We start from the raw sequence: 57671 nt of genomic DNA on the forward strand, positions 1-57671 counted from the left end.
TTGTGCCACCCGATACGATACAGCCAAGTCTCGTTGGGATTCGTTCCTCATCCTGTAGCGGTCTAACGATCCCGACCGGAAGCAACTTAGGTCGGGAATGGCTGATCACTACAACACCAGATTCCCGGTTAACTTTTCTTGCCCCAGATCTGCTCCAAACGCTGGTCACGGCCGCAATTCCAGCGGTAGAACTTGTATTTCAGGGCGTAGTTTTTATAGAAATCCTGGTGATAGCTCTCATCGCCGGTAATCGGCCAGAAGGTTGCCGCATCCAGAATAGGCGTCACTACATTGCGGTTAGGGAATTTTTCGATCACTGCTTGCCTGCTGGCTTCAGCAAGCCTGCGCTCTTCAGCGTTGGCGACAAAGATTGCCGCCCGATAGCTCGGCCCCTTATCACAGAACTGGCCCCGGTCGTCGAAGGGATCAATGTTGACCCAGTAATGATCCAGCAGCTGCTTGTAGGTCACGACCTCAGGGTCGTAGGTGATCTCCACCACTTCATAGTGCCCGTCATGGTTTCCGTTGTAAGTGGGATTGGGCAAGGTGCCACCACTAAATCCGGAAACCACATCGCTGACTCCTTCCAGCTTCTCGAAGTCTGACTCCATACACCAGAAGCAGCCACCGGCCAGTATCGCTTTATCGGCGTTGGCACCAGAAGCGAAAAGTGAGCTTAAAACCAACAGCGGCAGTGCAAAATGTTTTTTCATAGATCCGTCTCTCTTTCTTATTAGACTCTTCTGTCCCAAAGCGGGTTCAGGGGAGGCAGGCGCCGACTCTGACTGGGTAAGCTTACCGGAGTTCCTCTACTACGAAGCCCTGCCGCTATCCATACAAACAAAGCCTGATGATTTCAGGCTGAAAACCGCTGCTGTGACAACACAACTGCCGGTAGAGTTAAGGCCAGAAAGAGACAACTGTCACAGCAATCTTAAGACGGCTACGACAGTCCGAAGAGCCGTATCAGTGACCAAATTCCGGGATAATCACCTCTTCCCGAACCTGCTGACCATAATTGAACAATTGCAATGCCGGGGCTGCGCCAGTAGAGCTGATATTACTATCACACCAGTCTGTCCGGCTCAGGGCTGTAGGCGTCGAGTAGCTGGCGTAATCATCACTCAGGTCGACCCCAGGCAGCAGCCGGTCGCTGATCAGCTTGGCCCGTACCTGCACCGAGGGATCCGCCATGCGGTTACGCTGGCCCCACCCGATCATATAGTCATTGCAATAGATGCTCTCGGTTGCTGGACGCTCAAGGAATGCCAGATCGCGGTGAGCATCGAACCAGCGCCGCATCATAATCTCTTCAAACAACATAGCGGTATCCTCGTAAAGGACACCGCCGCCGCTGGCAGAAGAGTATGCGTAAAGGTCATTGGACCCTTCGGTTTCCAGCTCAGTACCCGCTTGTGCTGCAGTTAACATTTTCTGCTGTGAGGTGGCAGTTTTACCCTGAAAGAACACACCCGCAAGGCCATGCATCATTGCCGAGTTGAGCGGATAGGTCTGGTGGAGCTGTTCACTCGCCAAAGTAGGGAATCGGGAAACGTTCTCATAGATTTTCAGGTTGCTGTCCAGTCTCCCCAGCTCTTCGGGCGGCACCAGGTCGGCCGCGTGAGCCAGTTCGTGTGCCAGAAGGCTGAACAGATTTGGCTTAAGCTCACTGATAGTACGTGACGAATTGCGTTCGGCATTATAACTGTTTGAAACCGTGAGACGCCGATAGCTACTGTCCAGATAACGCGAAGTTTCGACAAACTTCAGGTCTTTACCGTATGCCAGCCGGGCATCAGTGTTACTGCTAAGATCTGCGGCTTCTTCAGCAGAGGTCCATAAGTAAGTGCCATCCAGATAAATTGCGCCGGTCAGTTCCGTATAATAGGACGGTCGGATATCGTGGCCAATTACGATTGCGGTCACACTTTTGAACAGTGCCAGATCAGACATTGGCATTGAGCGTAGCGCCTCAAGAAAATTCCGAGCCATCCAGCTATGGCTACTCACGACGCGTTCTGCAATACGATCGACCGTCAGAAAAGTGTAGGTAGTACCTAGCGGAGCCAGCTGACCCACGGTACAGGCATCTGCCGTGGTCTTCGCTAAAGCACACTGTTTGAGCGCAGACGCATAACCTGTCGTCTGATTCCAGGCTTTATAGCTGAGTTGCTGGATTGAGCTGCCACTTCCATCCCCATCTCCGCCACCCCCACATCCCTGCAACATTGCAACAACAAGTGCGCCAGTCAGAACCTTCCCTGTACTCATCATTCATCCCTATATAGCCAAATTCCATTCTGGGGCGATCTTATACGCTGTAGTTTGACGAGGCAAAAAAAATAGCTTTTGAGGTTGGATATGACTTACAGATGATCACCACTAGTCCTAACTCGGTTAATGACCATGCATGGGTATAATCACCTCCTCCCGCACCTGCCGACCATTATTGAACAATTGCAGTGCCGGGGCTGCGCCAGTAGAGCTGATATTACTATCACACCAGTCAGTGCGGCTCAGGGTTGTAGCTGTGGAGTAGCTGGCGTAGTCATCACTCAGATCGACATCAGGCAGCAGCCGGTCGCTGATCAGCTTGGCCCGTACCTGCACCGAGGGATCCGCCATGCGGTTACGCTGGCCCCAGCCGATTATAAAGTCATTACAGAAGGTGCTGTCAGTTGCGGGGCGTTCAAGGAAAGCCAGATCACGGTGAGCATCGAACCAGCGCCGCATCATAATCTCTTCAAACAACATAGCGGTATCCTCGTAGAGGACACCGCCGCCGCTGGCAGATGAATAAGCATAGAGGTCATTGGCCCCTTCAGTCTCAAACTCTGCGCCAACCTGAGCGGCGGTTATCAACTTTTGCTGGTCAGTGGCTGTTTTCCCCTGAAAAAATACCCCTGCCAGGCCATGCAACATCAATGAATTGAGCGGATAGGTCTGATGAAGCTGATCGCTGGCCAGTCCCGGAAAGCGCGCAACATTGGCAAAAACAGTCAGCGTACTATCGAGCCGCCCCAACTCCTCCGGTGGTAAAAAGTCAGCGGCATGAGCCAGCTCATGGGCAACCAATGCAAGAAGACTGGGGCTCAGCTGGTCTATTGTGCGGCTGTTGTTGCTATCCGCTTTATAGAGGTTCGGTACGGTAAGACGCTGAAAACCTGGATTCAGGTAGCGGGAAGCTTCGATAAATGTCAGGTCTTTGGCAAAAGCCAGGCGGGGATCCGTGTTGGTATCGAGATCGGCTGCTTCTTCGGCATTGGTCCAGAGAAAGGCACCGTCCAGGTGGATAGCACCATTAAGGCTGGTATAAAACGAGGGGCGTATATCGTGCCCAATAACAATCGCCGTGACGCTGCGAAAGATCAGCAGATCCTCTTCGGGCAACGTGCGGATGGCGGCAACAAAGTTGTCCCCCATCCATCGATGACTGGTCACCAGCCTTTCGGCGATCAGATCTACCGTCAACCTGCCATACACCGTCCCCAGGGGTGGCAGTTCACCTACGGTACAGGCCTCTGATTGCGTTTTGGCACGGGCACAGCGAACCAGTGAGGAGGCATAGTTTATTGATTGATTCCACGCCTGATAGAGACTCTCGCCTGTATTGACCTGACTGCTTGCCTCAGCACTACCGCCACCACCTCCGCCGCCACCACAACCAAGCAACAACGCGGTCAACAGGGCCACGATTAAGTACCTACCCGGAGCCATCTCCCCTCCCAGTATCGATTCCGATACGGTCACTTTTCAGGCAATGCAAGCCGGCACTCAGGTAGCTTACTAGCCGCGCCCTGTTAAGATCCTGCTGCATACAGGCCCGATATCCGGCGATTGAGGACGCTAACGCCAGCAACAGGCAGGGCTAAGCGACTGGCCACTCTACTCATCACTGCTGACACCGATATAACTCATCGCCTGCCGTGTCTCCTCCCGCTCATGCCCCAGGTCGCCGGTCAGGGAGAGCAACTCGGAGTAATGGGCACTGGCCTTGCGGCTGTTACCCGCAAGTTCGGCAGCCCGCCCGGCACCATGAATGCTGTAATAGCGGTTTGGCGATATCTCCAGGCTGGCTTCATAGGCATCCAGAGCGTCTTCGTAGCGCTGGCTGTTCATCAGCATATCGCCGTAGATTTCCCGCAATGGCAGCACGCTGCCGGGAGTCACCGGGTGCTTATCAACCGAGTCTTCCTGATCAGCCGCTTTGGCCATCAGTTTAAGGCCCGCATCGTAGTTGCCCTCGAGATAGAGTATCCAGGCCTCGATCGCCTGACGCTGGGCGTCAATCAGCGTCGCCCAATATGTTTGTCCGGCCTTCGTTGTATGCTCGAGTAGTCTATTCAGAGTAGCCAGATTCAAACGGGCTGCATGGACGTTTCCATTCCGCACAGCCCCCAGCGCCCTGGCGAAATAGGTAATAGCTTCAACCTGAGGGAATTTGTCCCACGGGAAGCCGGTTGGCTTCCGGATCGGCAGTATTGCAGCCTCCGCCCATTGCTTACGTTCCAGCTGATAACGCGCGGGCATTGCCGCCAGGGCATAGCCACTGACGAAGGTGGGCTGATACTGGGTGCGGACGTAGATTGACTCCAAGGCGGCTCGGGCCTTGGTGCTGTTGGCCATCTGCAGATATGCGTAGATCAGGTAGTCCTGGGCATGGGGGTAGTGATGGGAGACAAAGCTGCCGACCGGGAAGTTCAGCGCGGCATTCGCCGAGCGGAGATTCCAGTTGACCGTTTCCACCCAGTGTCCCAGCCTGACAAAAATATGCGATGGCATATGCAGCGCATGGGGGACGTCCGGGGCAATTTTGTCGTATGCCCGGGCTGCCTGCAGCGCCTGTCGGGCCAGTTCGGGATTATCGTAGGCATGTATGATGTAGTGGATGACTCCGGGGTGCTGGGCCTGTTGGGTATAGAGTGATTCCAGTAACGCGCCGGCTTCCTTCTGCTTGCTGAAGCTGCGATCACTTTTCGGGGCAATGGCCAGTTGCGACAAGGCATAGAACACTGCGGCTTCAGTATTATCTTTGTACTCCATATAGAGCTTTTTCTGTGCCTTAGCCCAGCGTTTTATCCGCTGCTCATAACTTCTCTCTTTCCAGCCATCGTAGAAGCGCTGAGTCGCGCGGATAAAGGCTCTTTCAATGGGTTCTGAAGGTTTGAGCTGGCGCGCCTTAGCAATGGCATCAGCCCCTTGCTGACTCTTAATCTCATCAGGCTCGCCCGGCCAGAGGGGATGAAAGCGGGTCATGGAAACACCCCAATACAGCATGGCGCAGTCAGGGTGAAGACTAATGAGTTCGCTAAAGCGACGGTGAGCCTCGGCGTACATCATATGGTGCAGCAGGGCCAGAGATTCATTGAAACCCTTGCGGGCATCTTCGCTACAGCTGATATCAAAGCGGACATCACCATAACGGTTTTCGACTGCAGTGGCGGTTGCGTCTGCATCCCCTGCGGCTACATCCATGTGAAGCATCATCAGCCAGAAGCTGAAAACCAGGGAACCCGCGCGCATAAGAGTATTCATGGCGTGCGCCTCACATTACACCGGCACAATAAAAGCTGTGACGTTAAAGCTGCGACCGCTGCCTTCACCCATGCGCTTTCCAGAACTCACGCCGGAGAATATCCCTGCACTGCAACCAGCTCCATACCGGTATCCATCAAAAGTTAACCGATCAGAAACCCGACTGCCTGATTGTGTTTCAGAATAGTTCAATTTCTTCTGTACAAACGAGGTTACCAACTGATCACTAATTAATTGTCGGCTTTGATGGATTCTGGACTAGAGTTATATGAAGTTCTGAAGAGGTTCCTACGGATTTCAGGCTCTCGTTCGACACGGATAAAAGGATGGGAATCCCGATGTTGAAATGGATACTGACAGACTGTCTGACAACCGCATTTTTTATTGTCGCAGCCGCTCAGGTCATGCCCTGGGTTGAGCAGGCTCGCGCAGATTCAAAACGTCGGGACCTGACCATCCTCAACTGGTCGGATTATATGGATCAGAGCCTGATCGCTGAATTTGAAGTGCAGCACGGCATTAAGGTCCGCCAGATACTGTTCGACTCGGAAGACAGCCGTACCGACCTGCTGCTGTCGACCCAGGCGGTGGGCTACGATCTGATTCTGGTATCCAATAGCGATATCAACGCTTACATCCGCCAGGGCTGGCTGCAACCTCTCGATCCCGAGCGTCTGCAAGCTTCACGGCAACATATAGCCCCGCGCTGGAATGAATTCAGTGATACGGCAACGCGCTACGGTATGCCCTACCTTTGGGGCACACTGGGCTTTGCCTACCGTGCCGACCTGCTCAAAAAAGCGCCCAGCCGCTGGATTGATCTCTATCGGCCTGGTGCTGAGCTGCAGGGGCATATCGGGATGATCGAAGACTCCAGAGACCTGATCGGTATGGCACTCAAGGCGCTCGGTCACCCGCTAAACAGCAGTGATGTGCAGCAACTCACGGAAGCCGAGGAACTGCTGCTGGCGCAGGCACCTTATGTACGCAGCTACCAGTACAACCTGCCAGGTTCAGATTCGGCACTGGTGAGCGGCGAACTGAAAGCTGCGGTGTTATATAACGGTGATGCCTTAGCACTGCAGGAGTACAGCCCTGAATTGAAATTTGTCCTGCCACAGGAGGGAGGCAATATCTGGATAGATTACTTTGCCCTTGGCAGCCATGCCCCCAATCCGGATATGGCGTACGCCTTCCTGAAATTTATTCATCAGCCGGAACATGCCGCGCGGTTATCCCAGAAACTGTTCTTTGCCACTCCGAATGAAACAGCCCAGACACTGCTACCAGAGTCGGTTCGCCTGAATAAGGCGATCTACCCGGATGCCCAGATTCTGGCCCGCTCCGAGATCCATCAGGCGCTGCCGCCACTGGCACAGAAACGACGTAATGTCATTACATCCCACCTGTTACGCGGTAGGCAATGAAGCTTAAGTACAAGTTACCTCTGACCTTTATCCCGCTGATCTGCCTACCGCTGGCAGTAGTGGCCGCCCTGTCCTATTTCGAATTAAAACAGAGCGCGCAACGAGAGGCCGAACAGCAGCTGAGAATCTTGCTGAGCCAATACAGCCACCAGATCGAAGAGGCTGTAAAAAGTGCCGAAACCTATACCGAGTACATCAGTCAGGACCCGTTACTACACCACTATCTGCTGACAGCTGACGCCATAGCCCGTTACAGCCTGATTCAGCGCCCCCTGTATGACCGCCTGTTAAGATTGCAGAATATCAGTCCTGAACACTACACGATCAATGTCCTGCTGCCTGATAACAGCATTGATCTGCAGGTCCTGTCTCAGCAGGCATCGATCAAACCCACCGGCGTCCAGAGCGGCCTGCCTGTCGCAGCCAGAACTGCGGGTGCTGAGCAGCCACCAGCCTTTTATCCCGATCCGGCCAGTGGAGAGGTTAACCTCTATACCCAGCGAAATATCTACCTGCGTGATCCCGGAGAGGTCAAGGACGTTGTTACAACAGATCTGACCCTGCGCGGCGCCGTTGTTATCGGCACCGATGTGTTCTCCCAGCTGGCTCCGCTGAATGACAGATTCTGGAGCAGCAGTGGTGCACTGCTGATTACCGATGCGCAAGGCCAGCTACTTCGCACGATTACTCAATCCAGCGAAAATTCCCGGCTTGAACTACCACCCGGCACGGCTGAAACAGGCCCCCGTAATATCCGGCTGGAGAGCGGAAACCATTTGCTGTTCCAGCAGCAGATCTACCCTCAGGTCTGGTTACAGGCGCTGATTCCGGAAGCGTCCGTCGACCGCTCCGGTCAGATTGTCGCGATGAATGTGATCACCGTATCGCTGATTGCCAGCATCCTGGCGATTCCCCTGTTGCTCTATTTGCTGAACAGCCAGATTCTGACACCGGTACGGCAGCTGACATCGGCCTTTATCCGCCTTGGCAAGCAGGAGGAAGAGATTCAGGTACTGGTGGCGCAGGAGGATGAGCTCGGCGATCTGAGCCGGCTTTTCAACCGCACCAGCCTGGAACTGCATCGCTCCCACCGGCAGATCAGGAACCTGGCCTTCAGTGACAGCCTGACAGGACTGCCAAACCGCTTTATGTTTATGAAAAATCTGAAGCAGGCGATGGAGCGGGCCAGCGAACATAACCAGAAGATGGCATTGCTGTTTCTCGATCTTGATCGGTTTAAGCAGATTAATGACAGTATGGGGCATAACACCGGCGATGCGCTGCTACAGCAGGTGGCCGCCCTGCTGCAGCGAAACCTGCGCAACCACGACCTGGTTACCCGCAGTGGCGATGAATTAGCGGCCCTCAGCCGCAGTAACCTGGCCCGCCTTGGCGGTGATGAGTTCACTATCCTGTTGCAGGATATCAGTTCGCCTGAAGAAGCCCGTATTATTGCCGAACGTATCATTGCCGCCCTGTCCGAGCCTCTTGAGGTGAACAACCAGCAGCTGAATACCGGTGCCAGCATCGGTATATCGCTGTTTCCCCAACACGGTAGCAATAGCGAAGAGCTGATTCGCCATGCAGACGTCGCTATGTATCAGGCAAAAAGAGACACGGTGACCCGTTACCGCTTCTTCAGCGAACGCAGCCTGGATGAGGAAGGACAGAAGCAGATTGAAGCCAGGCTCTACCGGGCGATCAAATCCGGTCAGATCGAAGTGTGCTATCAGCCCATCTTAGATCAGCACAGCCTGCGTACCGTCGCTGTCGAAGCTTTGCTGCGCTGGGAGGACAGCCAGCTAGGCCCCGTCGAACCCGCCCTGTTTATCCCCATTGCAGAGCGCTGTGGACTGATCAGCCTGCTGAGCGAAGAAGCAATCAATACAGCGCTGGCGCAGCTTAAACGCTGGCACAGCGACGGGCTCAGCGAGCTTAAACTGTCACTGAACCTGTGTAGTGCACAGCTTCAGGACAGCAGTTTCCCCGACAAGCTTGGCGAGTTGCTGCGACAGTACCAACTCGAGCCACAGTCAGTCTGGCTGGAGATCAAGGAAGCGCAGTTACTGAGCAGCAATGAACAATCCCAGACAACTATCACCGCCCTGAAACAGGCAGGCTACAGTATCGCACTGGACGACTTCGGTACGGGATACTCCTCAGTCAGCGCCCTCAGGGATAAGCCGGCAGCGATTCTTAAGATCGATCACACCGTCTTGAACGATTTTGAGCATAACGAGAAGCAGCAATCACTGGTCGCCGCCATCCTGTTGATGGCAAAAACGCTGAATCTGAAAGTGATCGTCGAAGGGATCGAAAACGAGGAACAACTCGCAATCATGTGCGAGTTCGGCTGCGATATGCTGCAAGGCTACCTTTTCAGCCCCCCTTTGGCCGCCGACGACCTCAGTCGCCTGTTAAACAGCCAGCTGTGGCTGCAGCAGAGTGGCAACCGCTACACCCCTCAGTGAGTGCTGCTTCATCCGGTTACTCTGACAACTTGTCTAAGTAGTAGTACTCCTTTACCCTGACGCCGCCTAAGCCCTAGTATCAAAGCAATACTAAGACGAGCGCAAACCTGCCGGACACTGTCTCAGCTGACACCCCGGCGGCACAACCTCATCCACAGTCCCTCCGGGTGGCTGTTGTCCAAAATATGTACGACCGGATTTTCCCACATGTTTAACAAGCCACTGCTGCCCTGCCTGTTGGCAATGCTCTGCAGTTTATCCAGTACTGTAGCAGCTGACACACTGGACTCTGTCCAGCAGAGGGGACATCTGAAGTGCGGCGTGACCACCGGCGTACCGGGATTCTCCATGCCCAACACCCGGGGGGAGTGGAATGGCCTGGATGTTGACCTTTGCCGCGCCATTGCCGCCGCAACACTGGGTGACGCCTCTAAAACCAAGTTTGTCCCGCTGACCACAAAAGAGCGTTTCACCGCCCTGCAGTCCGGTGAAGTGGACGTACTGACCCGCAATACCACCTGGAACCAGACCCGCGACAGCCAGCTGGGGCTTAACTTTGCCGGTATCAACTTCTATGACGGCCAGGGTTTTATGGTGATGAAAGATCTCGGCGTCACCCGCCTGGATCAGATGGATGGGGCGACAATCTGTATCCAGTCAGCCACTACAAGCGAACAAAACCTGGCCGACTACTTTCGCTTTAAGGAGATGAGCTATAAAACCGTGGTGTTTGAGACCAACGCCCAGGCTCTGCAGGGATTTGAAGCCAGACGCTGCGACCTGTTTACCACGGACACCTCCCAGCTATACGGCCACCGGCTCACAATGCAGGCGCCCGCAGAGGCCATGATTCTGCCTGAGATAATTTCCAAAGAACCGCTAGGCCCGGTAGTACGTCAGGGTGATGACCGTTGGTTCAGGGTCGTTAAATGGACCCACAACGCCATGATCAATGCCGAGGAGCTGGGAGTCACAGCCGCAAACGCCGAAACAATGAAGCAGAGCCAGAACCCGGATATCCGGCGCTTACTGGGTGTCGAAGGCCCCCGTGGTAAAGGGCTAGACCTGCCACGTGACTGGGTTTATCAGGTGATCACCCAGGTAGGCAACTACGGCGAAAGCTTTGAACGTAATCTGGGTCAGAGATCGCCGTTGAAGATCGCCCGTGGCCTCAACGCCCTCTGGGTAGATGGCGGCCTGCACTACGCACCCCCGATTCGTTAATCACCCACTGTCTCAGGCGGCGACAGCCGCCTTCTCTGTCGCAGCACGACTGTCCTCTGAAATGAGTGGATATTCATTGACTTCGACGGCATTTGTGATAGCGTACTAGTACATGAATACAGACAATCCCTATCTTGATGAGCTGCTCGAACACCTGCTTGCCGTTGATGACAAGGCCGGTATGGAAAAAGCACTGAGTGGTCTGCTGACACCCTCAGAGCTGGTCGAAATCAGTAAGCGTCTGCAGATATTCAAATTGTTAAAAGCCGGCGTCCCCCAGCGGCAGATCGCCGAAAGACTGGGTGTGGGCATTGCTACCGTCACCCGCGGTTCACGCGCGCTGAAAGGCGAATAAGTTAAGAGCAAACTATGTACAGAAAACCTGCCAGAATTGAGCTGCCCCGCAAGCCTCACTATGTCACCATCAGCGCCGACTGTGATTTTTTTGCGCTGTTTAAGAAGATCGAAAAACGCTATGACAGCTGCTTCTATCTAGAGTCTCTGGGTGAGGACAGCCATATCGCCCGCCACTCCATCATCGGTTTCGATCCGGAGCAACAGCTGTTTGCCAACGGCGATACCCTGACGATTGAAGATCGCGATGGCAACCGCGAAGAATACCAGAGCGATAATCCTTACTACCTGCTGCGCGAAATCGTGCCACAGGACATTATCTCGCGTAAGTATGCCGGAGGCCTGACCGGCTATCTCGGTTACGACGCGATGAACTACTTCGAGTCCAGCCTGCAGCTGCAGCACAGCGAACTGTTCGATACCTTCCGTTTCGGCCTGTTTAAGGATGGCCTGATTCTCGACAAGATGACCGGCGAGGTGATCTACTTTTATTACAGTGACAGCCGCCTGGCACTGGTCGAAGAGCTGATCGCTGCCGACGAAGTCCCTAATGGTGAGCTGCAGGTGATCGCCACCGGCGAAACCATGACCCAGGACGAGCATCGCGCAGCGGTGCTCAAGGTTAAGCAGGACATCATCGAAGGTAAGATCTTCCAGACTGAAGTGGGCTTCAAGAAACGCTTCAAACTGATCGGCGATACTATCAACCTGTATGAAGAGTTGCGCAACGTAAACCCGTCACCGCAGATGTACTACGTTAAGTTCGGCGAACAGAAACTGATCGGCGCCAGCCCCGAACTGCTGTTCCGCTTGCGTCAGGGCGAGATGGAAACCTTTCCACTGGCCGGTACTGCCAAGCGCGGGGTTGATGCGAAAGAAGACACCGCCCTCGCCCGTGCCCTGCTGAACGATCCAAAAGAGATCGCCGAACACAATATGATTGTCGACCTGCACCGTAACGATATCGGCCGCGTTGCCCAGTTCGGTACCGTTAAGGTACGTAGCCTGATGGATATCAAACGCTTCAGCCATGTGCAGCATATTTCCAGTGAGATTGTCGGCATCATCTCTGACAAAGAAGATATGTTCTCAGCACTGGCCAGTAACTTCCCGGCCGGCACCCTCACCGGCGCACCGAAGATTGAAGCGATGAAGATCATCAACGATCTGGAACTCGACGGACGCGGCCCGTACGGTGGCGCTGTCGGTCATTTCTCCTTCAACGGCGACTGCACTTTTGCAATTCCGATCAGGACTGTGTTTGCCAATGGCGAAGAAGCCTATGTACAGACCTGTGGCGGCAACGTCTACGACTCCAATCCCGAAGACGAATACGAAGAGATCCGCCGTAAGTTTGCCGGCACCAAGAAAGTACTGGACAAGTTCGCACCGAAAGATCAGGAGCAGGTGTAATGAAGGTTTATATCATCGATAACTATGATTCATTCACCTACAACCTCTATCAGTTTATTGGTGAGATTCTGACCTCTGAGAAAAGCCAGGGGCAGATCAGCGATTTCGACATCATTGTTAAACGAAACGATGAAGTCACCCTGGAAGAGATTGAAGCGGCAGCCCCGGACCGCATCATTATCTCACCAGGTCCGGGATCACCGGATGATGAAAACTACTTCGGCATCTGCGCTCGCGTCATCCGCGAACTGGGGCCGAAAATTCCTCTGCTGGGCGTCTGCCTGGGTATGCAGGGAATCACCCATGTCTTTGGTGGCAAGGTAGTGAAAGCCCACCTGCCGATGCACGGCAAGATCAGCCCGATCAGCCACGACAGTGAAGGAATGTTCCGTAATATCCCCGATCAGCTGGAAGTGATGCGCTATCACTCTCTGATGGCACAGGCGGAAAGTTTCCCGGCCGAGCTGAAACTGACCGCTGTAGTCGGTGACGATATCAATGCCGGACAGTTTGAAGACCTCGCCAAGATCCATCAGGGCGGTGAGTTTGAGATTATGGGGATCCAGCACCGTCAGCACCCGATCTATGGTATTCAGTTCCACCCGGAATCCTTTGCCACCGAAGGCGGTAAAGAGTTGATCCGTAACTTTCTGTTTGCTGGCTGACCGCAGCGGACAAGTGATAAAACGGCTGCCATTGCAGCCGTTTTTTGTTTTCGGTCATAGTTACAGTCCGGGTTTGTTGCTTTGCGTTCCGGAATGTATAAAGTTGACCGTAGTTGTAAACATAATGTAAATCGACATTGCCCAATAGTGGGATACAGCGCTAGTTTTATAACTACAATAACTACAAAAGGCCTGATACGTCGGGCCATTCGACGGAGCTACACTATGCACTCAGACGCCAAAATTCTGGTCGTCGATGATGAGCTGGTTACCCGCCAGTGTCTCAGCAGCTATTTCGAAAATGAAGGATATAAGGTTTACTGCGCTGAAACGGCCGAACAGGCCGAATCTATACTTGCCCGCGAAGCGATCGACCTGGTACTGCTGGACATCCGGCTGCCCGGTAAGGATGGCCTCACCCTCACCCGGGAACTGCGCGTGACCACCGAAGTCGGTATCATACTGGTGACCGGACGGCAGGACGACATCGACCGCCTGATTGGCCTTGAGTGCGGTGCCGATGACTATGTCACCAAACCATTTAATCCGCGCGAGATTCTCGCCCGCGCCAAGAACCTGATCCGCCGGGTACGCCACTGTACCTTTGCCAAACCCACCGATGCCGTCGTTAACAGCCTGATGGCCTTCGACAGTTGGAAGCTGAATATCGATCGCCGCACTCTGATCGATGAACACCAGCAATCGACCCAGCTCACTGAAGGTGAATTCCAGCTGCTTAAGAGCCTGATGTCCAGTGCCGGACATGTGATGAGCAGGGACCAGATCCTCGATCAGATCCGTAACCGTGAATGGGTTCCCACCGATCGCACCGTCGATGTACTGGTTGGCCGGCTAAGGCGCAAACTGCAGGATGATCCGGCCAACCCGCGCCTGATTCTCACCGTTCACGGCGCAGGCTACCTGTTCACCCCCAAACCCGTAGACATTGGATGAGATGGCTGACGCTAGCGCTGCTATTGGTATTAGCCAGCAGTGTTGGCGCATCGCAGACGGCTGAAGAAACACAACGCAAGCCCGTACTGATAGCCTGCGGCCACCCCCATTACCCTCCGGTTTCCTGGACCGAGCAGGGACGGCTCAATGGACTGGCTGCTGAGGTGGCGCAGCGACTGTTTGCCGAGCTGGGCTATCGGGTTAAGCTCGATGGCCAGGGAAACTGGAAGCGCTGTCTGCGCGAAGTACGTGATGGTCGTGCTGATATTGTGGTCGCCGCTTACCGGATTCCCAGCCGTGAGCCTTATCTTGAATTTACCCGGCAACACCTGATCGACGATAAAGTCGCGATCTTTATCAACAGTCAGCGCAGCCCCTATGTGAAGCAGCTCGAAGACCTGAAAGGCAAATCGGTTGGCATGCTGCTGGGCGATACCTTTGGCTCCCGCTTTGATCGGTTTGTTCAGCAACACAATAAAATCGAGTTTGTGTCAAAAGGCCACCAGAACTTCGCCAAACTGGCACTGGGACGTATCGACTTTATGCCGTTGGGGCTGATCAGCGGCATGTTGCAAAACCAGCGACTGGGATACAGCGAACTGATCCGGCCGCTGGATATCGAATTTGCGACTGAATATTACTATCTGGCAATAGGTCGCAATAGCGGCCTGCAACAGCACCTGGCCCAACTCAGCCTGCGCCTCAGCGAATTACACCGCAATGGCGAGATTAAACGCCTGACCCGGAAATACAGCCAGATCTACCTGACCAGCCCTCATACCGCAGACAATCACGATGGCGAGCCTTAAACCGCAGTGGCGACATCCCCTCAGCCACTACTCACGCAATCATCCACTGGGCTACCGCATGATGGTGTACATCGCCCTCTGCAGCTGCCTGTTTATATTACTCTCCACCAGCGTTCAGCTGATGCTCGATTACCGGCGTGAAATGCGCGCAATCGACCAGCAGATCCAGCTGATCCGTAGCAGTTATCTGGCCAGTATCGCTAAAAGTCTGTGGGATCTGGATCAGGTACAGCTGGAACTCCAGCTCAAGGGGATCAGTGCCCTGCCGGACATCATCCAGCTACAGCTGCATGATCGCGGTAAGAAACCGGTTATCAGCCTGCCGCAACAGCCGCTGCCGGCGACCCACAGAGTGATCAACCACCGCTTTGACCTGATCTACCGGACCAGCAAGGAGATCGACCGTAACCTCGGCACGCTGATTGTCAAAACCGATCTGGAAGCGGTTTACGGCCGCCTCTGGCAAACCGCTATCAGTATCCTGATCAACCAGACCCTGCTGGTTGCGCTTATTATGGTCGCCATCCTGACAATACTGCAGCGCCAGATTACACGACATCTGGAGATCATGGCCCGCTACAGCCGCCGGATTGGTAGCGGCCACCTCAGTGAACGCCTGCGCCTGAACCGTCGCCGCCCGGCCAAGCCGGATGAACTCGATCAGCTGGCTTCAGCCCTGAATGAGATGCGGCTCTCCATCCGTCAGGATATCAGCCGACGCGAGCAGGAGCAGGAAGCGCTGCGCTATAACCGCGACCAGCTTCGGGAGATGGTCGCAGAACGCACCCAGAGCCTGCAGCAGGCCAAAGAGACGGCAGAAGAAGCCAACAAGGCCAAATCGCAGTTTCTGGCTACCATGAGCCATGAGATCCGCACCCCGATGAACGGTATGCTGGGGATGATCCAGCTGCTGGAAAGTGGCCCACTGAACGGTCAGCAACAGCACCAGCTGAAGGTACTGCATCAGTCAACTGAAGCCCTGCTGGAAACGTTTAACCACGTGTTGCAATACGGCCGGCTTGAGGAGGGAGCCTGGGAGGTTAAGCCCTCTCACTTTTCACTGCAGGATATGCTCAACAGCCTGATACAGCTGATGACTCCCGGAGCCCGCGACAAGGGTCTGATATTGCTGCTGGAAGCCGAGCAGCTGCATGATCACTGCTACGGTGCGGCAGCCAGCCTGCGCCAGATACTGACCAACCTGCTCTCCAATGCCATCAAGTTTACCGATCAGCGTCCGGAGCGGGGTCACGATTGTACCGTAGCTGAGGACAGTAACGGCCGCGGTAAGGTCATTCTGCGCGCCAGTCGCATTAACCCGCAATCCGGCAATGCCGAAGGCAATCGCCAGCGTCTGCGGTTTGAAGTGATCGATAACGGCATTGGCATCGAGCCTTCACTGCAGGATCAGATCTTCGAACGCTTCACCCAGGCGGATGACTCCATCACCCGCCGCTTTGGCGGCACCGGCCTGGGCCTGGCCATCTGCAAAGAGCTGGCCAGCACCCTGAAAGGAGACATTGGCGTCGAGAGCAGTCCGGGCCGGGGTAGCTGTTTCTGGCTGGAAGTCAGCCTGGAATGTTCCAGCGAAAGCCTGCCCACTCCGCACTATGAAACCGAGGTCGAGCTGCCTGAGACTCGGCCGGCCGAGCTGTTGCTGGTAGAGGATGTAGAGATCAACCAACAGGTCGTTACCGGCTTACTGGCGCAATATCAGCACCGCGTGACGATCGCCGCCACGGGTAATGAAGCGCTGCAGATAGCCAGACAACGACCGTTTGACCTGATCCTGATGGATATGCACCTTCCCGGCATCAGCGGGCTCGAAACCGCGGCACGGCTGCGCAGTCAGCCAGATGGACGCAACAGGGACACACCGATTATCGCCCTCACAGCCAGCGTGCGGCGTGAGGATATCGAAAACTACCATCAGGCCGGACTACAGGATGTGATCGCCAAACCAGTGCGACTACAGCACCTTCTGCAGGTCATCGCCTGCTATAGCACCAATGCGAGACCAGCGGAAACAGCCAACACCTGCCACGATGTTCAGCATTTCTCTGTCGACCTTAACAATAACGGGGGCACTCCGCTGTTCGATAAAGGCCTGCTGCAGATGCATCTTCAGGCCCTCGGGGAGGAAAAACTGAGGTCTCTTATGCAGGCCTTTCTTCAGCTCAGCGAGCAGATTTGGCCGGAACTGAACCAGGCGGCAGAGAGACAGCAGACTGAGCAGTTGTCTGAACTGGCCCATAAACTGGCCGGCGCCTGCGACAGCATCGGCTTTATGGCCGCCAGCGATGCGTTACGCACACTGGAGAACAGCGCCGCCGATGGTGAGATTCCGTCGGCCAATGCGATCAGACAGGCCGGGCTGCTGCTGGAAGCCAGCCGCAGCTTTGCCCGGGCGTTTCCGTCCCTGAAGGATCTGACAGACGGCAAATAAAAAAAGGGCAGTCAAAATGACTGCCCGAAAGTGACCTGCTGTCAGGTCGATTACCAAGGAGAGTCCCGCAATCCGGTCCTGTCAGTGAATGTCAGTACCGGATTGCCGTCCTGTTACAACACTTTTGCTACTGCCTGCTGAACTTCATCTTCATACTCAGTCAGTACAGGCTCATCATCACGCGCCCACTGTTCTTTCTCTTCAGCCGATGCTTTCGGAGAGAACAGCCCGGTTGCGGCGTAAAACAATCCGAACACCGGGGACAACCAGCAGGCAAAGGCCAGCGGGATGTACAGCAGGTTTTCGGTATTTCCATCTGCGATACCCAGCCCCAATGCGGTAATAACGAATGCACCACCGGCATTCCAGGGAATCAGCGGAGAGATCAGCGTCCCGCCCTCTTCCACCGCACGGGACAGATTCAGCGTCGAATAACCCTGGCCACGATACGCCGGTGCAAACATCCGGCCTGGCAGCGCGATAGAGAGGTAAGGATCACCGGCAACCAGATTGGTCGCAACAGCCGACCCCGTTGCCGCTGCCTGCAGGCCAAAGAATGAACGGGTCCGGCGCAGTACGGCTTCGATAATGGCTTCCAGGCAGCCGGTACGTTCCAGCGCACCGCCAAAGCCCAATGCGATCAGTACCAGCGTGATCACCCAGGTCATTGACTGGATACCGCCACGATTCAGCAGACTGTCGATCTCAGAGATGCCGGTATCGACCTTATAGCCGCCCTGCATATAGCCAAACACTTCGTGCAGAGACGCGCCCTGGACAAAGATTGCCAGTACAGCACCCAGCGCGGCGCCAGCAAACAGTGAAGGCAGCGCAGGCATCTTTTTAAGCGCCAGGCCGATGACCACGACGGCCGGCAACAACAGGATCGGAGTCAGTTCAAACTGACCAGCCAGACCACCGGTAATCGCTTCAATACGGGAGAAGTCCACCTGTTCGCCGCCAATCATATTGAAGCCAACAAACAGATAGATCAGAAATGCCACAATCATCGCCGGTACTGTTGTCGGCATCATATTGCGGATATGGTCGAACAAGTTAACGCCGGTAACGGCCGGTGCCAGATTGGTGGTATCGGAAAGCGGTGATACCTTGTCACCGAAGAATGCACCGGATACCACGGCTCCGGCGGTCCAGTACATAGGGATATCAAAGCCTGCGCCAATACCCATCAGTGCAAGACCAACTGTCCCGGTTGTACCCCAGGAAGTACCCAACGAAACAGATACCACGGCGCACAGCAGCATACCGGCAGCGAGGAATATTTCAGGGCTGAGGAAGTTCAGACCGTAATAGATCAGTAGCGGTACGGTGCCACTGGCGATCCAGACGCCAATGATCATGCCTACCGTCATCAGGATGGCGATAGAAGGCAGGCCAACGCGCACAACGTGCAGTATGCCGTCTTCCATATCGGCCCAGCGATAGCCTCTAAACCAACCCAGTATCGCGGTGATAGCCAAACCAATGGCCAGTGGAATATGGGGAGTAAAGTCCTCAAACCAGAACAACTGGATGCCCAGCACAGCAAGGGTTAGCAGGATGGGCAGCAAGGCCATCCAGAAACCCGGTTTTATCTTATTGTTATCAGTCATTAGCAACTCCTGTTTCATTCAGGTATCCGACCTGCCGCCAGGACAAGCCGGAGGTGCAGCTTTTCAGCTACAACAGGATGCTAAGCAATCGATGTAAACCCGTAACAAAGTCACTGTTAAAAGTTGTAACTGGGCCCGACAAGCTCATTTACAGTTCACAGAAAAAGCAAACGGGACCTGAGTCCCGTTTACATATCCCCTAAAAGCAATTTATCCGCTGCAGCATCAGGACAGATTCATATCTCCAGTAGATTGCCCGGATTCATAATATTGTCCGGGTCCAGGGCACGCTTTACTGACTTCATGGTTTCCAGAGCCCCCGACTGTGCCGGCGACAGGTAGTGCTTTTTGCCCGCCCCGAGTTCCTGATCGCCACTGCAGGTACCCTCCAGCGAGAGGGCCTTGCCGACTATCGCCTCTGCCAGTGAACGGGCCAGCTGTTGCTGCCTGGCGTCACTGCCCTCAAACAGGATCAGCATATGAAAACTGCCGTCACCCACATGACCGACAATCGGACAGAGCAACCCGCTTTCGTCGGCCCGTGTTTGCGCATGAAGCAAGGCGTCAGCCAGCCGCGAAACAGGCACACAGATATCGATCGTCAGGGTAGCGGCCGCTTTTTGTAACATCTGCGCTGCCGACCAGGCGTCATGGCGGGCACGCCACAGAGCATCAGATTCGGCATCCCCTGTCGTCCATTGAAAATTACTGCCATTGAATTCGGCCAGCACATCCGTAAAAGCGATTACCTGCTCGGTTACATCGGCTTCTCTACCCTGAAATTCCAGAAACAGCGTTGGTGCCTCAGATAAACCGGATAGTTTGCTGTGACGAATACTCGCCTGCATCTGCAACCGGTCCAGCAACTCAACCCGGGACATGGAGATCCCCCGGCGATCGGCGACCATCACCGCATTTACGGCATCGTCCAGAGTTTCGAAGCTGCAGACGGCTGTGCGGGTCTGTTCAGGTCGCTGAAACAGACGCACCTGAACTTCAGTGACAATGCCCAGAGTGCCTTCGGCGCCGACAAAAAGTGCGGTGAGGTCATATCCGGTGGCGCTTTTTCGGGTACGACCGCCCACGCGAATAATCTCGCCACTGGCTGTTACTACTGTCAGACCGATCACCATGGATCGCATAGTGCCATAACGCATCGAGTTGGTGCCGGATGCCCGGCTTGATGCCATCCCCCCGAGGGTTGCCCCCGGCTCTGTACTCAGTGGAAAGAAAAGATTGTCGTAACGAAGATCGAGATTAAGTTGCTCGGCGCTGACCCCGGCCTGTACCCGGCAGTCATTATCCTTGGCGTTAATCTCCAGTACGCGGTTCATCTCAGAGAGATCAATACAGACACCGCCGTGCACAACCGGATCAGACGCCTGTGCGGGAATACCGCTGCTATGAGGCACCAGCGGGATACTGTGACGGGCACAAAGCCTGACCACCTGCACGACCTCCTCGTTAGAGAACGGGCAAACCACCAGATCCGGTCCGGGCCCACGTCCCCGCCCGGCATCAGCCGAGAGACGGATACGGTCTCCCCAGCCCGGGGCCAGTTCACTGACAACCTCACGCAGATCAGCCTGCGTATATTTCCTTCGAGCCATCTCCATTGGCACCTCCCTCAAGGCCGCTGTCCTTTACCAGACAAGTAGTATCAGGGAACCCGTTAAGATTCACCTCCATTAAACCAGCCGGCGGTCCGCCCGACTATGTTTATCCGTCAAAATGTCTGTTCAGGTCAGATAACAACGCCTGGTAAATCGGGTTACAGAATTCCGCCACCGCCGAGTCATCGCTGGTTTCGTAGCGGGAATACCATTCCACAAACGCCTGACCGGTCGCCGTCACTGCGTACACCCGCAACCCGCCGATATAGCTATGCACCCTGTCTGCTGCCACCGGCCCTGGGCCGTCATCGATACTGTAGGACAGGCTGCGCTCCTCATCATCCAGTGTTAACAGGGTTTCATGGAAGGCATCATTCAGTATCCGCTTCGCCCCCTTATTAGCCCCAACTATATTTCCCTTCTGTTCGACATGGGTTACCACCGAAGGGGCCCAGGAAAGATCATGAAACTCCCTGAGCAACTGCCAGACCCGATCGGCATCGGCGTTAACCACAACTGAGTTATAACACTGTCCCATCTCTGCCTCCGTTTGAAATTCAGACATCTTCTTAAGGGTAGAAGAGCCAACAGAGATTTCCGCCGTTATCGCAACAATCACCGGTTTTTACTACGGTATCGGCCCGAGATGGAGCCGCTACACTGAAAAATCATAAGAGAGCCGCCAGAAAAGCGTTCAGCCAGATTAATGGCTTGCGACAACTCTTTACAGATTAATGAACGTTTACCATGTAAAGTAAGGCCAGTTAAAGGTTAACGAGTTGAGTGCTATGTCCACCGAAGGAAACAACAAAAATAAACGGGACTTTGAAAGTCCGCTCCGTCATCGTAATAAGGCATTTCTGACTGATTCTGATACTTCGGAACAGAGCACGATCCGGGTTGCATTTGTACTGTTCGAGCACTTTTCAATGATGGCCTTCACCGCCGCAGTTGATGCGCTGGTAACAGCTAACCTGGTCACTCATAAACCTACCTTCGAGGTCAGCACCTTCAGCCTCTCCGGTGATGCCATCTGTTCTGATCTCGGCATCGACATCTCCGTTGGTGGAGGTATCCGCCGCGACGCACTGGCATCAGAGGATATTATTATTCTCTGCGGCGGCTACCGCAGTAAGTTACAGATGCCACCTTTACTCAAATCTGCCCTGACCGAAGCCGGACGTAACCAGCCAGTCCTGGGCGGTTTGTGGAACGGCAGCTTTTTCCTGGCTGAAGCAGGCCTGCTTAATGGTTATAACAGCACGATCCACCCGGAAAACCGCGCCCTGTTCGGTGACCGCTTCCCCGATATCAATCTGCTGAAACAGCCGGTGGTGATCGACCGCGACCGTATCAGCTGTGCCGGTGCCAGCAGCTCGCTCGATATGATGCTGGAACTGATCAAGGGCTATTTCGGTCCGGAACTGGTGCGCGGTATCAGAGAGATCCTGAGCTGCGACAAGATAGGCGAATTGCCGGACAAACCGATGGCCGAAGTCAGCCTGCCGCCAACCTTACCGGAGTCGCTCAAGACCATGCTTGAGCTGATGGAGAACAATATAGAAGAGCCTCTCAGCATGACCGAGATTGCCAGCTATGTTGATCTGTCCCGCCGTCAGGTCGAACGCCTGTTCCTGCGCCATGTTGATACGACACCCTCGAAGTACTATCTCGAGCTGCGCATCACCCGCGCGCGCCAGTTGCTGCTGCAGAGCAACGAATCGATCGCCAATATTGCCGTTGCCTGCGGCTTTGTCAGTACCACCCACTTCAGCCACTGTTTCCGCGACTATTTCGGCCAGTCTCCAACGCAGGCCCGGCGCAGCCTGCAGGATGAATCCTGAGCCAGCTGGCCGGATTTGATTACAACGGCATTCCAGCTACACTGGCCTTCATGTAAGACATTCAATAATCAGCAGGCATCTGATCAGGTGCCTGCTGTGTCAGAAAGGAAGTTTAATGTCCGCGTTTGACCAGATCCCCCGCTCGCCCATCGTACACAGTCCGACACCGCTGGAGTCTTTGCCCCGGCTGGCTGAACGGCTGGGCATTCGCAGTCTCTATATCAAACGCGATGACTGTACCGGCCTGGCTGGCGGCGGCAATAAGGCTCGAAAACTCGAATACCTGGTCGCCGATGCTCTTCTGGCCGGTGCCGACACCCTGATTACTATTGGCGGCATACAGTCTAACCATGCCCGGCAGACCGCGGCTGCGGCGGCCCGCTTCGGACTTCGTTGCATGCTGGTGCTGGAAGATGTCCCGGGCACACCGAAAACCGACTACTACAATAACGGCAACCTGCTGCTGGATAAGCTGCTTGGCGCCGAGGTACATATCTGCGAAGACGGTGACTGCGACGCCCTCGCCGAAAAACTGGCTAAGAAAGTGCGCTCGACAGGTAATACCCCCTATATCATCCCGGTAGGCGGCTCCAATGAACTGGGGGCGATGGGGTATGTACGCTGTGCCAGAGAGATCCTGGAAGAGATCGAAACCCACCAGTTACCGATAGACCGTATTGTTCTTGCCAGCGGCAGTGCCGGTACCCAGGCAGGTCTGTTGGCGGGCCTGCTTGATGCGGGCCGGCATATCCCTGTGCTGGGGATCTGCGTCAGCCGCGATGGCAGTAGCCAGCAGGCTCTGGTTGAGGCGCTTCTGGACAAGGTGCTGCAACGCATGGAGATCGATCAACCTCTGCGCCCGGATCTGGTGCAGGCGAACGGCCACTACTATGGTGAAGGATACGGCATCCCGACAGCGGAAATGCAGAAAGCTGTCGAGCTGGTTGCCAGCGGCGAGGGCATCCTGCTGGACCCGGTATATACCGGTAAAGCGATGGCCGGGCTGATTGATCTGTGCCGAATGGGCGAGATTGGTTCTGACGAGAATGTGTTGTTCCTGCATACCGGCGGAAGTCCCGGTCTGTTCGCCTACCGGGAGCTGTTTTAACCTTCCAATCGGGCGTCCGTTCTGTAACTATAGCCGCCCGGTATCCGGCACCGGCCGTGATGACAGACTGATTTGATCGTAGTAGCTGAATTGAGGTGATCCCATTGAGTACCATGCCTGAGGGCATTCCTGCCCTGAGAACCATTGCCATGCCCGCTGATACCAACCCTGATGGTGATATCTTCGGAGGCTGGATTATGTCTCAGATGGACGTAGCCAGTGGTGTCTTTGCGGCGAAGCTGGCCGAAGGCAGAGTCGTTACGGTGGCTGTCGATGCCATGACATTCCATAAGCCAGTCTATGTCGGTGATGATGTCAGCTGCTATTGCACCGTCACTAAGCAGGGCACTACGTCCGTAGCCATTCATGTTGAAGTCTGGGTTCAGCGCCATCACAGCGACAAGGTCGCCAAGGTCACCGAAGGGCTGTTTACCTTTGTCGGTATTGACGAGAATGGTATCCCCCGCACCCTGCCAGCCGGTCTGGCAGAAAAATGAAGATCCGGTCGTTCTGACTCAGAATGACTGTTTAACTGCCAGAAACTCACCTTTGCCGACCGGCAATAGCTGGGTTACAAATGCGTTGTCGGCCCCGACCAGTTCCATAAACGGGGCCAGTTCCGCCTGATGAGAGATCGCATTGTCCACCACCAGCACGCCACCGGGCTTCAGTAACCGGCGCAACTCCGGCCACCACTGCACATAATTATCACGCGCCGAATCAAGGAAGATCATCTCATAATTCTGGGTATCTTCTGTCGTCAGATAGAGGCCTGCATCGCCCTGATACTGGCGGATATGCTGACTAAGCCCGGCACGGGCAAAATTCTCACCGGCGAGCTCTATCTTTGATGCGTCCTGCTCTATGGTTGTGACCAGACTGTTCAGTTCTGACGCTGCGGACGCCAGCCACAGGGTTGAATATCCATTGGACGTGCCGACTTCCAGAATATTCCGCGCCCGGGTCAGGCACACCAGCATCACCAGTAATTCGCCGGTATCCGCAGTGATATTGAGCATTTTCTCACTGTGATTTTCTGTCTGCCGGTCGTGCTCCAGCCCCTGCTGCTCCAGATCCGCTAATAGCTGCTTAAGTGAATTATCCATCACTGCCCTCCTTTGGCCCTGAATCCGGTATAGGATCGCGTCCCAGCAGTATGTGACGATTCTGAAACAAAGCCCATGAGACTAAAGCCGTACGATTTTCAGCCAGGCAAAAAATGCTTCAAAGGGTGTTTTCGTTTGAGGCGACTGCGCTGCAGCCAGTCAGTTAAGAGCGGAAGAATCCAGGAAGGACCCGGAATCCGGCATGGGATATGGGAGCTATAAGAGCGTTGCCGGACCCGGGAAAAGGGTCGGATGGGTTGCTGACTCATGCCTGAACTAACAGGCTGGGACTGAGCCGGCGCTCCCCTGCACGGGAGCCCATCCAGAGAGAAAATCGGGATAGAAAAATGGCGGGGCAAGCCCCGCCATTCTGATCAGCCGCGAACGACCAGGCCGTACTCGGCGCAGGCATCCTGCAGCCACAGCCATGCGTAGTCCGCGAAGCTGCGACGGATCACCAGCTCGAAGCTCTCATCACCGGTACGACGAATCACAGCCTGAGTCTTGGAGAAAGTGGAAGTGATCACTTTGCCCACCGGGAAGTTGCTTGGATGCACGTCATAAGGCGTGGTCTTCTTCAGCACTTCTTCAGCATTCGGACCGGACAGTGTCAGCACAGTCTGGCCGCCGGATACGTTAACGATAGCGAAGTGACCGCCCATCGCATCACGCAGCTCACGTTCCAGTTTGAACGCTTTGGCACCCGGCACGATCACCAGCCATTCGTCCGGAGAGATCCAGCGAACAGACAGGTCACCCGCCTCCGCACTCTGCAGTGCAGAAGGCAGTGCAACACCCAGTACCTTCTCAGCACCGGACATAAACTCAGCGTTATCAACGCTGCCACGCAGTACCAGATGACCAAGAAGCTTCAGCTCCTGCAGGTAAACACCGCCCTGCTTAGGACCTTTCTTGGCAACGGTTTCCAGATCAGCGTGGTGCAGAGGGCTCTCTGCGCGAGGCTCCTGACCAGGCAACTGGTTCATTACAGCCACTTTCACGGCTGCTTCTTTTTCAGGTGCTACTACTTCAGACATTTTGACGCTCCCCTTTTGGATCCAGGAAGATCGGGCTGCAGATTTCAGCTTCAACGACGCGACCGTCGGCCAGTGGGTAGAATACAGACTCACCCATACGTTCCAGACCACCGCGGACAAAGCCCATAGCGATACTGCGGTTCAGGTTGGCACTCCAGTAACTGGAAGTTACGTGACCAAGCATCGTCATCGGGATCGGCTGGTTAGGATCTTTAACAGCCTGCGCACCTTCCGGCAGCACAACGCTTGGGTCCTTGGTTTTCAGGCCAACCAGCTGCTTACGGTTTGGCTTCACGCAATCTTCACGCGCCATACCACGCTTACCGATGTAACTGAACGGTTTCTTGTTGGAAACACACCAGCCCATGCCCAGGTCGTACGGATGTACGGAACCATCAGTATCCTGACCTGCGATGATGAAGCCTTTCTCTGCACGCAGGATATGCATGGTCTCAGTACCGTATGGAGTCAGGTCGTACTTAGCACCTTTCTCGAACAGTTTTTCCCATACATACAGACCGTAGTTCGCCTGAACGTTGATCTCGTAAGACAGCTCACCGGTGAAGGAGATTCGGAACACACGCGCCGGAACGCCTGCGACAGAGCCTTCTTTCCAGTCCATGAACTTGAAGTTGTCATTGGACAGGTCAATATCGTCAGTCAGTTCAGCCAGCAGATTGCGGGCATTAGGACCGGAGATAGTCATGGTAGACCACTGGTCTGTCACTGTGTTGAAGTAAACTTCCAGCTCAGGCCATTCAGTCTGATGGTAAAGCTCCAGCCACTCCAGTACGCGTGCGGCACCGCCGGTCGTGGTCGTCATGATAAAGTGGTTTTCACCCAGTGCGGATGTAACACCATCATCGAAGACCATACCGTCTTCACCGCACATCAGGCCATAGCGGCACTTACCCACTGCCAGCTTAGCCCAGGCATTGGTGTAAACACGGCCCAGGAACTCACGTGCGTCCTTACCCTGGATATCGATCTTACCAAGGGTAGATGCGTCCAGGATGCCAACGCTTTCGCGGGTTGCCTTACATTCACGGTTCAGCGCGTCCTGCATGGACTCACCCGCTTTCGGGAAGTACCAAGGACGTTTCCACTGACCTACATCCTCAAATGTACAACCGTTCTCCAGATGCCACTTGTGCATAGAGGAGTAACGTTTCGGATCGAAGCGCTCGCCACAGTGACGACCAGCGATCGCACCGAAAGTGATCGGCGTGTAGTTCGGACGGAAGACAGTAGTACCAGTCTCCGGAATAGTACGATTAGTGGACTTAGCCGCAATCGCCATACCGTTGATGTTACCCAACTTACCCTGATCAGTACCGAAGCCCATCGCAGTATAGCGCTTAACATGCTCGATAGACTCGAAGCCTTCGCGCGTCGCCAGCTCAATACCGGCCGCTGTTACGTCATTCTGGAAGTCAACAAACTGCTTAGGCGCACGGCTTGTTGGCTTAGTGTGAGGAATATGGAACAGCGCCATAGCTGCGCCTTCCTTAACCTCAGCAACTGCCGGTACGGCAGCCGCAGCCACTTCAAAGCCAGCATTGGTAGCCGCTTCAGCACCCTGACGCGCACCCTCTTCCAGGCAGGCTTTCAGGCTGTAGCTACCGTTGATACCACCGGCAGTCAGCTGCTTCTGAACAGTCTTACCCGGTACGAAGCCGATGATATCATCGCGCCATTCCGGACGGCTGCCAGTGTGGCAAGACAGATGAACAACCGGGCTCCAGCCACCGGAGCTTGCAACAGTGTCGCAGCTCAGACGCTCTACGGAACCGACAACCTTGTCACCTTTCGCATCGATAGACGCGATAGACACACCGGATACACGCTTGGAACCCTGCACTTCGATAACAGCCGCGCCTTTGATTACGCGCAGACCGCGTTTCTCAGCAGCAGCGACACGGTCGCCGTTCGGGTTAGGACGGGTATCAACGATGGCAACTACATTGCGACCGGAGTCAGCCCAGTCCAGCGCAGTCTGGTAGGCGAAATCATTGGTTGTCATCACAACCAGATCCTGACCCGGAGCCACACCGTAACGGTTGATGTAAGTAGAAACTGCAGATGCAACCATGCAGCCCGGTACATCATTGTTGCCGAATACCAGTGGACGCTCATGCGCACCAGCAGCCAGTACAACCCACTTGGCACGGACACGGTGCATACGCTGACGGGCCTGACCTGCAGGAGCCTTATCGGCGACATGGTCAGTCAGACGCTGATGGATCGTCAGGAAGTTATGGTCGTGGTAACCGTTCACGGTAGAACGCGGCAGCAGCAGGACATTGTCCAGCTCGCTCAGTTCAGCTACGACAGAGGCAACCCACTCGGTCGCCGGACGGCCTTCGATCAGCTCACGGCTGTTCAGCAGGGAACCACCGAATTCAGACTGCTCGTCAGCCAGAATAACGCGGGCACCTGAACGACCAGCCGACAGTGCAGCTGCCAGACCCGCAGGGCCGGCACCGACGATCATCACATCGGCGTGCTGGTTGAGGTGATCGTAGAAATCAGGATCGTTCTCCAGTGGAGAGCGGCCAAGACCTGCAGCCTTACGGATGAACTTCTCGTAAGTCTCCCACATGGACTGCGGGTACATGAAGGTCTTGTAGTAGAAGCCCGGTGTCAGCATGCTGCCACCGGCTTTACCGATGTAACTCATGACATCGAAGTCAGCGTTCGGCCAGCCGTTGGTGGATTCACACACCAGACCGTTAAACAGCTCCTGCTGAGTCGCACGAACGTTCGGTACCTGAGTCGCTTCAGTCGCACCGACCTGCAGCACCGCATTCGGCTCTTCAGGACCAGCCGCAACGATTCCGCGAGGGCGGCTGTATTTAAAACTACGGCCGATGATATCAACGCCGTTAGCCAGCAGTGCAGAAGCTACGGTATCGCCTTTGTAGCCGGTGTACTGCTTACCGTTGTAAGAAAAAGTCAGTGGCGTGCTGCGATCTACGCGGCCGCCGGACTGGAGACGGTTTTTCTGAGTCATTGTTAGCGCCTCACTGATCTGCGGTCACTTGTGGCTGTTCGCCAACTTTGTAAACTTCTTTAATCTCGTAAGTTACGGTATCGCGAGTCATGTTAAAGAACTTGCGGCAACCGGTAGCGTGAACCCAGAGTTCGTGGTGGAGGCCACGGGAGTTCGTACGGAAATAAAGAAAATCAGCCCACTCTGCGTCAGTGCAGGCTTCCGGATCCAGCGGGCGAGCAATGTGCGCTTCGCCTGCAGCGTGAAACTCTTCCTCTTCACGATACTCTTCGCAGTGAGGACAGTAGATGTAATGCATTGTTTATCCTCCCCGGATTAGTGAGCTACGCCGGCAGCGCCGTGTTCGTCGATCAGGGAACCGTCGTTGAAACGGAACATGCTGAATGGCTTAGCCAGTTCGTGAGCTTCGCCTTTCGCCAGTGTTGCTGCGAAGACGTTACCTGAACCCGGAGTCGCCTTGAAGCCACCGGTACCCCAACCACAGTTGAAGAACAGGTTCTCAACCGGAGTAGCGGAGATGATCGGACAAGCGTCAGGACAAGTATCAACGATACCACCCCACTGACGGTTCATACGTACACGGCTGAAGATCGGGAACATCTCAACGATCGCCTGCACAGTATGCTCAATCGTGTGGTAAGAACCACGCTGGCCGTAGCCGTTGTAGCCATCAATACCCGCACCGATTACCAGGTCGCCCTTATCGGACTGGGACACGTAGCCATGTACGTGGTTAGACATAACCACTGTATCCAGGATCGGCTTGATCGGCTCGGATACCAGCGCCTGCAGCGGATGAGATTCCAGCGGCAGTCGGAAGCCAGCCATCTTAGCCAGTACGCCAGAGTTACCCGCAACCACACAGCCGATACGATCAGCCTTGATGGTGCCGTGCTGCTTGGTTTCAACACCGATAGCTGCACCGTCTTCTGTCAGGATATCGGTTACTTCGCACTGCTGGATCAGGTCAACACCCAGCGCATCAGCGGCACGGGCAAAGCCCCATGCTACAGCGTCATGACGTGCAACACCGGCACGTGGCTGCCAGGATGCGCCCATCACCGGGTAACGTGCGTTGGCAGAGCAATCCATGATCGGTACGATCTCAGAAACCTGCTTGGCATCCAGTACTTCACCGTCGATACCGTTGAGACGGTTAGCATTAACTCGACGCTCGATATCACGCATGTCCTGCAGGGTGTGACCCAGGTTGAGTACACCACGCTGGGAGAACATCACGTTGTAGTTCAGGTCCTGAGACAGGCCTTCCCACAATTTCATAGCGTGCTCATACAGATGAGCCGCTTCGTCCCAAAGGTAGTTGGAACGTACGATGGTGGTATTACGCGCAGTATTACCGCCACCCAGGTAACCTTTTTCGATCACAGCAATGTTTGTGACATTGTGTTCTTTGGCCAGATAGTAAGCCGTTGCCAGACCGTGACCGCCGCCGCCCACAATAACGACGTCGTATTTCTTTTTAGGCTTAGGGTTACGCCAAACCCGCTGCCAGTTCTCGTGATAGCTCAGGGCATGCTTGATAAGCCCGAAACCGGAATAACGCTGCATAGTGTCAGCTCCCAAATGACTCGGTAGTACCGAGTTTAATCACGCTCCACCCTAGACCACCGGGTGTCCCAGTTAAATTCCGGTGTACCGCTTACCCGACACACCGGCATGGCTAACCTTAGCGGTAAACCGGATATTCAGCGCACAGAGCGCGAACTTTTTCTTTTACTTCGGCAATAGTCGCTTCAGCGTCGCCTGCCTGCATCGCATCCAGGATGTCTGCGATCCAGCCAGTCAGCTGACGGCACTGCTCTTCTTTCATACCACGGGTAGTGATTACTGGAGAGCCAATACGCAGACCGGAGGTCACGAAAGGAGACTGCGGGTCATTTGGAACTGCGTTCTTGTTCACAGTGATAGAAGCACGACCCAGGGCAGCATCGGCATCTTTACCGGTCAGACCCTGTTTGATCAGGCTCAGCAGGAACAGGTGGTTATCAGTGCCGCCGGAAACAACATCGTAGCCCCGCTCGAGGAATACAGACGCCATTGCATCAGCGTTTTTCACAACCTGCTGCTGGTATTCAGTGAATTCAGGTGCCAGGGCTTCTTTGAAGGCAACGGCTTTCGCTGCGATCACGTGCATCAGAGGACCACCCTGACCTCCTGGGAATACTGCGGAATTCAGTTTCTTTTCCAGATCCGGGTTGGACTTAGCCAGGATCAGACCACCACGTGGGCCACGCAGGGTTTTGTGCGTTGTTGTAGTGACAACATCAGCGTGCGGCATTGGGTTCGGGTACAGACCCGCAGCAACCAGACCGGCAACGTGTGCCATATCGACGAACAGGTATGCGCCAACAGAATCAGCGATCTCGCGGAAGCGCGCCCAGTCAACAACACGGGAGTACGCAGAGAAGCCAGCCACGATCATTTTCGGCTTGTGTTCTTTAGCCAGCGCTTCAACTTCAGCGTAATCGATCTCACCCGCATCATTCAGACCGTACTGTACAGCGTTGTAGATCTTACCGGAGAAATTGACGTGAGAACCATGAGTCAGGTGACCACCGTGGGCCAGGCTCATGCCCAGGACCGTGTCACCTGGCTGAACCAGAGCCATGTACACAGCTGCGTTAGCCTGAGAACCGGAATGTGGCTGAACGTTGGCGTAATCTGCACCAAACAGTTCTTTGGCACGATCGATTGCCAGCTGTTCAACAACATCAACGTGCTCGCAACCGCCGTAGTAGCGCTTCTCAGGATAGCCTTCAGCGTACTTGTTAGTCAGTACAGAACCCTGCGCTTCGATCACGCGCGGGCTGGTGTAGTTTTCGGAAGCGATCAGTTCGATGTGCTCTTCCTGACGGACTGCTTCATTCTGCATAGCAGTCCAAAGTGCATCGTCAAAACCCTGGATCTGGTCATTCTTATGGAACATTTTTGTTATTCTCCTCGCCGGGCAATTCAGCCGAGAACTAGTGGTTAAACTTACCCGCGGGTTAGCCGCGTATTGTCATTTAAGGTAGCGCGCCTGGATCCAACACCCGAAAATGTCGGTAGCCATAGAAACTGTCTTACCAGTAATCCGCTCTACACTCCCATGCAGCGGATACTAGCCCGGGTCCGGAAACGCTAAATGTTTGCAGGCGGCGATATGATGTTTAATTACGACACAGGCACTGATTGGTGTCGCATACCGACAAACAGAGGTTGCTGATGAATCGCCCGGAGGCCTTATCTGGCGGGGTTCGGGCTGTTTGCGAAATTGCGACATGTCGCATTAGGGCAGGTCACTATCTGTTCAGCAGGTGATACAGCCTGTAAATTAAAGCCTGGCCTTTAGCGTCTGGACTGTACCTGATGCCCCCTCTGAATCTGCCCCTCCCTTATATAACCGATACCCTGCGCATTAGACTTTTTAGTAACTGGTCAGACCAATCAGGCATCCGTACACTGTGAATATCGGCGCAGAGATACATGACAGGTAGCTCGACTGCGCCCCCTCCAGCCATAGGCAATCAATGTCCTCCTTACGCGTGCGATACCAAACCATTGAGTTCGACAACGTAGATATTCATGTAAGAACCCTCCGCGACAGGCAGCAATTTTCAGATGACGACGGTATAGCTGAAGATCTCGGCATCTCATCCGCCACATGGCCCTTGTTTGGCATCATCTGGGCGTCAGGCGAAGTACTGGCACATCTGATGTTCGATTACGACATAGAAGGTAAGCGGATTCTTGAAGTGGGGTGCGGTATTGGCCTGACCAGCCTGATACTGAACCAGCGTGACGCCGATATCACGGCGACAGACCATCACCCGGAAGCAGGCAGCTTCTTACGCCAGAATGTCCGTCTTAACGCAGGCGAACCCATTCCCTTTGAAAGAACCGGATGGGCTGACGAGGCCGACCAGCTAGGTCGTTTTGACCTGATCATCGGCAGCGACCTGTTATATGAATCGGAGCATGCCGAGTTACTGGCAGGCTTTATAGACGATCATGCCCGAAATGATTGTGAGGTGATCATTGTTGATCCCGGACGCGGCCAGCAGACAAAATTCAGAAAACAGATGGAGGCCAGGGGCTATTTACATCACAAGTCGCTTCCTGTTGAAACGACTTATCTGGATAAGCCATTCAAAGGCCAGATCCATAAGTTCCATCGTCAAAGTCGCACGAGTTCTGGCGCCACTTAGGACAATCAACCTGGCCTTTTAGACCCGGCTTGCACTCAACTTGCCGGGCCATTTACTTCTCCGATGAATAGAAACTAACTAGCGGTTACCGAAGTTCCGGAGTCATGAGTACATAAATCCTAGAACAGGTATTTAAACGTGAATTCAAGGCGCTTCTCTCGGGTTTCACCCGAAATAGCCTGCTCTAACGTCAGGTGGAACGAAGAGTTTTGCCGCATATAGACATTTTGAGCTAGTTTCAGCAAGCCCTGCTCCCGCCCATTCCCATAGCGATAGTACGAAGATGAGAGTACTGTTTTCATATCGAAAACTTCAGATACAATCAGTCCGATCTGTGGCTCTATGTTCCATCCAGCTTTTTCCAACTGCTTATAACCGCCATTCAATAATGCAAAAAAACTAACATCAGCTCCCAATGCAACGGTATAACCGCCACCAGCGACCAGGTTAAAACCATGTTCTAAAGAACCTTCCGGCGCAATCTGCTCTTCATAGGCTACCCTCACCTGCCCAGAGAACGGCCGGGTAACCGGGTCATAGGGCAGAAGTGATTTCATCGAATAGAGTACGAACTTGTCCAGCTCAACTTTGGATGATTCATAATCATAGGCGATGGCTGTTTCGAACAGCTTAACTTCCGTGTCTCCGAAATAGTTACGGTTATCATCTTCAATGCCGTGGGAAGCTGGTAGGTAACCGACCTTAATACGGCTCTGTTCTGGCTGTAGCGAAATCCGGACTTGGGATTCCTGAGGTCGTTTAGTTGGCGTTCTATAGGCCCCTACATCTAACACATAGCGTTTGGCACCCTCAGTCTTGTCTTGTTCATCCAGCCACTCATCACGGCTGATAACGCCTTTACTATATCGATAGCTGGAAGCCGAACGGGCTAACAGCGTCTCAATTCGATCATCTTGAGGGACTTTGCGTTGCATCTCTTGCAGTGTCCGCACCATCCACTTATAAGCGGGCACGGTAATAACATCTCCAATCATCTCTTCATGATCGGCAGCCTTAACCACATCCAATGGAGTCCAGCTCTTGTTTTCAAACGTCTGGAGCCTCGGGTTAGCTATCGAGACAAGAAATAACGTCACCGTGGCACAGTTGTTTTTATCAAAGAAATAATCGATACCAACATTACGTAATTCCCATATATGGGCTTGTATCAGGGCTTTATCAAAATCAGAAGCCTTTAGTTGATACTCCCAAATATTCCGTTGCTCGGTTTTAGTGTAGTGAATAAGGGGATCATTGTAAGGAGACACAACAAAGTATCCCGGTTTGCCCACTACGACCGTTTCGTAGAAGAGCTTAACAATGTTCAAACTATCAATTTCTGTAAAGTAAGAAATTGCATGACTGACCTCGTCACGTTTATCATTGAGGCCGCTACTCCGGAGGAATACATGTCCCATCATGCTGGCAGGGCTTGAGATATTCTCGGAAGCATAGACTAATGAGAGGTCGTCGAAAGGCACTTTTGCCTTAAACTGCTCGAATTCATGGCAAGCGGAGGTGTCGGGCTGCTTCAGGTTTAGCTTGGCGCTTAGCCAGAGGTAACGCGCCGGATAGCGACAACGTATCGCAACCTTCGAATCTGGGGCAAACAGGTTTTCAATTGTGGCCATTAACTCTACGTGTGGATTATCCACCAGGCCAGACAGGAAAAAATTGTCATCGGATATATAGCTTCTCCCCTTCTGATTATGAAGGAAAGCCAGCCAAACAGGGTCTGAAGCCAGATTGAGTCTATTGGCCTGAAACTGCAAGGCAGCAACAGTTTCAGTTCCTTTATCGACAGCCTCTACTACTGCAGAAAACGCACAAAATAAAAAAAAGGAAGCGGTTAGACTTCCCTTTTTTATACACTGCAAAGCAGACATTATTAGCCTTTGCAGTTAATCATTACAGAATCTTCGTATTTCCACATCTTGTTGTTAGCGTAGTCGGTAGTAGAGCCGAAAGCGCCGACACCAAAGATGTTCACCCAGAAAGTAGGCTCGATAGAGCGGTGAAGGATAGTCTGCTTAGAGCAGTTTTCAGTCTCTGTCACAACGATCTGGTCGTGGTCAGATTTACGCACGGAAACCACACCAGGTGCAGTAAAAGGCACGCCTTCGATGTTACCGCTGACTTCCTGACCGTTGGAGGTAAGAACATTTACCTGATGCGCATCCTGGGTGAACATAGACGCACAACCAGTAGTCAGGACAACAGAAGACAGGGCAATCGCCTTAATTACAGACTTCACAATAAAACTCCTTTTAGACTCCATGTGAACCGTTGATACGGTATCCACATATTACAGGCAAAACAGGCCAAAAAGCATCCAGCTGTTTCGCATAGCAAGATCAGAAGGCACTATGCTCAGACAAGCATAATAGATCTGAAGTGGTTGCGATTATATTGCCATGATTCCATGAGTCAATTTTAAATTGATGTAACAAAACAATTAGCCTTATCCCTGCGCGGCATTCAGATTCATATATCAATAAACTAAGAGACTCAACATAAAGAGTCGCCACCAGTGGTGACGACATTAGGTACACTGCTTAAACCAGTCCGGACTGCTTCATCAGGTCGGTAATTTCCGGAAGGATACTTTCATCGTCGATGGTTGATGGCATCTTGTACTCTTCCGCCGCTGCAATCTTGCGCAGAATGGCCCGCAGGATCTTCCCGGAGCGGGTCTTCGGCAAACGCTCGACAACGATCGCCCGACGGAAACAGGCCAGTGCGCCAACCTGCTCGCGTACCATGGCAACCAGCTCTTTCTCAAGCTGCTGCTCGTCGATCTCTGCCCCGGCCTTAAGCACAATCAGCCCTACGGGCAGCTGGCCCTTAAGCTGGTCATTGACTCCGATCACCGCGCACTCTGCAACGGCGGCATGGGCAGAGACGACCTCTTCCATCTCACCGGTTGAGAGGCGGTGCCCGGACACATTGATCACATCATCAGTACGGCCGGTAATGTAGATATAACCATCATCATCCTTATAGCCGCCGTCTCCGGTGTGATAGTAGCCCGGAAATGCCGTCAGGTAAGAGTCCACAAAGCGCTGGGAGTTATTCCAGATATCCCAGGCGACACCCGGTGGCATCGGTAGCTTAACGCAGATATTACCGGCCTCATTGGCATCCACCTCATGACCATCGCCATCCAGTACACGGATGTCATAACCCGGAATCGGTTTATTGGTAGACCCCAGACGTGACTCCGATGGGCTATCCCAGCCCATCATCGGCGATGTCATCGGCCAGCCGGTCTCCGTCTGCCACCAGTGGTCAATCACCGGCACTTTAAGCAGGTCAGACAGCCAGTAGTAAGTGGAGGAGTCCAGTTTCTCACCAGCAACAAACACCCAGCGCAGGCTTTCAAGGTTGTACTTCTGAGACAGGGCTCCTTCAGGGTCTTCCTTACGGATCGCCCGGTAGGCTGTTGGCGCACAGAACATCGAGTTAACAGCGTACTCTTCGATCACCCGCCAGAATGTTCCGGCATCCGGGTTGCGGATCGGTTTACCTTCAAAGAATACCGCACTGCATCCGCCCATCAGGGGGCCGTAGACGATAAAGGAGTGACCCACCACCCAGCCGATATCTGATGCTCCCCACCAGACATCGCCCTGCTTCATACCGTAGACATTATGCAACGCGTAGTTCAGCGCAATCGCATGGCCACCGTTGTCCCGTACGATACCTTTAGGTTGCCCGGTGGTTCCCGAGGTGTAGAGAATATACAGCGGGTCATCACCGCGCACGGCGACACAATCGGCAGGCTCAACACCTTCCTGACACTGGTGCCAGTCCAGGTCACGTGCCGAGTTCAGATCGGCCTGCAGCATAGGGCGCTGACAGACGATCGTCGCGCTCGGTTTATGCGCCGACAGCTCAATCGCCTTATCAACCAGTGGTTTGTAGGCGATCTGCTTTTCGAATTCGATACCACAGGAGGCGGTAATAATGACTTTAGGCGTCGCATCGTCGATGCGGATCGCCATCTCGTTCGGGGCAAAGCCACCGAATACGACGGAGTGGATAGCGCCGAGGCGGGCACAGGCCAGCATGGCTACAGCAGCTTCCGGGATCATCGGCATGTAGATTACAACCCGATCGCCCTTCTCCACGCCCCGCGCCTTCAAGGCACCGGCAAAGCGTGCGACACGACACTGAAGATCGCTGTAGCTGATCTGTTCCTTGCTGCCACTGGCGGGGGAATCATAGTAAAGCGCAATCTGATCTCCACGGCCAGCTTCCACATGACGATCCAGTGCCAGGTAGCAACTGTTTAATTCACCATCGGCATACCAGCTGTAGGTGCCATGTTCGGTTTTACTGAGAATCGTGTCAGGCTTCTTGAACCAGTCGATATTGTCGACCTGTTCTGCCCAGTATTTTTCCGGGGACTGCTGTGCTGCGAGGTAGTTTTGTTCGTAAGACATTCTGAACCTCAGTTATTCTTTTTATGGGTTCGGCACCCGCAGGGTGCCTGCGGTTTGATGTTGCCACGGGAAATGCTAAGAAGGTTCCGGGCCTGGCAATTATTGCCAGACCCGCAGCGCCCGGGCCTTTCGGGCGCTGTCATTCATCCCTGAGAGGTCGGTGACTTATTCGTCGCCCTGGTACAGACGCAGTACACTGCCGAAGTCCAGCGTACCGTTACTATCTTTCTGCGATTTATGCAGGTTATAGAGCGCACGCGCCTGTGATCCCATCGGAATGGCAGCGCCACACTGCTGACTGAGGTCAAGCGCCAGTCCCAGATCCTTGATCATCAGATCCACCTGGAAACCGCCCTGGTAATCGTTGGACGATGGCACACCTTCCATCACACCCGGGTACGGGTTATAGACGTTCAGCGCCCAGTTACCACCGGAACTCTGTTTCATAATCTCGGACAACACAGCTGGGTCCAGGCCATTCTTCACGCCCATCGCCAGCGCTTCACAAGTACCGGTCATCAGGATCGCCAGCATCATGTTGTTACAGGCCTTGGCTACCTGCCCGGCACCATGATCGCCAGCATGGAAAATATTCTTGCCCATGCAGTCCAGAACCGGCTTCGCCTTGGCAAACTGCTCTTCACTGGCACCGCAGATAAAACTGAGAGTACCGGCCGCCGCGCCACCCACACCACCGGATACCGGCGCATCCATAAAAGCGATACCACGTTCCGCACCGGCTGCTGCAACACGCTTAGCAGTATCGGCATCGATAGTTGAAGAATCGATAATCAGTGTGCCGCTGCCGACGACATCAAACAGCGGGGTTTCACCGGTCACAAACAGACCTTCAACGTGTTTGCCGGCCGGCAGCATCGTCACAAGATATTCAACATCTGTTGCCGCATCTGCAGCAGACGCCGCCGCCTGAGCGCCGCTCTCTACCAGCTTCTGAATTGCATCAGAAGACAGGTCAAACACTTTCACATTGTGACCGGCTTTGACCAGATTGGCCGCCATCGGGCCACCCATGTTACCTAAACCAATAAATCCGATAGTTGACATAATGCTACCCTTCTTATCCTTATTCTTGATCTAAGCCTGAAGGCGCCGGGCCTTCAGGCCTGGCATTGTTCAGATGACTGTTTCCAGCGGATTGATATCCCAGGGAGATACAAAGAACTCATCCAGTGCGCCGTCCTCGATCTCAGCCAGAGTGCTGTAGGTCCATTCCGGGTTACCACACTTATCAACCAGCAGCGCACGAACGCCTTCCGGGAACTCCCTGTGACGACAGCACTGCACCGAAAGCACCAGCTCTGCCATAAAGCACTCCCGCAGAGACATATGACGCGTGACGTCTAGCTGACGCTTGATCAGTTTCACTGCCAGCGGGCTACCATGACTGATGGCCTTCTGCGAACGCTTAATCCATTTATCTTCGCTGTCGATTGCCAGCAGCGCATCGACCATCTGATCGACGGTGTCATGGTCGGTTACCTGGCGAATCACCTCGGCATGCGCCTTCACCTGCGACTCAGCCGTCAGTTGCGGCTGCGAAGCATGCTCGAGTTGTCGCAGTACACCACTCACGACGGCGGATGCATCTTCGCTCCAGTCGGAAACCGCAAGACCTTCGATCAGTGCGGGAAACATTTCCGAGGCAACAAAGCGGTCGGCCAGTCCAAGGTACAGAGCATCCGCTGCATTGATCGGATTACCGGTAAGTCCCAGGAAAAGGCCGGTATTGCCCGGCATATGATTCAGGAACCAGCTACCACCGACATCCGGGTACAGTCCGATAGTGACTTCCGGCATCGCCATATGAGAAGTTTCTGTCACAACACGGTGGCTGCAGCCGTTCATCAGCCCCATACCACCGCCCATCACGATGCCACTGCCCCAGCAGATGATCGGCTTAGGGTAGGTATGAAGGGTGTAATCCAGCTCGTACTCGTCGGTGAAGAAGGTCTGAGGGAAATCCGCATCCCCTTCGCCCGACATCGACTTATAGAGGTTGACCACATCGCCACCGGCACAGAATGCCTTTTCTCCGGCGCTGTTAAGAATGACGGCGACAACGGAATCGTCATTTTTGCAGGCGACCAGCTTCGGCTGAATCAGGTGAATCATGTCCAGCGTCAGGGCGTTAAGGGTACGCTCGGAATTCAGGACAATCTCCAGAACGGTCTTACCGTCCCGGGTGGTGTGTTCATTAAACAGTACGCAACTCATAGTCCTTTCCTCACTTGTTCTTCCACTGAGGTTCGCGCTTCTCGAGGAATGCGTTTACGCCTTCACGCTGATCTTCGGTATGGAACAGTTTCACAAACAGCTCGCGTTCCAGAATATAGCCCTGATTCCAGTGATTGCTGCGATTTTGCTGAATCAGCTCTTTGCAGGCTGACACCGCAACCGGGCTTTGCTGCTCGGCCATTTTTGCCATTTCCAGCGCTTTCTCAAATGCCTGACCGGTAGGAACGACCTCTTCTACCAGGCCAATCTCCAGCGCTTTAGCGGCTTTAACCCGCTCGCCCAGCAGGATCATGCGTTTGGTCCAGGCCTCGCCCACCAGCATGGTCAGGTTTTGCGTACCACCGGCACAAGGCAACAAACCGACTTTGGCTTCCGGCAGCGCCATCTGCACCTGTTCTTCTGCAACGCGAATATCGCAGGCCAGCGCCACTTCCAGACCGCCCCCCATCGCCCAGCCATTGATCGCGGCAATAGACACACCACGGAAGCGTGACAAAGCCTCGAAAGCCTCGCCAAAGTAACGGGACATATCACCGGCAACAGCCCGATCGCCCTCGGCAAACAGGTTCAGATCAGCACCGGCGGAGAAGAACTTCTCGCTGTCACTCTTGATGACCAGGCTGTAGATCTCCATATCCCGGTTCAGCTCGTCGACCAGTGTTGCCAGCCCCTGCAGGCTCTCTGCAGTCCAGGTATTAGCCGGCGGATTATTCATCGTAATAATCGCAATGTGGCCCTGTTTTTCGACGATCAGCTTGTCTGTCATGATTTATCTCCGTCAGAATCCGTTACAGAATGTCGGCCGCGTCCTGCATCAGCAGGCGACGGGCAACAATGACACGCATAATTTCATTGGTGCCTTCAAGGATGCGGTGAACCCGGTTGTCGCGCACATAGCGTTCCATCGGGTACTCTTTGATATAGCCATTACCACCAAAGATCTGCAGTGCTTCATCGCAGATATTGAAGCAGACGTCGGTGGCATAGCGTTTCGCCATAGCACAGTAGGTGGTGCGGTCAGGATGCTTGTTATCAAGCTTGCTGGCGGCCAGCCTTACCATCTGGCGGGCTGCAACCAGCTCCGTCGCCATATCGGCAAGCTTAAACTGCAGCGCCTGAAAGTTAGCCAATTCCTTACCGAACTGCTTGCGCTCATGCATATATTCGGTGGCGCGGTTCAGGGCGGCCTGGGCGGTGCCCACGGAGCAGGTGGCAATGTTTATACGCCCACCATCCAGTCCCATCATCGCGAATTTGAAGCCATCGCCCTCGTTACCCAGCAGGGCCTCTTCGGGGATCACAACGTCTTCAAAGGTAATCATTCGTGTAGGCTGACTGTTCCAGCCCATCTTATCCTCTTTACGCCCATAGACGATCCCTTCGGATTTAGCGTCTACTGCGAAAGCCGAGATACCTTTCGGTCCTTCGCCACCGGTACGGGCCATCACAACCAGTACATCGGTCGCACCGGCACCTGAGATAAAGATCTTGCTGCCGTTGAGGATATATTTGTCACCGTCTTTGCGGGCGGTGGTTTTAAGTGATGCCGCATCAGATCCGGCATTGGGTTCGGTCAGGCAGTAAGATCCCAGCAACTGACCACTGGCAAGGCCTTCGCACCAGCGTTCACGGGTGGTTTCATTACCAAAACTGGCGACCATCCAGCTCACCATATTATGGATGGTGATAAAGGCGGTGGTAGAGGTACAGCCCTGTGCCAGCTGCTCGAAAATAATGCTGGAATCCAGTCGACTCAGTTCCAGACCACCCTGCGCTTCCGGTGTATAGAGTCCACAAAAGCCCAGTTCGCCTGCTTTCTGCAGTACCTCGACCGGAAAGACCTGCTTTTCGTCCCACTCAGCCGCATGGGGTTCCATCTCATTCTGTGCAAAAGCACGCGCCATATCGGCAAATGCAACCTGATCTTCGTTCAGTTCGAAATCCATTGCCCTCTCCTGAATTCTTATTGTTGAAAAAGGGCCGCCCTGATGGGCGGCCCTTGTCATCCCGCTGAATTACTTCAGGGTAATGGTGGTGTTAACACCGGTATCGATATCGTCTTCAAACCAACGTGCAGTGACCGTCTTGGTCTCTGTGTAGAAACGCACCGCCTGCTTACCGTAAGCATGCTGGTCGCCATAGAAGGATTTTCTCCAGCCAGTGAAAGAGAACATTGGCAGAGGCACTGGTACAGGTACGTTAATACCCACCTGACCGACTTTGATTTCGTGCTGGTACTTACGCGCCGCGGCACCGGAAGCGGTAAACATGGAGGTACCGTTACCGTATGGGTTGTTATTTACCAGCTCAATCGCCTCTTCCAGAGTATCGACTTCCAGCGCGATCAATACCGGGCCAAAGATCTCTTCCTGATAGATCGACATATCAGTGGTTACGTTGCGGAACATTGTCGGGCCAACCCAGTTACCATCAGGGTAACCTTCGACCACACACTCGGAACCATCAAGGATACATTCAGCGCCGGCATCTTTACCTTCCTGAATGAAATTCAGTACACGCTCGCGTGCCTGTGGGTTAATCTGAGGACCGTAACCCGCTTCAGGATCATCCCATGCCCCCGGGCGTACCTTAGCCAGCGCATCGCGCACTTCAGGAATCCACTCACGGGCTTCACCGACAAATACGGCAACCGAAATAGCCATGCAGCGCTGACCGGCAGCACCGACAGAAGCACCCGCGATGCTGTTAACCACCTGGTTTTTCTGCGCGTCCGGCATGATAACCATATGGTTTTTAGCGCCAGCAAATGCCTGTACGCGTTTCATCTGGGCAGTACCGGTGCGATAGATATGCTCACCGACGTTAACAGATCCGACAAAAGAGATAGCCGGCGTATCTTCATGGTTCAGCAGCTGATCGACCACTTCCTTCTGACCGTGAACAACCTGCAGCAGTCCCGCTGGCGCACCGGCCTGCTGGAACAGTTCAGCAAGACGCATCGGTGTCAGTGGATCCTGCTCAGAAGGCTTCAGGACAAAAGTGTTACCGCAGGCAATGGCCATCGGGAACATCCAAAGCGGGATCATGGCCGGGAAGTTGAAAGGCGTGATACCTACACAGACGCCCAGAGGCTGAGTGATGCTGTAGCAGTCAATTTTACGGGCCACGTTCTCGACCGTTTCGCCCATGCTCAGGGAAGCAATGTTGCAGGCATGCTCAACCACTTCGATACCGCGCCATACATCGCCCTTGGCGTCATCGAAGGTTTTGCCCGTTTCCTGAGAGATCAGCTTGGCAAGCTCATCGTGGTTTTCTTTCAGCAGCGCCTGATAGCGCAGCATCAGACGGGCACGTTCACCGACCGGAGTTTCTTTCCAGGTTTCAAAAGCAGCTTTTGCCGCAGCCACAGCCTGTTCTACTTCTGCTTCAGTTGCACATGGCGCCTGAGCAATCACTTCCTGTGTGGCCGGGTTCGTTACCGGAACCCATTTCTCTGTTGCACTGTTAACGAGTTCGCCGTTGATGAGTAGAGGTACTTGCTGAGTCATTGCTTTACCTGACCTGTGTTTGTTGTTATTCGGGTTAAGACAACTTTGTCTGTTTCAGTCACAGTCTTAAGTTACAACTATTTTTACCATGCACCCTGTGTTCTCAGGATTGATAATGTTGCTCTATTGATGGACTATATTGCGAATATATAAGCAGTTTCCCTTATACATAGGTCTCATATATGAGCACACCATCGAGCTGGCCACTTCCCCCCGAGAGCATTCGTTTCGTCTTGCCGCAGCGCATCATCCGCCAGCTTGAGGAACACCCCCTCAGCAGTGGCCTCTATCCTCTCGGAGCCGGCTACTACAAAAAAGCAGCCGATCATCAGATGAGTCGCACGGAACATGACGACCAGTTACTGATCTACTGCCTTGAAGGCGAAGGCCGAATGAGCCTGGATAAGCAGACAATTCGCGTCAAAAGTGGCGACATCCTGCTACTCCCGCGCGGCAAAGCCCACAAATATCAGGCGCTGAGTAAAGACCCCTGGACCATCTACTGGGTGCACTTCGATGGTCATCACGCCGATGACTTCATGCAGCACCTGCTTCCGGGCGGAAACAGTATCAGCAGTTTTAAAATATCGCTGGGTTATCACTCACGTCTGGTATCTGATTTTGAGACCCTGCTGGAAACCCGAAGGGCCAGCTACAACCTCAATGCCTACCTCTTTGCCGCCAACCAGCTGCGGCAGATCCTGTCACATATTGCTGTATTAGGCCCCCTCGCCCGACAACGTGCAGCAGGCGAATCACTGGATCTGGAGAAGATCCACAGCCTGATGCAATCCCATGTCCACGAGCAACTTGATCTGGAAACACTGGCCGAAGCCAGCAACCTCTCCAAGTATCACTTCGTCAAAAAATATAAGGAGCTGACCGGCACCACCCCGATCAATCACTTTATCCACCTGAAAATCGAACGCGCCTGTCACCTGCTGGACGCTTCCAGCCAGAGTATTGGTGAAATCGCCTTCGCGGTTGGCTACGAAGATGCTTACTACTTCTCCCGGATTTTCAAGAAGATGATGGGAGTATCACCCAGCCAGTATCGCAATATGCGCCTGGGTACCTATCCCTACAAACCGCGCTAACTCTCCGAACAAACAGGCTGCGCGTGAAAAACACACGCAGCCCTGTTATCAGATCATCTCGACAGCGACTGCAGTCGCCTCACCGCCCCCGATGCACAGCGATGCCACACCTTTCTTCTTACCCAACTGCTGCAGTGCATAAAGCAATGTGACCAGAATGCGCGAGCCACTGGAACCGATAGGATGCCCCAGGGCGCAGGCTCCGCCATGAATATTGACCTTCTCCTCATCCAGCCCCAGCTCACTGATCGCCAGCATGGACACTACAGCGAAGGCTTCATTGATCTCATAAAGATCAACCTCATCTTTAGTCCAGCCTGCTTTATCCAATACTTTTTGCACCGCACCGATTGGTGCTATGGTGAACTCAGCCGGTAACTGTGCATGGGTAGAATGAGCAACAATGCGCGCCATTGGCGTCAGACCGCGCGCCTTCGCTTCAGACTCCCGCATCAGAATCAGTGCAGATCCACCATCTGAGATTGAACTGGCGTTGGCCGCCGTGACCGTACCATCCTTCTTAAAAGCCGGCTTCAATGTACGGATCTTATCCATACGGGCATTACCCGGCTGCTCGTCCGTATCGACGATCTGCTCACCCTTGCGGGTCTTAACCGTTACGGCTGCGATCTCATCTCTGAAACTGCCGGATTCAATCGCTGACTGCGCTTTCTGCAGCGACGCAATCGCAAAGTCGTCCATCGCTTCGCGGGTCACATTAAACTGATCGGCCGACTGCTGAGCAAACGCCCCCATCAAGCCACCTTCGTAAGCATCTTCCAGGCCGTCGAAAAACATATGATCGATAACCTGACCGTGGCCCATCCGCATACCACCACGTGCTTTAGGCAATAGGTACGGGGACTGACTCATATTCTCCATACCACCAGCAGCCATTACATTGGCACTGCCGGCAAGAATCTGGTCATGGGCCAGCATGACCGCCTTCATACCGGAACCACACATCTTGTTGACAGTGGTCGCACCCGCCGCGTCCGGAATACCGGCTGCCCGGGAAGCCTGACGGGCCGGGGCCTGCCCCAGACCTGCTGGCAGTACGCACCCCATCACCACCTCGTCGACCTGGGCAGCCTCAATGCCTGCGCGTTCAATCGCAGCCCTGATAGCTGTCGCACATAGCTCAGGGGCCCGGACATCAGCCAGTGAACCCATCATGCCACCCATCGGCGTACGCGCCGCCCCTACAATTACCACTGCATCTTGCGTCATTAGCTGCCACCCTGAGTTCGTCTATAGTTACTTTAACGTTAACGTAAACTAGCAGATATTTTTCCAGATCACCATGCAACACAGCATCAAAGCCGGAGGAAAGCCTTTCGCTAGCGAACTGGATAAGCTCCCGCTTCTATGTCGACAACTTGCTATGACTGCCGCCTTCAGGCAACAAAAAATAGGGGATTTCATCTAATACTTTAGTACCAAGCAGCTTGAAAAATTATCTAAGACATCAAAAGTCCTTTTTAAACAACGGGTTAAATACAAAGCCCCTGAATATGGTAAAATCTATTCGTCACAAACCATGCTTTACGTTTACGTAAACTTACTTTAGGCTAATCACTAACAAACGGCAGTACTATTTATGACCACAAACACGACCTACAGTATCAGCGAGCTTGCATCGGAGTTTGATGTAACCACCCGCAGCATCCGGTTTTATGAAGACCAGGGCCTGCTTTCGCCTACCCGGCGGGGCCAGACCCGGATCTACAGCCGTCAGGACAGGGTCAGGTTAAAACTGATATTGCGTGGCAAGCGACTGGGATTCTCTCTGGCAGAAACCCGGGACCTGTTCGCCTTGTGGGACGAAACCAGTAGCGGCAGTACAAAACAGCTCAGACTGATGCTGGATAAGATTGCCGAAAAGCAAGCCGGACTGGAGCAGCAGCTAAAAGACATTGCTCAGGTTCAGCTTGAACTGGAGAGCGCCGAAGCGCGCTGCCGTGAAGCACTTACTGAACTGGAACGACAAAAACAACAAGCCGGGTAAACGCCGTAACTCTCTTAGCGTGCGATTGCGATGGCAAAGTTAAGGTGACTTTATGATCTCTCAATACTCAGAGCTGAACTTTGGCCTTGGTGAAACCTACGATATGCTGCGCGATCAGGTAAATGCCTTCGCCGCATCCGAGATTGCGCCCCGCGCCGAACAGATCGACCAGGAAAACGAGTTCCCTAACGACCTGTGGCGTAAGTTTGGTGAGATGGGCCTGCTGGGTATCACCGTTAAGGAAGAATATGGCGGTGTTGATATGGGCTACCTGGCTCACATCATTGCCATGGAAGAGATCAGTCGCGCATCCGCCTCAGTCGGCCTCTCCTACGGCGCACACTCCAACCTCTGCGTTAACCAGATTCACCGCAATGGTTCCGAGGAGCAAAAACATAAATACCTGCCCAAGCTGATCAGCGGCGAACATATCGGCGCCCTGGCAATGTCAGAGCCAAACGCAGGTTCTGACGTGGTTTCGATGAAACTGCATGCCCGCGACAATGGTGATCACTACCTGCTGAACGGCAACAAGATGTGGATCACCAACGGCCCCGACGCCCATACCTATGTGATCTACGCCAAAACTGATGTAACGGCCGGCCCACGTGGCATCACTGCATTTATCGTCGAGCGCGATTTCCCGGGCTTCTCCCGCCACCAGAAACTCGACAAACTGGGTATGCGCGGCTCTAACACCTGTGAGCTGGTATTTGAAGACTGCCCGGTACCGAAGGAAAACATCCTGGGCGAGCTGAACGGCGGCGTCAAAGTACTGATGAGCGGCCTCGACTACGAGCGCCTGGTCCTGGCTGGCGGCCCGCTGGGTATTATGCGCGCCACTATGGATATCGCGGTTCCTTACATCCGTGACCGCAAGCAGTTTGGTCAGGCTATCGGTGAGTTCGAACTGGTTCAGGGCAAGATTGCCGACATGTACACCCAGATGAATGCCTCCCGCTCTTACACTTATATGGTGGCCCAGTCCGCTATGCGCGGAGAGACCAGCCGCAAAGACTGCGCCGGCGTCATCCTCTATACCGCTGAAGTTGCAACCAAGATGGCACTGGATGCAATCCAGCTTCTCGGCGGCAACGGCTACATCAATGAGTTCGCAACGGGTCGCCTGCTGCGCGATGCCAAGCTCTACGAGATCGGCGCGGGCACTTCCGAGATCCGTCGCATGCTGATTGGTCGGGAACTGTTCCTGAACAAGTAAACAGCGGCGTGCGGCCTTAAGGCCGCTCCCTCCATGCCGTACCCGTGCAGTGGGTGCGGCAATCAGAACCGAGACTCATAACAATATTACGGTTGAGAGGATCTCCCATGGCTGTATTGCAGACTAAAGTAAACCCACGCGCCGAGGATTACATCGCCCGCTTTGACGCGATGAGCGACGCTGTTAACGATCTCAAAGACAAGGTCGCTACGATTGAACAGGGCGGCGGCCCTTCCTACCAGGAACGCCATCTGTCCCGGGGCAAGCTACTGCCTCGTGAACGCATCAATGGCCTGCTTGATGAAGGCTCAGCCTTTCTCGAACTGTCTCAGCTGGCAGCCTACAAGGTCTACGACGATGTCGTACCTGCAGCAGGCATCATCGCCGGTATCGGCCGCGTCAGCGGTGTCGAATGCATGATTATTGCCAACGATGCCACCGTCAAAGGCGGCACCTACTACCCGCTGACAGTTAAGAAGCATCTCCGCGCCCAGGAGATCGCCGAGCAGAACAACCTGCCCTGTATCTATCTGGTGGACTCCGGCGGTGCCAACCTGCCCCAGCAGGACGATGTTTTCCCGGATCGCGATCACTTCGGCCGGATCTTCTACAACCAGGCCAGAATGTCTGCCAAAGGCATTCCACAGATCGCCGTAGTAATGGGTCTATGTACTGCAGGCGGTGCCTATGTACCGGCAATGGCGGATGAGTCGATCATCGTCAAGCAGCAGGGGACGATCTTCCTGGCCGGACCGCCGCTGGTTAAAGCCGCCACCGGAGAAGTGGTATCCGCCGAAGACCTTGGCGGTGCTGATGTGCACTGTAAAACATCCGGTGTTGCCGACCACTACGCCGAAAATGACCAGCATGCTCTGCAGATCGCACGCACCTGCGTTGCCAACCTGAACCGCCGCAAAGAGGTCGGCCTGAACATCCGCCCGCCTGCCGAGCCACTTTATCCGGCAGAAGAGATATACGGGATTGTCGGCACCGATCTGAAAAAACCGTTTGATGTCCGCGAAGTTATCGCCCGCATTGTCGATGGCTCAGAATTCGACGAATTCAAAAAGCTCTACGGTACAACGCTGGTGACCGGATTCGCCCGCATTTTTGGCTACCCTGTCGGCATCATCGCCAATAACGGCATCCTGTTCGGTGACTCTGCCCAGAAAGGGGCTCACTTTATCGAGCTGTGCTGCCAGCGCAAAATCCCTCTGCTGTTCCTGCAGAACATCACCGGATTTATGGTCGGCCAGAAAGCCGAATCAGAAGGTATCGCCAAGCACGGAGCCAAGATGGTGACAGCCGTCGCCTGTGCCGACGTGCCTAAGCTGACCGTACTGATTGGCGGCTCTTTCGGCGCCGGTAACTACGGCATGTGCGGCCGCGCCTACAGCCCTGACTTCCTCTGGATGTGGCCTAATGCCCGGATCTCGGTTATGGGTGGCGAACAGGCCGCAGGCGTCCTGGCAACCGTTAAGCGTGACGGTATGGAGCGCAAAGGCGAGCAGTGGTCCGCTGACGATGAACAGGCATTTAAGCAGCCGATCATCGACACCTATGAACACCAGGGCCACCCCTATTATGCCAGTGCCCGCCTCTGGGACGATGGCGTCATCGATCCGGCCCAGACCCGCGAAGTGGTTGGCATGGGACTTTCTGCTGCGCTTAACAAGCCCGTCGCCGAAACCCGCTTCGGCGTGTTCCGGATGTAAGGAGATGACCATGACCGAAGCCTCAAACTCAGTACTGCTGCAACGCCGGGAAAACGGCATTGCCGAGCTGGTCATCAACCGGCCTGAAGTGCATAACGCCTTTGATGACAATGTTATCGCCCAGATGATCGAGCACCTGAATGCCACCGATAAAGACGATTCCGTCCGGGTACTGGTGCTGCGTTCAAACGGCAAGAACTTTTCCGCCGGCGCCGACCTGGGCTGGATGAAGCGGATGGCCCAGAACAGCCGGGATGAAAACCTGCAGGACGCAGGTTACCTGGCACTGCTGATGGAACGCCTCAATAACCACAGCAAGCCGACAATCGCATTGGTTCAGGGAGCGGCCTATGGCGGTGCCGTTGGCCTGGTCGCCTGCTGCGATATCGTAATCGCAACTCAGGCCAGCCAGTTTTGCCTGAGTGAAGTCAAAATCGGCCTGATCCCCGCTGTGATCAGCCCTTACGTCGTACGTGCCATCGGCGAGCGTCAGTCCCGCCGCTACTTCCTCACAGCCGAGGCGTTCCCGGCAGAGACCGCTGAGCAGTTCGGCCTGGTGCATGAAACCGTACCGGAAGCCGGATTACTCGATGCCGCCTGTGAGCGCTATATCTCCCAGCTGGCGACGAACAGCCCACAGGCGATGGATGCTGCGAAGCAACTGATCTACGCCGTCAGCAGCAAGGTGATTGATCAGGACGTTATCAACGATACCGCGCAGCGCATTGCCGATATCCGGGTGAGCGACGAGGGACAGGAAGGACTGAGTGCCTTCCTGCAAAAGCGCAAACCCAACTGGATACAGGAGTAAGGATCATGTTTAGCAAAATTCTGATTGCAAATAGGGGCGAGATCGCCTGCCGGGTTATCCAGACAGCCCATCGTCTTGGCATCAAGTGTGTCGCCGTTTACTCCGAAGCCGATGCCAATGCGCGTCATGTCGCCATGGCCGACGAAGCCTTCCTGCTGGGGCCTGCACCCAGCAGTGAAAGCTATCTGCGTGCCGACCGGATTATCGAGATATGCAAACAGTCCGGCGCACAGGCTGTGCATCCCGGCTATGGCTTCCTGTCCGAAAACACCGGCTTTGCCAAAGCCTGTGAAGAGAACGGTATCGTCTTTATCGGCCCCCCGGCTTCAGCAATCGCCTCTATGGGCTCTAAATCAGCAGCCAAAGAGATTATGTCTCACGCCAATGTCCCGCTGGTACCGGGCTATCACGGTGCGGACCAGTCCCCTGCCCTGCTGAAAAAAGAAGCGGAGAACTGTGGCTTCCCGCTGCTGCTTAAGGCGGTCGCAGGTGGTGGCGGTAAAGGTATGCGGGTCGTCGAGAATCTGACCGAATTTGATGAAGCACTTGAGTCTGCCTGCCGGGAAGCCAAAAACGCTTTCGGCAATCCCGATATGCTGATCGAGAAATACCTGACTCAGCCGCGTCACGTTGAAATCCAGGTGTTCTGCGACAGCCTGGGTAACGGTGTCTACCTGGCCGAGCGTGACTGTTCAGTACAGCGCCGTCACCAGAAGGTGATCGAGGAAGCCCCGGCGCCGGGCCTGAGCGAAGAAACCCGTCGCGCTATGGGTGAAGCCGCCGTCCGCGCCGCACAGGCGATCGACTACGTCGGTGCCGGTACCGTTGAATTTCTCTACGACGTCGACGGTTCGTTCTACTTTATGGAGATGAACACCCGCCTGCAGGTCGAACACCCGGTTACCGAGATGATCACCGGCCAGGACCTGGTCGAGTGGCAGCTGAAAATTGCCGCCGGGCAGGAGCTGCCCCTGGCTCAGGATCAGGTCAGAATCACCGGTCATTCACTAGAAGCGCGTATCTATGCCGAAGACCCGGACAACGACTTCTTGCCGGCAACCGGTACTCTGAGGTATCTCCGGACACCACAGGAGAATACCCATGTACGGGTCGATACGGGTGTTACTGAAGGCGACGAAGTCAGCGTCTACTACGATCCGATGATCGCCAAGCTGATCGTATGGGACGATAGCCGGGAAGCAGCCATTTCACGCATGGTGAAAGCGCTGGAGGAATACCGCATCGCCGGGCTTAAAACCAATGTGCGCTTCCTGCGCAACCTGGCAAACGCCCAGCCCTTCAAGCAGCAACAGCTGGATACCGGATTTATCGATAAACATCAGGCATTGTTGTTTCCTCAGCCTCACCTTGATGTTCACTATGGGCTGGCAATGGCCGCCTGCTACTTCATGGAGCAACAGAAGCGCCAGCACAGCAGCAGTGGCGACCCACACAGCCCGTTCGGCCGTCATAACAGCTGGCGCCTGAATTCAACTCGGGTGCGGCCATTCAAGCTGGAGCACGACGGTGAGATCTGTGAACTGAATATCACCGAAACCACCACCGGATACGATGTCGCAATCGATGACGCCCGATATGATATCCGGGCCAGCGTATGCGACGATGCCCTCTCTGTGGTGATCAATGGCCATAGCCTTACCGTTCACTGCCATATAGACGAAGGTCGTCTTACCCTGTTCCACGAAGGCGAGCAGTTTATCTGTAACCGCTTCAGTGAGAGCTTTGACGCCGGTGATCACGACGCCGATGCCTCGCTGTGCGCTCCGATGAACGGCGCCGTCGTTGCCGTGCTTGTCGAGAAGGGCCAGCAAGTCAGCGCCGGAGACACCCTGGTGGTGATGGAAGCCATGAAAATGGAGCACAGCATTAAGGCACCTGCCGACGGTACAGTGGGCGAGATCTTCTTTAAGGAGGGTGAACTGGTCAGCGAAGGCGCCGAGTTGATTGCACTGGAACAGAATGATGAGGAGGCCGCCTGATGGCCCTGCCAGATCATGTCCGGATTGTCGAAGTCGGCCCCCGTGATGGCTTGCAGAACGAGCCTGGCCAGATCATTGCCACAGAGGTCAAGGTCGAGCTGATTAACAGGCTCAGCGATGCCGGCCTCAGCCATATCGAAGCCGCCAGCTTTGTCTCGCCGAAGTGGGTACCTCAGATGGCAGATGGCACTGAAGTTCTCGCGGCCATAGAGCGTAAGAAGGGTGTGACCTACTCCGCGCTGACGCCTAACCTTCGCGGAATGGAAAACGCGCTTCGTGCCGGGGTCGATGAAGTCGCAGTGTTCAGCGCTGCATCTGAGGAGTTCACGCAGAAAAACATCAACTGCTCCATTCGTGAGAGCCTTGATCGTTTTTTGCCGGTCGTCGAGCTGGCCCGGTCTGAGAACATTCCTGTACGCGGCTATGTCTCAACCGTGCTTGGCTGCCCCTATGCCGGTGATATTTCACCGCAACAGGTTGCGGCCGTTAGCCGGGAACTGATCGATATGGGCTGTTACGAGATCTCTCTCGGTGACACCATCGGCGTCGGCACACCACTTAAAGCCAAAAAGATGCTGGAAGCTGTTGCCGCAGAGGTAGAGATACACCGACTGGCAGCCCACTTTCACGATACCTACGGCCAGGCGCTGGCAAATATATACGCCGTGCTTGAAGAGGGGCTTGCCGTGGTGGATACGTCCACCGCCGGTCTGGGCGGCTGCCCGTACGCCAAAGGCGCCTCAGGCAACGTTGCTACTGAGGATGTGGTTTACATGCTCAATGGGTTGAATATCAGTAGCGGCATTGATCTTGATAAACTGGCCCGGACCGGACACTGGATCACCCGCCAGCTTGGCCGGAGTAACGGTTCAAAAGTTGCCATGGCCCTTGGCTGCGAAGCGTAAAAAGAGATCCCGCCCGGTATCAGAACCATCTCTGTGCCGGGCCCTCTGCAATAAAAAGAATAACCAGAGGCTGAACATGAAGTCACAACCCGAATACCTGACCGCACTGGACCTGAACACACCAACCACCGATCAGTTGCCGCCAGAATTCCAGAAGTATTTTGCGATCTGCGAAGAGAAGCTGGGGCTGGTCCCCAATGTGCTTAAGGCATACAGCCATAACCCGGTACTGCTGGACGCCTTTTCCCGCCTGTATAACGAACTGATGATGGGCGAAAGTGGCCTTTCAGTGCTGGAGAAGGAGATGATCGCCGTCGCCGTCTCATCATCTAACCAGTGCTACTACTGCCAGGTTGCCCACGGCGCCGCCGTACGTGAACTGTCTGAAGACCCGAAACTGGGTGAACTGATGGTCATGAACTATCGCGTCGCTGAACTTTCCGAACGTCATCGCCTGATGCTCGATTTCGCCATAAAAATGACAGAAACGCCGGCACAAATGGCTGAAGACGATCGCCAGACGCTCAGAGATGCCGGCTTCAGTGACAACGATATCTGGGATATCGCCAATGTTGCCGGTTTCTACAATATGACCAACCGGGTTGCTGCAGCCGTCGATATGCAGCCAAATCCTGAATATCACGCCAGACACCGTTAACGTATAAACAAAATCAGCAACGGTAGTCGGAAATAAAAATAACAAATTTACCGGCGGGAATGCCGGTAGAGATGACAACACAAATATGGGGTCAATAACCATGAGTAATCGCCCGAGCTACACCAGTGGAGTCAGCAACCAACCACTGATCGGTATGACCATTGGTGATAAATTTGACGAGATCGCAGCGACCTATCCCGACAATGAAGCACTGGTCGTACGTCATCAGGGAATCCGCTGGACCTATCGCGACCTGAAGACCGAGGTCGACCGAGCTGCCCGCGCCTTTCTGGCCATCGGTATTAAACGCGGTGATCGCGTCGGTATGTGGTCCCCTAACAGCAGCCAGTGGACTATCACCCAGTTTGCCACCGCGAAGATCGGTGCCATTCTGGTGAATATCAATCCTGCCTACCGTCTGCACGAGCTGGAGTATGCCCTGAACCAGTCAGAGGCTCGCTGCCTGGTTACGGCAGACAGCTTCAAGAGTTCCAATTACACCGCGATGCTGCAGGAGCTGGCCCCCGAGCTACAGCAGTGCGAGGCCGGGCGACTTGAGTCTGAAAAGCTACCGCATCTGAACAGCGTGATTAATCTGGCGCAGGAATCTTACCCGGGCATGTATCGCTGGACGGATTTTGTTTCGATGGCCGATCAGGTAGACAGCTCACAGCTGGTGCGGCTGCAGTCTGAACTTCAGTTTGATGACCCGATCAATATCCAGTACACCTCAGGCACCACCGGCTTCCCGAAAGGCGCCACCCTCTCCCACCACAATATCCTTAATAACGGCTTCTTCGTAGCAGAAAGCATGAAGTTCACCGATCAGGACCGCCTGGTTATTCCGGTACCGCTCTATCACTGTTTCGGCATGGTAATGGGCAATCTTGGCTGCATGACGCACGGTGCAACCATGATCTACCCGGATGAAGGCTTTGAGCCGGAGAATGTACTTCAGACCGTTGCCGAGGAACGCGCGACCGCACTGTATGGCGTGCCGACAATGTTCATCGCCGAACTGGACCACCCGAACTTTGCCGAGTATGACGTGTCCAGCCTGCGCACCGGCATCATGGCAGGCTCTATCTGTCCGGCAGAAGTGATGAAGTCAGTAAACGGCAAAATGCATATGCAGGAAGTGCAGATCGCCTACGGCATGACGGAAACCAGTCCGGTTTCCACTCAGACAGCCGCCGATGATCCGTTTGAGAAACGCGTAACAACCGTTGGTCGCACCCAACCCCATCTGGAAACCAAGATCGTCGACCCCGCCAGCGGCAACATCGTTGCCCGCGGTGAGATTGGCGAACTGTGCACCCGCGGCTACAGCGTGATGCTGAAGTACTGGAACAATGAAGAAGCGACCCAGGGCGCGATCGACAGCTCCGGCTGGATGCACACCGGCGATCTGGCCACGATGGATGCAGAGGGCTATATCCAGATCGTTGGTCGCATCAAGGACATGGTCATCCGTGGTGGCGAGAACGTATACCCTAAGGAGATTGAGGAATTCCTCTACACCCACCCGTCCATCTCTGATGTGCAGGTCACCGGTGTACCGGATCAGAAATACGGCGAGGAACTGGTTGCCTGGGTTAAGCTGGCCCCGGATGCCGGCGACGTAACCGCAGACGATTTGCGCGCATTCTGCAAAGGAAAAATCACGCACTTTAAGATCCCGCGTTACTTCAAATTTGTGGAAGACTACCCAATGACAGTGACGGGCAAGATCCAGAAATTCAAGATGCGTGAAATCTCCATTCAGGAGCTGGGACTGGAAGACTAAGCAATACCGGCAGTACCTGAAAACAAAAACGCCAGCTTGATCGCTGGCGTTTTTTACTTCTGAATCAGCTCAGGTTTTGAACTGACTGACCTCTGCGCTGAGCGTAGATGCCAGAGAGTCGATCTCAATTGCCGTAGCATTGAGATGACTGACGCTCTCATTAGAGCTGTGATAGCGCTGCTGAATGTCCATCACATTGCGATTTATCTCATCCACCGTGGCGGACTGCTCTTCCGTGGCAGCAGCATTCTGAAGGTTCATATCGTTAACCCGCGCTGCCTGATGGGTAATCAGGCTGAGCTGTTCGAGAATATTGCCGAAGTTCTCCAAGGTTTCGGCCGTCCGCTGGTGGCTGCCTTCCATCGCTTCAACAGCATCACGGCTGCCGCTCTGGAGCTGCTCAATCATCGCCTGAATTTTACTGGTCGACTCCGAGGTCTTATGCGCCAGGCTACGGACTTCATCTGCAACGACCGCAAATCCGCGTCCCTGCTCACCCGCCCTGGCGGCTTCGATCGCAGCATTCAATGCCAGCAGGTTAGTTTGCTCGGCGACACCGCGAATGACATCCAGAACAGAGCCAATCTCTTCACTGTCCGCAGCCACGCGCTGTATTACAGACATCGCACGATCAATATCGCTGGCCAGCTGATCCATCGAACCATTGGCGATCTCAACGTACTTTTCACCCTGCATAGCTGCGCTGTTTGCAGTACTGGATTGATCTGCAGCATTCGCACAGTTCTGGGCAACTTCCTGTACCGAACTTTCCATTTCATTGATCGCAGCGGCAACCATATCCGTCTGTCCCAGGCCGGACTGCACTTCGTTATTCACGGTAGTAACCACCGTATGCATATCCCCTACCATCTGCGAAAGACGCAGGCCTGCGCCGGAAACACTGCGTGTCAGCTGCTGCAGGTGATCGACCATACCGTTGAAGTCATTGGCAAGCTGGCCCAGCTCATCCTTACCCATCGACTCGACCGTAACGGTCAGATCCGAATTGTTACGTACCTCGGACATCGCGGTGGAGACAGACAGAATCTGGCGAGAAAGAAACGCCTGCAGGTAGGAGCCGATACCCAGCGTAATGCCCCCGCCAATCAGCGCGGTCAGAATCAGGGTAATAAATGTGCCGAACAGGCTTTGTTCAGCCGCAATAATCGATGCACTCAGGCGATCTGACAGGCTGTTCTCAACTTGCTTGAGCTTTTCAATACGCCCCGTTGCCATTTCGAACCAATAGGAAGGCTGGGTATCAAAGCCCTGCTGCTTGCTCAACGCCAGCGTGCGCAACCGGTTCACTTCATCGATACTATTTCCTTTGAGTTTTTGCTCTAGGATTGTTACAGACGCCTTGTCAGCAAAATCCGAAAAAACTTTCAGATAGCTTTGCTGCTCAGTCAACAGTTCGATGAAACGCTTATAGAGTGTGGGGGTAAAGCTGTCCCGCGCAAAGGCAGCGCTGAGCACTGCCCGTTCAAGTCCCGCGCGTTCTTTGCTTTCCAGGAAGTAGAGATAGGCCGCGGCCTGGTTTCCGATCGCCGGGTCTTCCACATAGGTTGCCAAAGAGGATGTAAGCTGAAAAGCATCGGCAATCAGACCAGAATAGAAGCTCAGCATTGCGCTGGTCTCAACCTGGCGGCTACTCACCGTACGGCGCATATCGTTTAAACGGGCCAGTTTGCGGTTAATCCGGGAGATCCGGTCATTTAGCTCAACAGAATACTCCTCAACGGACACTTGATTCAGTGCCGCAACAAACTCCTCTCGCTTCTTAGCCGCCAGCTGACGCTGCCCCTGCAACTTAGCCTGAAACTGAGTTCCGTCAGAAGCAAGATAACCGGCGGAAATCCCACGTTCTTTCTGTAGCTCATGGACAAGGTTATTGGCCTTTACCGCAATATAGCCAAGCGATTCAGCCTTTTTCAGATCAGAATACTGACCGTAGCTCAGCCATATGCCCTGACCTATAAATACTGCCGCCAGCAGAAGTGGCAGGCAGACCATTAAAAACAGCTTGTGCCGTATCGGCAAATTTCTCACGAAGTCCATAGATCGGTATTTCCTTACTTCTCAAACCCGACTCGGGCGCACAGACCGTGCGGTTTGTAACAGTTCTTACCGATACTGACCAGAGAAACTGAAACAAATACATTCCGGCTATGATAGAAATCAATCCTTTCCGGGTGATTCATGCATTTTTCCTATTCCATTAGAAACGAGACGGGGACAGGTGAAATCATTTATATTCGACCTCAGGTCTATCGGCTGCATTTCTAATTCCTTCAGGCTTTTTTGCAAATTGAGGTCAAACGGGTTCAACTTCAGTCCCCGCAGCAGGATGCGCCGCGCAGCAGCCAGGCATCCGGCTTCATTCAGCCCCCAGGCAAGATTATTCCATAGCACAGGCTCCTCT

Annotated in this window: 46 protein-coding genes (1 of these 46 running past the window's edge); 22 read left to right on the forward strand and 24 right to left on the reverse strand. The window is 54.3% G+C overall.

Going from position 1 to position 57671, the window contains the following annotated elements; translation table 11 throughout:
* Positions 1-128: 128 nt before the first annotated feature.
* The 4 genes from msrA to Q354_RS25900 all read right to left on the reverse strand — a co-directional run bounded on the left by msrA (position 129) and on the right by Q354_RS25900 (position 5535).
* A complete protein-coding gene (msrA, locus tag Q354_RS0114305) occupies positions 129-713 on the reverse strand; it encodes a peptide-methionine (S)-S-oxide reductase MsrA (RefSeq protein WP_027858202.1) in 585 nt (194 codons plus the stop codon).
* Between the two features lie 253 nt (positions 714-966).
* Complete coding sequence (locus Q354_RS25895) at positions 967-2271, reverse strand: hypothetical protein (protein ID WP_156948362.1); 1305 nt, start codon at positions 2269-2271, stop codon at positions 967-969.
* Positions 2272-2397: 126 nt separating this feature from the next.
* Positions 2398-3693, reverse strand: a complete 1296-nt coding sequence (locus Q354_RS0114315) for a hypothetical protein (protein ID WP_027858203.1) — start codon at positions 3691-3693, stop codon at positions 2398-2400.
* A gap of 192 nt (positions 3694-3885) precedes the next feature.
* Complete coding sequence (locus Q354_RS25900; protein ID WP_051560158.1) at positions 3886-5535, reverse strand: tetratricopeptide repeat protein; 1650 nt, start codon at positions 5533-5535, stop codon at positions 3886-3888.
* A 338-nt stretch (positions 5536-5873) separates the two neighbouring features.
* Between Q354_RS25900 and Q354_RS25905 the strand changes: the two genes are divergently transcribed.
* The 9 genes from Q354_RS25905 to Q354_RS25915 all read left to right on the forward strand — a co-directional run bounded on the left by Q354_RS25905 (position 5874) and on the right by Q354_RS25915 (position 17298).
* Positions 5874-6962 (forward strand): polyamine ABC transporter substrate-binding protein, encoded by a 1089-nt coding sequence (locus Q354_RS25905; RefSeq protein WP_051560159.1) that lies wholly within the window; start codon positions 5874-5876, stop codon positions 6960-6962.
* The gene (locus tag Q354_RS27480; protein WP_051560160.1) at positions 6959-9433 is read left to right on the forward strand and encodes a putative bifunctional diguanylate cyclase/phosphodiesterase; all 2475 of its coding nucleotides are present in this window, start codon (positions 6959-6961) and stop codon (positions 9431-9433) included. Before Q354_RS25905 ends, Q354_RS27480 begins: the two co-directional genes overlap by 4 nt.
* A 207-nt stretch (positions 9434-9640) precedes the next feature.
* Positions 9641-10657, forward strand: coding sequence for an amino acid ABC transporter substrate-binding protein (locus tag Q354_RS0114335; protein ID WP_027858204.1), 1017 nt, complete (start codon positions 9641-9643; stop codon positions 10655-10657).
* Between the two features lie 112 nt (positions 10658-10769).
* A complete protein-coding gene (locus tag Q354_RS0114340) occupies positions 10770-11012 on the forward strand; it encodes a Trp family transcriptional regulator (RefSeq protein WP_027858205.1) in 243 nt (80 codons plus the stop codon).
* 14 nt (positions 11013-11026) lie between these two features.
* Positions 11027-12424 carry an anthranilate synthase component I family protein gene (locus tag Q354_RS0114345; protein WP_027858206.1) on the forward strand — a complete coding sequence of 466 codons (1398 nt, stop codon included), beginning with the start codon at positions 11027-11029 and terminating at the stop codon, positions 12422-12424.
* Complete coding sequence (locus Q354_RS0114350) at positions 12424-13089, forward strand: anthranilate synthase component II (protein ID WP_027858207.1); 666 nt, start codon at positions 12424-12426, stop codon at positions 13087-13089. Before Q354_RS0114345 ends, Q354_RS0114350 begins: the two co-directional genes overlap by 1 nt.
* A gap of 225 nt (positions 13090-13314) precedes the next feature.
* On the forward strand, positions 13315-14043 hold the full coding sequence (locus tag Q354_RS0114355) for a response regulator (protein ID WP_027858208.1): 729 nt from the start codon (positions 13315-13317) through the stop codon (positions 14041-14043).
* The gene (locus tag Q354_RS0114360; RefSeq protein WP_027858209.1) at positions 14040-14852 is read left to right on the forward strand and encodes a substrate-binding periplasmic protein; all 813 of its coding nucleotides are present in this window, start codon (positions 14040-14042) and stop codon (positions 14850-14852) included. Before Q354_RS0114355 ends, Q354_RS0114360 begins: the two co-directional genes overlap by 4 nt.
* Positions 14839-17298 carry a hybrid sensor histidine kinase/response regulator gene (locus Q354_RS25915; RefSeq protein WP_051560161.1) on the forward strand — a complete coding sequence of 820 codons (2460 nt, stop codon included), beginning with the start codon at positions 14839-14841 and terminating at the stop codon, positions 17296-17298. The genes Q354_RS0114360 and Q354_RS25915 overlap by 14 nt, the downstream gene beginning before the upstream one ends.
* Positions 17299-17411: 113 nt before the next feature.
* On the opposite strand, the gene nhaC is transcribed toward Q354_RS25915, so the two are convergent.
* The 3 genes from nhaC to Q354_RS0114380 form a co-directional block, all read right to left on the reverse strand.
* Positions 17412-18911 (reverse strand): Na+/H+ antiporter NhaC, encoded by a 1500-nt coding sequence (gene nhaC / locus Q354_RS0114370; RefSeq protein ID WP_027858210.1) that lies wholly within the window; start codon positions 18909-18911, stop codon positions 17412-17414.
* Positions 18912-19147: 236 nt separating this feature from the next.
* Positions 19148-20521, reverse strand: coding sequence for an FAD-binding oxidoreductase (locus Q354_RS0114375; protein WP_027858211.1), 1374 nt, complete (start codon positions 20519-20521; stop codon positions 19148-19150).
* A gap of 109 nt (positions 20522-20630) precedes the next feature.
* A complete protein-coding gene (locus Q354_RS0114380) occupies positions 20631-21062 on the reverse strand; it encodes an SRPBCC family protein (RefSeq protein ID WP_027858212.1) in 432 nt (143 codons plus the stop codon).
* A 250-nt stretch (positions 21063-21312) separates the two neighbouring features.
* Between Q354_RS0114380 and Q354_RS0114385 the strand changes: the two genes are divergently transcribed.
* The 3 genes from Q354_RS0114385 to Q354_RS0114395 all read left to right on the forward strand — a co-directional run bounded on the left by Q354_RS0114385 (position 21313) and on the right by Q354_RS0114395 (position 23973).
* Positions 21313-22368: a GlxA family transcriptional regulator gene (locus Q354_RS0114385; RefSeq protein ID WP_027858213.1), complete on the forward strand. Its 1056-nt coding sequence runs from the start codon at positions 21313-21315 to the stop codon at positions 22366-22368.
* A gap of 115 nt (positions 22369-22483) precedes the next feature.
* Positions 22484-23476 (forward strand): D-cysteine desulfhydrase family protein, encoded by a 993-nt coding sequence (locus Q354_RS0114390; protein WP_027858214.1) that lies wholly within the window; start codon positions 22484-22486, stop codon positions 23474-23476.
* Between the two features lie 113 nt (positions 23477-23589).
* On the forward strand, positions 23590-23973 hold the full coding sequence (locus Q354_RS0114395; protein ID WP_036229983.1) for an acyl-CoA thioesterase: 384 nt from the start codon (positions 23590-23592) through the stop codon (positions 23971-23973).
* Between the two features lie 18 nt (positions 23974-23991).
* Here Q354_RS0114395 and Q354_RS0114400 read toward each other — a convergent pair whose 3' ends face one another.
* The 6 genes from Q354_RS0114400 to glyA form a co-directional block, all read right to left on the reverse strand.
* On the reverse strand, positions 23992-24582 hold the full coding sequence (locus Q354_RS0114400) for an O-methyltransferase (RefSeq protein WP_027858216.1): 591 nt from the start codon (positions 24580-24582) through the stop codon (positions 23992-23994).
* A gap of 374 nt (positions 24583-24956) precedes the next feature.
* On the reverse strand, positions 24957-25619 hold the full coding sequence (locus Q354_RS0114405) for a sarcosine oxidase subunit gamma (protein WP_084332615.1): 663 nt from the start codon (positions 25617-25619) through the stop codon (positions 24957-24959).
* Positions 25612-28632 carry a sarcosine oxidase subunit alpha gene (locus Q354_RS0114410; protein ID WP_027858218.1) on the reverse strand — a complete coding sequence of 1007 codons (3021 nt, stop codon included), beginning with the start codon at positions 28630-28632 and terminating at the stop codon, positions 25612-25614. The genes Q354_RS0114405 and Q354_RS0114410 overlap by 8 nt, the downstream gene beginning before the upstream one ends.
* 10 nt (positions 28633-28642) lie before the next feature.
* Positions 28643-28930 carry a sarcosine oxidase subunit delta gene (locus Q354_RS0114415; RefSeq protein ID WP_027858219.1) on the reverse strand — a complete coding sequence of 96 codons (288 nt, stop codon included), beginning with the start codon at positions 28928-28930 and terminating at the stop codon, positions 28643-28645.
* 17 nt (positions 28931-28947) lie between these two features.
* Positions 28948-30201, reverse strand: coding sequence for a sarcosine oxidase subunit beta family protein (locus Q354_RS0114420; RefSeq protein ID WP_027858220.1), 1254 nt, complete (start codon positions 30199-30201; stop codon positions 28948-28950).
* Between the two features lie 118 nt (positions 30202-30319).
* On the reverse strand, positions 30320-31579 hold the full coding sequence (gene glyA, locus Q354_RS0114425) for a serine hydroxymethyltransferase (RefSeq protein ID WP_027858221.1): 1260 nt from the start codon (positions 31577-31579) through the stop codon (positions 30320-30322).
* A 583-nt stretch (positions 31580-32162) separates the two neighbouring features.
* Here glyA and Q354_RS0114430 point away from each other — a divergent pair.
* On the forward strand, positions 32163-32840 hold the full coding sequence (locus Q354_RS0114430; RefSeq protein WP_027858222.1) for a class I SAM-dependent methyltransferase: 678 nt from the start codon (positions 32163-32165) through the stop codon (positions 32838-32840).
* A 119-nt stretch (positions 32841-32959) separates the two neighbouring features.
* Here Q354_RS0114430 and Q354_RS0114435 read toward each other — a convergent pair whose 3' ends face one another.
* From Q354_RS0114435 to Q354_RS0114470, 8 genes are all read right to left on the reverse strand, one after another.
* Positions 32960-34726 carry an Lnb N-terminal periplasmic domain-containing protein gene (locus tag Q354_RS0114435; RefSeq protein ID WP_027858223.1) on the reverse strand — a complete coding sequence of 589 codons (1767 nt, stop codon included), beginning with the start codon at positions 34724-34726 and terminating at the stop codon, positions 32960-32962.
* A 2-nt stretch (positions 34727-34728) separates the two neighbouring features.
* On the reverse strand, positions 34729-35094 hold the full coding sequence (locus Q354_RS0114440; protein ID WP_027858224.1) for a hypothetical protein: 366 nt from the start codon (positions 35092-35094) through the stop codon (positions 34729-34731).
* Between the two features lie 301 nt (positions 35095-35395).
* The gene (locus Q354_RS0114445) at positions 35396-37285 is read right to left on the reverse strand and encodes an AMP-binding protein (RefSeq protein WP_027858225.1); all 1890 of its coding nucleotides are present in this window, start codon (positions 37283-37285) and stop codon (positions 35396-35398) included.
* Positions 37286-37450: 165 nt separating this feature from the next.
* Positions 37451-38350: a 3-hydroxyisobutyrate dehydrogenase gene (mmsB, locus tag Q354_RS0114450; protein ID WP_027858226.1), complete on the reverse strand. Its 900-nt coding sequence runs from the start codon at positions 38348-38350 to the stop codon at positions 37451-37453.
* A gap of 69 nt (positions 38351-38419) precedes the next feature.
* The gene (locus Q354_RS0114455; protein ID WP_027858227.1) at positions 38420-39520 is read right to left on the reverse strand and encodes an enoyl-CoA hydratase/isomerase family protein; all 1101 of its coding nucleotides are present in this window, start codon (positions 39518-39520) and stop codon (positions 38420-38422) included.
* 10 nt (positions 39521-39530) lie between these two features.
* Complete coding sequence (locus Q354_RS0114460; RefSeq protein ID WP_027858228.1) at positions 39531-40307, reverse strand: enoyl-CoA hydratase; 777 nt, start codon at positions 40305-40307, stop codon at positions 39531-39533.
* A gap of 22 nt (positions 40308-40329) precedes the next feature.
* A complete protein-coding gene (locus Q354_RS0114465; RefSeq protein WP_027858229.1) occupies positions 40330-41487 on the reverse strand; it encodes an acyl-CoA dehydrogenase family protein in 1158 nt (385 codons plus the stop codon).
* 69 nt (positions 41488-41556) lie between these two features.
* On the reverse strand, positions 41557-43050 hold the full coding sequence (locus tag Q354_RS0114470; protein ID WP_027858230.1) for a CoA-acylating methylmalonate-semialdehyde dehydrogenase: 1494 nt from the start codon (positions 43048-43050) through the stop codon (positions 41557-41559).
* A gap of 182 nt (positions 43051-43232) precedes the next feature.
* On the opposite strand from Q354_RS0114470, the gene Q354_RS0114475 reads away from it, so the two are divergent.
* Positions 43233-44147 (forward strand): AraC family transcriptional regulator, encoded by a 915-nt coding sequence (locus Q354_RS0114475; RefSeq protein ID WP_027858231.1) that lies wholly within the window; start codon positions 43233-43235, stop codon positions 44145-44147.
* Positions 44148-44195: 48 nt separating this feature from the next.
* On the opposite strand, the gene Q354_RS0114480 is transcribed toward Q354_RS0114475, so the two are convergent.
* Entirely contained in the window at positions 44196-45377 is a 1182-nt protein-coding gene (locus tag Q354_RS0114480) for an acetyl-CoA C-acyltransferase (protein ID WP_027858232.1), read from the reverse strand.
* A 370-nt stretch (positions 45378-45747) separates the two neighbouring features.
* Between Q354_RS0114480 and Q354_RS0114485 the strand changes: the two genes are divergently transcribed.
* The 8 genes from Q354_RS0114485 (at position 45748) to Q354_RS0114520 (ending at position 55249) form a co-directional block, all read left to right on the forward strand.
* Positions 45748-46155 (forward strand): MerR family transcriptional regulator, encoded by a 408-nt coding sequence (locus Q354_RS0114485; RefSeq protein ID WP_027858233.1) that lies wholly within the window; start codon positions 45748-45750, stop codon positions 46153-46155.
* Positions 46156-46207: 52 nt separating this feature from the next.
* Complete coding sequence (locus tag Q354_RS0114490; protein WP_027858234.1) at positions 46208-47374, forward strand: isovaleryl-CoA dehydrogenase; 1167 nt, start codon at positions 46208-46210, stop codon at positions 47372-47374.
* Positions 47375-47481: 107 nt separating this feature from the next.
* Positions 47482-49089, forward strand: a complete 1608-nt coding sequence (locus Q354_RS0114495; RefSeq protein ID WP_027858235.1) for a carboxyl transferase domain-containing protein — start codon at positions 47482-47484, stop codon at positions 49087-49089.
* 10 nt (positions 49090-49099) lie between these two features.
* Entirely contained in the window at positions 49100-49900 is an 801-nt protein-coding gene (locus Q354_RS0114500; RefSeq protein WP_027858236.1) for an enoyl-CoA hydratase/isomerase family protein, read from the forward strand.
* A 5-nt stretch (positions 49901-49905) separates the two neighbouring features.
* Positions 49906-51900 (forward strand): acetyl/propionyl/methylcrotonyl-CoA carboxylase subunit alpha, encoded by a 1995-nt coding sequence (locus Q354_RS0114505; RefSeq protein WP_027858237.1) that lies wholly within the window; start codon positions 49906-49908, stop codon positions 51898-51900.
* Positions 51900-52805: a hydroxymethylglutaryl-CoA lyase gene (locus Q354_RS0114510; RefSeq protein ID WP_027858238.1), complete on the forward strand. Its 906-nt coding sequence runs from the start codon at positions 51900-51902 to the stop codon at positions 52803-52805. Before Q354_RS0114505 ends, Q354_RS0114510 begins: the two co-directional genes overlap by 1 nt.
* Before the next feature lie 76 nt (positions 52806-52881).
* Complete coding sequence (locus tag Q354_RS0114515) at positions 52882-53463, forward strand: peroxidase-related enzyme (protein ID WP_051560163.1); 582 nt, start codon at positions 52882-52884, stop codon at positions 53461-53463.
* Between the two features lie 100 nt (positions 53464-53563).
* Positions 53564-55249, forward strand: coding sequence for an AMP-binding protein (locus Q354_RS0114520; RefSeq protein WP_027858240.1), 1686 nt, complete (start codon positions 53564-53566; stop codon positions 55247-55249).
* A gap of 69 nt (positions 55250-55318) precedes the next feature.
* Here the strand turns inward: Q354_RS0114520 and Q354_RS0114525 are convergent, their stop codons facing one another.
* Both Q354_RS0114525 and Q354_RS27485 read right to left on the reverse strand, forming a co-directional pair.
* Positions 55319-57307 carry a methyl-accepting chemotaxis protein gene (locus tag Q354_RS0114525; protein WP_084332616.1) on the reverse strand — a complete coding sequence of 663 codons (1989 nt, stop codon included), beginning with the start codon at positions 57305-57307 and terminating at the stop codon, positions 55319-55321.
* Positions 57308-57427: 120 nt separating this feature from the next.
* Positions 57428-57671: the end of a PA2778 family cysteine peptidase gene (locus Q354_RS27485; protein WP_051560164.1), read on the reverse strand. It continues 791 nt past the right edge of the window; only the last 244 of its 1035 coding nucleotides appear in the window; its start codon lies off the right edge, out of view; the stop codon is at positions 57428-57430.

Source organism: Marinobacterium jannaschii DSM 6295 (assembly GCF_000620085.1).
In the GTDB taxonomy this organism is placed as follows: Bacteria; Pseudomonadota; Gammaproteobacteria; order Pseudomonadales; family Balneatricaceae; genus Pontibacterium; species Pontibacterium jannaschii.

Bases quoted from the DNA above. Each gene is read 5' to 3' on its own strand.
- msrA (WP_027858202.1), bottom strand. From the start codon at position 713: ATGAAAAAACATTTTGCACTGCCGCTGTTGGTTTTAAGCTCACTTTTC.
- Q354_RS25895 (WP_156948362.1), bottom strand. From the start codon at position 2,271: ATGAGTACAGGGAAGGTTCTGACTGGCGCACTTGTTGTTGCAATGTTG.
- Q354_RS25900 (WP_051560158.1), bottom strand. From the start codon at position 5,535: ATGAATACTCTTATGCGCGCGGGTTCCCTGGTTTTCAGCTTCTGGCTG.
- Q354_RS25905 (WP_051560159.1), top strand. From the start codon at position 5,874: ATGTTGAAATGGATACTGACAGACTGTCTGACAACCGCATTTTTTATT.
- Q354_RS27480 (WP_051560160.1), top strand. From the start codon at position 6,959: ATGAAGCTTAAGTACAAGTTACCTCTGACCTTTATCCCGCTGATCTGC.
- Q354_RS0114335 (WP_027858204.1), top strand. From the start codon at position 9,641: ATGTTTAACAAGCCACTGCTGCCCTGCCTGTTGGCAATGCTCTGCAGT.
- Q354_RS0114340 (WP_027858205.1), top strand. From the start codon at position 10,770: ATGAATACAGACAATCCCTATCTTGATGAGCTGCTCGAACACCTGCTT.
- Q354_RS0114345 (WP_027858206.1), top strand. From the start codon at position 11,027: ATGTACAGAAAACCTGCCAGAATTGAGCTGCCCCGCAAGCCTCACTAT.
- Q354_RS0114350 (WP_027858207.1), top strand. From the start codon at position 12,424: ATGAAGGTTTATATCATCGATAACTATGATTCATTCACCTACAACCTC.
- Q354_RS0114355 (WP_027858208.1), top strand. From the start codon at position 13,315: ATGCACTCAGACGCCAAAATTCTGGTCGTCGATGATGAGCTGGTTACC.
- Q354_RS0114360 (WP_027858209.1), top strand. From the start codon at position 14,040: ATGAGATGGCTGACGCTAGCGCTGCTATTGGTATTAGCCAGCAGTGTT.
- Q354_RS25915 (WP_051560161.1), top strand. From the start codon at position 14,839: ATGGCGAGCCTTAAACCGCAGTGGCGACATCCCCTCAGCCACTACTCA.
- nhaC (WP_027858210.1), bottom strand. From the start codon at position 18,911: ATGACTGATAACAATAAGATAAAACCGGGTTTCTGGATGGCCTTGCTG.
- Q354_RS0114375 (WP_027858211.1), bottom strand. From the start codon at position 20,521: ATGGCTCGAAGGAAATATACGCAGGCTGATCTGCGTGAGGTTGTCAGT.
- Q354_RS0114380 (WP_027858212.1), bottom strand. From the start codon at position 21,062: ATGGGACAGTGTTATAACTCAGTTGTGGTTAACGCCGATGCCGATCGG.
- Q354_RS0114385 (WP_027858213.1), top strand. From the start codon at position 21,313: ATGTCCACCGAAGGAAACAACAAAAATAAACGGGACTTTGAAAGTCCG.
- Q354_RS0114390 (WP_027858214.1), top strand. From the start codon at position 22,484: ATGTCCGCGTTTGACCAGATCCCCCGCTCGCCCATCGTACACAGTCCG.
- Q354_RS0114395 (WP_036229983.1), top strand. From the start codon at position 23,590: ATGCCTGAGGGCATTCCTGCCCTGAGAACCATTGCCATGCCCGCTGAT.
- Q354_RS0114400 (WP_027858216.1), bottom strand. From the start codon at position 24,582: ATGGATAATTCACTTAAGCAGCTATTAGCGGATCTGGAGCAGCAGGGG.
- Q354_RS0114405 (WP_084332615.1), bottom strand. From the start codon at position 25,619: ATGTCTGAAGTAGTAGCACCTGAAAAAGAAGCAGCCGTGAAAGTGGCT.
- Q354_RS0114410 (WP_027858218.1), bottom strand. From the start codon at position 28,632: ATGACTCAGAAAAACCGTCTCCAGTCCGGCGGCCGCGTAGATCGCAGC.
- Q354_RS0114415 (WP_027858219.1), bottom strand. From the start codon at position 28,930: ATGCATTACATCTACTGTCCTCACTGCGAAGAGTATCGTGAAGAGGAA.
- Q354_RS0114420 (WP_027858220.1), bottom strand. From the start codon at position 30,201: ATGCAGCGTTATTCCGGTTTCGGGCTTATCAAGCATGCCCTGAGCTAT.
- glyA (WP_027858221.1), bottom strand. From the start codon at position 31,579: ATGTTCCATAAGAATGACCAGATCCAGGGTTTTGACGATGCACTTTGG.
- Q354_RS0114430 (WP_027858222.1), top strand. From the start codon at position 32,163: ATGTCCTCCTTACGCGTGCGATACCAAACCATTGAGTTCGACAACGTA.
- Q354_RS0114435 (WP_027858223.1), bottom strand. From the start codon at position 34,726: ATGTCTGCTTTGCAGTGTATAAAAAAGGGAAGTCTAACCGCTTCCTTT.
- Q354_RS0114445 (WP_027858225.1), bottom strand. From the start codon at position 37,285: ATGTCTTACGAACAAAACTACCTCGCAGCACAGCAGTCCCCGGAAAAA.
- mmsB (WP_027858226.1), bottom strand. From the start codon at position 38,350: ATGTCAACTATCGGATTTATTGGTTTAGGTAACATGGGTGGCCCGATG.
- Q354_RS0114455 (WP_027858227.1), bottom strand. From the start codon at position 39,520: ATGAGTTGCGTACTGTTTAATGAACACACCACCCGGGACGGTAAGACC.
- Q354_RS0114460 (WP_027858228.1), bottom strand. From the start codon at position 40,307: ATGACAGACAAGCTGATCGTCGAAAAACAGGGCCACATTGCGATTATT.
- Q354_RS0114465 (WP_027858229.1), bottom strand. From the start codon at position 41,487: ATGGATTTCGAACTGAACGAAGATCAGGTTGCATTTGCCGATATGGCG.
- Q354_RS0114470 (WP_027858230.1), bottom strand. From the start codon at position 43,050: ATGACTCAGCAAGTACCTCTACTCATCAACGGCGAACTCGTTAACAGT.
- Q354_RS0114475 (WP_027858231.1), top strand. From the start codon at position 43,233: ATGAGCACACCATCGAGCTGGCCACTTCCCCCCGAGAGCATTCGTTTC.
- Q354_RS0114480 (WP_027858232.1), bottom strand. From the start codon at position 45,377: ATGACGCAAGATGCAGTGGTAATTGTAGGGGCGGCGCGTACGCCGATG.
- Q354_RS0114485 (WP_027858233.1), top strand. From the start codon at position 45,748: ATGACCACAAACACGACCTACAGTATCAGCGAGCTTGCATCGGAGTTT.
- Q354_RS0114490 (WP_027858234.1), top strand. From the start codon at position 46,208: ATGATCTCTCAATACTCAGAGCTGAACTTTGGCCTTGGTGAAACCTAC.
- Q354_RS0114495 (WP_027858235.1), top strand. From the start codon at position 47,482: ATGGCTGTATTGCAGACTAAAGTAAACCCACGCGCCGAGGATTACATC.
- Q354_RS0114500 (WP_027858236.1), top strand. From the start codon at position 49,100: ATGACCGAAGCCTCAAACTCAGTACTGCTGCAACGCCGGGAAAACGGC.
- Q354_RS0114505 (WP_027858237.1), top strand. From the start codon at position 49,906: ATGTTTAGCAAAATTCTGATTGCAAATAGGGGCGAGATCGCCTGCCGG.
- Q354_RS0114510 (WP_027858238.1), top strand. From the start codon at position 51,900: ATGGCCCTGCCAGATCATGTCCGGATTGTCGAAGTCGGCCCCCGTGAT.
- Q354_RS0114515 (WP_051560163.1), top strand. From the start codon at position 52,882: ATGAAGTCACAACCCGAATACCTGACCGCACTGGACCTGAACACACCA.
- Q354_RS0114520 (WP_027858240.1), top strand. From the start codon at position 53,564: ATGAGTAATCGCCCGAGCTACACCAGTGGAGTCAGCAACCAACCACTG.
- Q354_RS0114525 (WP_084332616.1), bottom strand. From the start codon at position 57,307: ATGGACTTCGTGAGAAATTTGCCGATACGGCACAAGCTGTTTTTAATG.